The sequence below is a fragment of the Allobosea rubneri genome, assembly GCF_032464875.1.
Classification (GTDB): Bacteria; Pseudomonadota; Alphaproteobacteria; order Rhizobiales; family Beijerinckiaceae; genus Allobosea; species Allobosea rubneri.
In genome coordinates this window covers 1-44072 of record NZ_JAWDID010000045.1, presented here as the reverse complement: position 1 = coordinate 44072, position 44072 = coordinate 1, and the positions used below count along the sequence as shown (strand labels likewise).

The 44072-nt window shown below is 67.6% G+C and carries 47 protein-coding genes; 26 read left to right on the top strand and 21 right to left on the bottom strand.

What is annotated here, in order from left to right:
* The 4 genes from RKE40_RS22465 to cobJ form a co-directional block, all read left to right on the top strand.
* A partial coding sequence (locus RKE40_RS22465) for a hypothetical protein (RefSeq protein WP_316020434.1) occupies positions 1-1035 on the top strand: 1035 nt, incomplete at its 5' end.
* A 4-nt stretch (positions 1036-1039) separates the two neighbouring features.
* Positions 1040-1672, top strand: coding sequence for a precorrin-8X methylmutase (locus RKE40_RS22460; protein ID WP_316020433.1), 633 nt, complete (start codon positions 1040-1042; stop codon positions 1670-1672).
* 4 nt (positions 1673-1676) lie between these two features.
* Positions 1677-2420, top strand: coding sequence for a precorrin-2 C(20)-methyltransferase (locus RKE40_RS22455; RefSeq protein WP_316020432.1), 744 nt, complete (start codon positions 1677-1679; stop codon positions 2418-2420).
* The gene (gene cobJ, locus RKE40_RS22450; protein WP_316020431.1) at positions 2417-3208 is read left to right on the top strand and encodes a precorrin-3B C(17)-methyltransferase; all 792 of its coding nucleotides are present in this window, start codon (positions 2417-2419) and stop codon (positions 3206-3208) included. The genes RKE40_RS22455 and cobJ overlap by 4 nt, the downstream gene beginning before the upstream one ends.
* Here the strand turns inward: cobJ and RKE40_RS22445 are convergent.
* Positions 3151-3912, bottom strand: coding sequence for a cobalt-precorrin-6A reductase (locus tag RKE40_RS22445; protein WP_316020430.1), 762 nt, complete (start codon positions 3910-3912; stop codon positions 3151-3153). The two genes, cobJ and RKE40_RS22445, sit on opposite strands and share 58 nt — an antisense overlap.
* Between RKE40_RS22445 and cbiE the strand changes: the two genes are divergently transcribed.
* The 5 genes from cbiE to bluB are packed head-to-tail and all read left to right on the top strand — an operon-like array spanning position 3911 to position 8269.
* Positions 3911-5164, top strand: coding sequence for a precorrin-6y C5,15-methyltransferase (decarboxylating) subunit CbiE (gene cbiE, locus RKE40_RS22440; RefSeq protein WP_316020429.1), 1254 nt, complete (start codon positions 3911-3913; stop codon positions 5162-5164). The two genes, RKE40_RS22445 and cbiE, sit on opposite strands and share 2 nt — an antisense overlap.
* Positions 5143-5565: a cobalamin biosynthesis protein gene (locus RKE40_RS22435; protein WP_316020428.1), complete on the top strand. Its 423-nt coding sequence runs from the start codon at positions 5143-5145 to the stop codon at positions 5563-5565. The genes cbiE and RKE40_RS22435 overlap by 22 nt, the downstream gene beginning before the upstream one ends.
* A complete protein-coding gene (gene cobM / locus RKE40_RS22430) occupies positions 5565-6332 on the top strand; it encodes a precorrin-4 C(11)-methyltransferase (protein WP_316020427.1) in 768 nt (255 codons plus the stop codon). The genes RKE40_RS22435 and cobM overlap by 1 nt, the downstream gene beginning before the upstream one ends.
* The gene (locus RKE40_RS22425; protein WP_316020426.1) at positions 6329-7648 is read left to right on the top strand and encodes a cobyrinate a,c-diamide synthase; all 1320 of its coding nucleotides are present in this window, start codon (positions 6329-6331) and stop codon (positions 7646-7648) included. Before cobM ends, RKE40_RS22425 begins: the two co-directional genes overlap by 4 nt.
* Before the next feature lie 3 nt (positions 7649-7651).
* Positions 7652-8269, top strand: a complete 618-nt coding sequence (gene bluB / locus RKE40_RS22420; protein WP_316020425.1) for a 5,6-dimethylbenzimidazole synthase — start codon at positions 7652-7654, stop codon at positions 8267-8269.
* Between the two features lie 72 nt (positions 8270-8341).
* On the opposite strand, the gene RKE40_RS22415 is transcribed toward bluB, so the two are convergent.
* From RKE40_RS22415 to RKE40_RS22405, 3 genes are all read right to left on the bottom strand, one after another.
* Positions 8342-8995: a CoA transferase subunit B gene (locus RKE40_RS22415; RefSeq protein ID WP_316020424.1), complete on the bottom strand. Its 654-nt coding sequence runs from the start codon at positions 8993-8995 to the stop codon at positions 8342-8344.
* A gap of 17 nt (positions 8996-9012) precedes the next feature.
* Positions 9013-9720 (bottom strand): CoA transferase subunit A, encoded by a 708-nt coding sequence (locus RKE40_RS22410; protein WP_316020423.1) that lies wholly within the window; start codon positions 9718-9720, stop codon positions 9013-9015.
* Between the two features lie 147 nt (positions 9721-9867).
* A complete protein-coding gene (locus tag RKE40_RS22405; RefSeq protein WP_316020422.1) occupies positions 9868-11298 on the bottom strand; it encodes a caspase family protein in 1431 nt (476 codons plus the stop codon).
* Positions 11299-11666: 368 nt separating this feature from the next.
* Between RKE40_RS22405 and RKE40_RS22400 the strand changes: the two genes are divergently transcribed.
* From RKE40_RS22400 to RKE40_RS22380, 5 genes are all read left to right on the top strand, one after another.
* Entirely contained in the window at positions 11667-12431 is a 765-nt protein-coding gene (locus RKE40_RS22400; protein ID WP_066478818.1) for an ABC transporter ATP-binding protein, read from the top strand.
* Positions 12421-13164 carry an ABC transporter ATP-binding protein gene (locus RKE40_RS22395; RefSeq protein ID WP_316020421.1) on the top strand — a complete coding sequence of 248 codons (744 nt, stop codon included), beginning with the start codon at positions 12421-12423 and terminating at the stop codon, positions 13162-13164. Before RKE40_RS22400 ends, RKE40_RS22395 begins: the two co-directional genes overlap by 11 nt.
* 37 nt (positions 13165-13201) lie before the next feature.
* Positions 13202-14404, top strand: a complete 1203-nt coding sequence (locus tag RKE40_RS22390; RefSeq protein WP_066478815.1) for an ABC transporter substrate-binding protein — start codon at positions 13202-13204, stop codon at positions 14402-14404.
* A gap of 87 nt (positions 14405-14491) precedes the next feature.
* Positions 14492-15379: a branched-chain amino acid ABC transporter permease gene (locus tag RKE40_RS22385; protein WP_316020420.1), complete on the top strand. Its 888-nt coding sequence runs from the start codon at positions 14492-14494 to the stop codon at positions 15377-15379.
* A gap of 57 nt (positions 15380-15436) precedes the next feature.
* Positions 15437-16420 carry a branched-chain amino acid ABC transporter permease gene (locus RKE40_RS22380; protein WP_390893494.1) on the top strand — a complete coding sequence of 328 codons (984 nt, stop codon included), beginning with the start codon at positions 15437-15439 and terminating at the stop codon, positions 16418-16420.
* Positions 16421-16429: 9 nt separating this feature from the next.
* Here RKE40_RS22380 and RKE40_RS22375 read toward each other — a convergent pair whose 3' ends face one another.
* The 5 genes from RKE40_RS22375 to RKE40_RS22355 all read right to left on the bottom strand — a co-directional run bounded on the left by RKE40_RS22375 (position 16430) and on the right by RKE40_RS22355 (position 19776).
* Positions 16430-16804: a c-type cytochrome gene (locus RKE40_RS22375; RefSeq protein WP_316020419.1), complete on the bottom strand. Its 375-nt coding sequence runs from the start codon at positions 16802-16804 to the stop codon at positions 16430-16432.
* The gene (locus RKE40_RS22370; RefSeq protein WP_316020418.1) at positions 16801-17805 is read right to left on the bottom strand and encodes a Vgb family protein; all 1005 of its coding nucleotides are present in this window, start codon (positions 17803-17805) and stop codon (positions 16801-16803) included. Before RKE40_RS22370 ends, RKE40_RS22375 begins: the two co-directional genes overlap by 4 nt.
* A 158-nt stretch (positions 17806-17963) precedes the next feature.
* Positions 17964-18599: a 2-hydroxychromene-2-carboxylate isomerase gene (locus RKE40_RS22365; protein WP_316020417.1), complete on the bottom strand. Its 636-nt coding sequence runs from the start codon at positions 18597-18599 to the stop codon at positions 17964-17966.
* Between the two features lie 5 nt (positions 18600-18604).
* Positions 18605-19144, bottom strand: a complete 540-nt coding sequence (locus tag RKE40_RS22360; protein WP_316020416.1) for a hydrolase — start codon at positions 19142-19144, stop codon at positions 18605-18607.
* Positions 19141-19776, bottom strand: a complete 636-nt coding sequence (locus tag RKE40_RS22355; RefSeq protein ID WP_316020415.1) for a TetR/AcrR family transcriptional regulator — start codon at positions 19774-19776, stop codon at positions 19141-19143. Before RKE40_RS22355 ends, RKE40_RS22360 begins: the two co-directional genes overlap by 4 nt.
* A 99-nt stretch (positions 19777-19875) precedes the next feature.
* Here RKE40_RS22355 and RKE40_RS22350 point away from each other — a divergent pair, with 99 nt between their 5' ends.
* On the top strand, positions 19876-21408 hold the full coding sequence (locus RKE40_RS22350) for a 4-hydroxyphenylacetate 3-hydroxylase family protein (protein ID WP_316020414.1): 1533 nt from the start codon (positions 19876-19878) through the stop codon (positions 21406-21408).
* Positions 21405-23054, top strand: coding sequence for an acyl-CoA dehydrogenase family protein (locus RKE40_RS22345; RefSeq protein ID WP_316020413.1), 1650 nt, complete (start codon positions 21405-21407; stop codon positions 23052-23054). Before RKE40_RS22350 ends, RKE40_RS22345 begins: the two co-directional genes overlap by 4 nt.
* 163 nt (positions 23055-23217) lie before the next feature.
* On the opposite strand, the gene RKE40_RS22340 is transcribed toward RKE40_RS22345, so the two are convergent.
* Positions 23218-23952 (bottom strand): DUF899 domain-containing protein, encoded by a 735-nt coding sequence (locus tag RKE40_RS22340; RefSeq protein WP_316020412.1) that lies wholly within the window; start codon positions 23950-23952, stop codon positions 23218-23220.
* An 85-nt stretch (positions 23953-24037) separates the two neighbouring features.
* Between RKE40_RS22340 and RKE40_RS22335 the strand changes: the two genes are divergently transcribed.
* On the top strand, positions 24038-24484 hold the full coding sequence (locus RKE40_RS22335; RefSeq protein ID WP_316020411.1) for a MarR family winged helix-turn-helix transcriptional regulator: 447 nt from the start codon (positions 24038-24040) through the stop codon (positions 24482-24484).
* 58 nt (positions 24485-24542) lie between these two features.
* Entirely contained in the window at positions 24543-24950 is a 408-nt protein-coding gene (locus RKE40_RS22330) for a VOC family protein (protein ID WP_316020410.1), read from the top strand.
* A 23-nt stretch (positions 24951-24973) separates the two neighbouring features.
* Here the strand turns inward: RKE40_RS22330 and glpD are convergent, their stop codons facing one another.
* Positions 24974-26527 carry a glycerol-3-phosphate dehydrogenase gene (glpD, locus tag RKE40_RS22325; protein WP_316020409.1) on the bottom strand — a complete coding sequence of 518 codons (1554 nt, stop codon included), beginning with the start codon at positions 26525-26527 and terminating at the stop codon, positions 24974-24976.
* A 166-nt stretch (positions 26528-26693) separates the two neighbouring features.
* Positions 26694-27476: a DeoR/GlpR family DNA-binding transcription regulator gene (locus tag RKE40_RS22320; RefSeq protein ID WP_316020408.1), complete on the bottom strand. Its 783-nt coding sequence runs from the start codon at positions 27474-27476 to the stop codon at positions 26694-26696.
* 205 nt (positions 27477-27681) lie between these two features.
* On the opposite strand from RKE40_RS22320, the gene RKE40_RS22315 reads away from it, so the two are divergent.
* From RKE40_RS22315 to RKE40_RS22300, 4 genes are all read left to right on the top strand, one after another.
* Complete coding sequence (locus RKE40_RS22315; protein WP_316020407.1) at positions 27682-28623, top strand: HWE histidine kinase domain-containing protein; 942 nt, start codon at positions 27682-27684, stop codon at positions 28621-28623.
* A gap of 98 nt (positions 28624-28721) precedes the next feature.
* Positions 28722-30233, top strand: a complete 1512-nt coding sequence (locus RKE40_RS22310; RefSeq protein ID WP_316020406.1) for a sensor histidine kinase — start codon at positions 28722-28724, stop codon at positions 30231-30233.
* On the top strand, positions 30230-30838 hold the full coding sequence (locus RKE40_RS22305; protein WP_316020405.1) for a response regulator transcription factor: 609 nt from the start codon (positions 30230-30232) through the stop codon (positions 30836-30838). The genes RKE40_RS22310 and RKE40_RS22305 overlap by 4 nt, the downstream gene beginning before the upstream one ends.
* A gap of 103 nt (positions 30839-30941) precedes the next feature.
* The gene (locus tag RKE40_RS22300; protein ID WP_316020404.1) at positions 30942-31430 is read left to right on the top strand and encodes a GlcG/HbpS family heme-binding protein; all 489 of its coding nucleotides are present in this window, start codon (positions 30942-30944) and stop codon (positions 31428-31430) included.
* A gap of 108 nt (positions 31431-31538) precedes the next feature.
* Here the strand turns inward: RKE40_RS22300 and RKE40_RS22295 are convergent, their stop codons facing one another.
* Positions 31539-31916 (bottom strand): hypothetical protein, encoded by a 378-nt coding sequence (locus RKE40_RS22295; RefSeq protein ID WP_316020403.1) that lies wholly within the window; start codon positions 31914-31916, stop codon positions 31539-31541.
* 175 nt (positions 31917-32091) lie between these two features.
* Here RKE40_RS22295 and RKE40_RS22290 point away from each other — a divergent pair, with 175 nt between their 5' ends.
* Positions 32092-33585, top strand: a complete 1494-nt coding sequence (locus tag RKE40_RS22290; protein WP_316020435.1) for an MDR family MFS transporter — start codon at positions 32092-32094, stop codon at positions 33583-33585.
* Between the two features lie 126 nt (positions 33586-33711).
* Positions 33712-34263 (top strand): DUF1269 domain-containing protein, encoded by a 552-nt coding sequence (locus tag RKE40_RS22285; RefSeq protein ID WP_316020402.1) that lies wholly within the window; start codon positions 33712-33714, stop codon positions 34261-34263.
* Between the two features lie 230 nt (positions 34264-34493).
* Here RKE40_RS22285 and dapD read toward each other — a convergent pair whose 3' ends face one another.
* Entirely contained in the window at positions 34494-35336 is an 843-nt protein-coding gene (gene dapD, locus RKE40_RS22280; protein WP_316020401.1) for a 2,3,4,5-tetrahydropyridine-2,6-dicarboxylate N-succinyltransferase, read from the bottom strand.
* A 126-nt stretch (positions 35337-35462) separates the two neighbouring features.
* Between dapD and RKE40_RS22275 the strand changes: the two genes are divergently transcribed.
* The gene (locus RKE40_RS22275) at positions 35463-35753 is read left to right on the top strand and encodes a hypothetical protein (protein WP_316020400.1); all 291 of its coding nucleotides are present in this window, start codon (positions 35463-35465) and stop codon (positions 35751-35753) included.
* Between the two features lie 96 nt (positions 35754-35849).
* Positions 35850-37184, top strand: a complete 1335-nt coding sequence (locus RKE40_RS22270) for an 8-oxoguanine deaminase (RefSeq protein WP_316020399.1) — start codon at positions 35850-35852, stop codon at positions 37182-37184.
* On the opposite strand, the gene RKE40_RS22265 is transcribed toward RKE40_RS22270, so the two are convergent.
* The 7 genes from RKE40_RS22265 to yidC all read right to left on the bottom strand — a co-directional run.
* Positions 37175-37939, bottom strand: a complete 765-nt coding sequence (locus tag RKE40_RS22265; protein ID WP_316020398.1) for a pyrimidine 5'-nucleotidase — start codon at positions 37937-37939, stop codon at positions 37175-37177. The genes RKE40_RS22270 and RKE40_RS22265 overlap by 10 nt on opposite strands.
* A gap of 172 nt (positions 37940-38111) precedes the next feature.
* The gene (argB, locus tag RKE40_RS22260; protein WP_316020397.1) at positions 38112-39008 is read right to left on the bottom strand and encodes an acetylglutamate kinase; all 897 of its coding nucleotides are present in this window, start codon (positions 39006-39008) and stop codon (positions 38112-38114) included.
* An 86-nt stretch (positions 39009-39094) separates the two neighbouring features.
* Positions 39095-39466, bottom strand: a complete 372-nt coding sequence (locus RKE40_RS22255; protein ID WP_316020396.1) for a DUF423 domain-containing protein — start codon at positions 39464-39466, stop codon at positions 39095-39097.
* A 117-nt stretch (positions 39467-39583) separates the two neighbouring features.
* Complete coding sequence (locus RKE40_RS22250; protein WP_316020395.1) at positions 39584-40822, bottom strand: alpha/beta hydrolase family protein; 1239 nt, start codon at positions 40820-40822, stop codon at positions 39584-39586.
* A gap of 112 nt (positions 40823-40934) precedes the next feature.
* Positions 40935-41600, bottom strand: coding sequence for a ribosome biogenesis GTP-binding protein YihA/YsxC (gene yihA, locus RKE40_RS22245; protein ID WP_316020394.1), 666 nt, complete (start codon positions 41598-41600; stop codon positions 40935-40937).
* Positions 41601-41609: 9 nt separating this feature from the next.
* Positions 41610-42242 (bottom strand): CatB-related O-acetyltransferase, encoded by a 633-nt coding sequence (locus RKE40_RS22240; RefSeq protein WP_316020393.1) that lies wholly within the window; start codon positions 42240-42242, stop codon positions 41610-41612.
* Positions 42243-42393: 151 nt separating this feature from the next.
* Positions 42394-44072: membrane protein insertase YidC (yidC, locus tag RKE40_RS22235; protein WP_316020392.1), on the bottom strand; the 1679-nt coding region annotated here is incomplete at its 5' end.

Genomic DNA, 44072 nt, shown 5'->3' with positions numbered 1-44072 from the left:
CATCCGGTCCTGGTCGCGGAACTGCTCGAAGTCGGGCTGGTCGACGAGGCGACAGGGGACGGGCCGCACCGTTTGGTGCTGGCTTCGCCGCTCGCCGGCCCGCGGCTTCGACGGCTGCCGCGAGGGCGGCGCATCGTCGGACTGCCGGCGAAGTTCTCCATCGTGGTCGATGGCGGCGGCGCTCTGGCGCTCGACGGCTTTGCGGCGGACCTGCGATTGCGCGCCGTCGCGGCCGATTCCGTCGCCTTCGGTCTGCCGGGTGGGCTCTGGTTCGGGCCGGTCGATCCAACGAGCGCACCAGCGATCGCCGCAATGCTCCTCGCCGGCTTCGCCGCCGAGGAGCGCGTAAGGCGCGGCGAAGTCCGGCGCATGCGCGAGCTCGACGACAAGGCGCTGGTCGTCCTTTCCGTCGCTTGCGGGCTTTCGGCCATGTCGACACCGGCGATCCGCCCGTCTCCCTCCCCGGTCGGGATCGCGGCCGAACGGAACGGCCGCTTCGCGGTTCTCGCCGCCCTGCCTTTCGGCCGCAGCGACGCCGCGGGCTTGGCGCGCCTCTCGGAACTCGCCGAGCGTTTCGCTGTCGAAGAGATCCGACTGTCGCCCTGGCGGGGCCTCGGCTTCTGCGGGGTTTCGTTCGCCGCTACCGAGGAGCTCGCCGCCGCCCTGGTGAAGCAAGGTCTCGTGCTCTCGCCGCGCGACCCACGCCTGCCTGTTTCAGCCTGCGCCGGCGCGCCGGCCTGCGACCGAGCGGCAGCAGCGACGCTCGCCGATGCCGGGGCCTTGTCGGAGGTCCTGGCGCCCCTGCTGACGGACGGACTGACGCTTCACGTCTCGGGCTGCGCCAAGTCCTGCGCCCGCCAGGGCGCCGCCGATCTCACCCTCCTGGCCGGTGAGGCCGGCTACGACGTCATCCTCGCCGGCGGTACCCGCGACCGGCCGATCGCACATCTGACGCTGGCGGAACTTGTGCGCCGGCTCGAACCGGGTCAGGACATCCGCGCGCGGCTCGAAGCCGCTGCGCGCCATCGGGAATGAAAGTTTGAATACGCGTCACGCCTATCTCCGCGACGGAGCCGCCATCTACGAGCGCTCCTTCGCCATCATCAGGGCCGAATCCGACCTGTCGGGCTTCTCCGGCACCGCCGAACGCGTCGTGGTGCGGATGATCCATGCCTGCGGCATGACCGACCTGCCTAAGGACGTGGCGATGTCCCCGGATTTCGCCGCCACAGCCGAAGCGGCCCTCGCCAAGGGCGCACCGATCCTCTGCGATGCCCGCATGGTCGCCGACGGCGTCAGCCGCACCCGGCTTCCCTTCGGCAACGAGGTGATCTGCACGCTCGCCGATCCCAGCGTGGCGAAGCTGGCGCAGGAGATGGGCACGACCCGCTCGGCGGCGGCGATGGAGCTCTGGCGCCCGCATCTGGAGGGCAGCGTCGTGGTGATCGGCAACGCACCGACTTCCCTCTTCCGCCTGCTCGACATGCTCGATGCCGGTGCGCCGAAGCCGGCTGCCGTGATCGGCATCCCCGTCGGCTTCGTTGGCGCGGCGGAATCGAAGGAGGCGCTGGCGCTGGACGGGCGCGTGCCCTTTCTCGTGGTGCATGGCCGGCGCGGCGGCTCGGCGATGGCGGCGGCGGCGGTCAACGCGCTGGCGCAAGTGAAGGAGTGAGAGGGTGAGCGAACAAGCCCCCCGCACCCTGCTCTTCGGCGTCGGCCTCGGCCCCGGCGATCCCGACTACATGACCGTGCGCGCCCGAGACATCATTCTGAAGGCCGACCGTCTCGTGCACTTCTGCAAGCGCGGCCGGCGCGGCAATGCCCGCGTCACGGCAGACGCGATCATCGCGCCCGACACCGCCCGCGAGATCGAACTCGCCTTCCCGGTGACGACGGAGGTGCCGGTCGAGGATCAAGGCTATAGCGGCCCAATCGCCGCCTTCTACGACGCGGCCGCCGAAAGGCTCGCGGACGAGATGCAGGCCGGCCGCACCATCGCGGTGCTCTGCGACGGCGACCCGTTCTTCTACGGCTCGTTCATGCATCTCTGGCGCCGCCTCGCCCATCGCTTCCCGACCGAGGTGGTGCCGGGCGTCACTGGCATGGCCGGTGCCTGGACGCGGGCAGCCGCTCCGATCACCTGGGGCGACGACGTGATGACCGTGCTGCCGGGCACGCTCGCCGAGGGCGAGTTGACGCGCCGCCTCGTCGACACCGATGCAGCGGTGATCATGAAGCTAGGCCGCAACCTGCCCAAGGTCCGGCGCGCCCTGCAGCGAGCGGGGCTGATCAACCGCGCCATCTACGTCGAGCGCGCCACCATGGCCGATCAGCGGGTCGAGCGGCTTTCCGAAAAGCAGGACGACGAGGCGCCGTATTTCTCGATGATCCTGGTGCCCGGCGAAGGGCGGCGGCTGTGACCGGTTCACTCACCATCGTCGGCCTCGGCCCCGGCGAACCGCGCTATCTGACGCCGGCGGCGCAGGCGGCGCTCGATGCGGCGAGCGATCTCATCGGCTACGGCCCCTATCTCGACCGCATCCCCGCCCAGAGTGGCCAGACGAAGCATGCCAGCGACAACCGCGTCGAGATCGACCGGGCGCGGCACGCGCTGGAACTGGCCGCGGCAGGCAAGCGCGTCGCGGTGGTCTCCGGCGGCGATCCCGGCGTCTTCGCCATGGCGGCAGCCGTGTTCGAGGCCGTCGAGGCTGGCGAGCCCTGCTGGCGGGAACTCGCGATCACCGTCGAGCCCGGCATCACCGCGATGCTGGCGGCGGCTGCGGCGGCCGGCGCCCCGCTCGGCGGCGATTTCTGCGCGATCTCGCTGTCCGACAACCTGAAGCCCTGGGAGGTCGTCACCGCCCGTCTGGAAGCGGTGCTTCACGCCGATTTCGTGATTTCGCTCTATAATCCGATCTCGAAGGCGCGGCCCTGGCAACTCGGCAAGGCGCTGGAGCTCGCCCTTTCCGTCCGGGCGCCCGACACGCCGGTGCTGTTCGCGCGCGCCATCGGCCGGGCCGACGAGGCCCTGCGCATCCTGACCCTAACGCAGGCCTATGAGGCGGCCGGCACGGCCGACATGGCGACGCTGGTGATGATCGGCGCGAGCGGCACGCGCCTGATCGCGCGCGAGGGCCGGGCGCCGTTCGTCTATACGCCGCGCTCGGTGACGAAGAGCCCCTGCGCCACCAGCCAGGGCAGAACCTGATCGATATGGGTGACGTATTCGACATCGGGCTTGGGTGGCCGCTCGACCATGACGACAGGCAGGCCGAGCCGGCGCGCCGCGACGAGCTTGCCGAGCGTCATCGGGCCGCCGGCATTCTTGCTGACCAGGATCTGCGTGCCCTCGCGGTGCATCAGCCGCTCCTCGGCCTCGGCCTCGAAGGGCCCACGCTGCTGCAGGACCTTGGCATGCGGCAAGGGCAGCTCGCCGACCGGCTCGATCACCCGGATGAGATAGCGATGCTGCGGCGCGGCAAAGAACTGCGGCAGCTCGAGCCGGCCGATGGTCAGGAAGACGCGCTGCGGCTCGGTACCCAGCGCCTCGACGGCGGCCCCGATGTCGGGCACGCTGCGCCAGCGGTCGCCGGCTTGCGGCCGCCAGCTTTCGCGCCGGATCGCCAACAGCGGCACGCCCTCGGCCTTGCAGGCGGCCTCGGCGTGATAGGGCATGATCGCGGCGAACGGGTGGGTCGCATCGATGACCGCGACGACGCCTTCCTCGACGAGATATTCACGCAGGCCGGCAATGCCGCCGAAGCCGCCGATACGACTCGGCAGCGACAGCGGCCGCGGGTCGGATGTATGCCCGGCCAGGGAGATCACGGCACGGATTTCGGGGGCCTGCTCAGCCAGAAGCTGATCAAGTGCAGCCGCTTCGCTCGTGCCGCCTAGGATGAGGACCGTCATGAATCAGTTTTCGCGCGAAACCGGTGAACTGTCGAGCACGGGGCCGACCGGCCCATGGCTCTCGCTGGTCGGGCTCGGCGAGGATGGGCCTTCCGGACTATGTGCCGATGCGCTCGCCGCCCTGAAACAGGCGGAGATCGTCTTCGGTGGCGAGCGCCATCTCAAGCTGATCGGCGACGTCCCCGGAGAGGCCAGAGCCTGGCCCCAGCCCTTCCGAAACGCGCTGCCGGCGATCCTGGCGGAGCGCGGCCGGGCGGTCTGCGTGCTGGCGACCAGCGACCCGTTCCATTACGGCATCGGCGCCGGGCTGACCAAGGCGCTCGCCCCGGAGGAAATGCGGGTTATCCCGCAATTGTCGGCGTTCTCGATGGCCTGTACGCGGATGCGCTGGCCGCAGGAGGAGTGCGCGCTGGTCTCCCTGCATGGGAGGGCGCTGCAGCGCATCATCCCGCTGCTGCAGCCGGGCGCACGCATCCTGGCACTGTCCTGGGATGAATCGACCCCGGCCGCGGTCGCGGCGCTTCTGTCGGAACGCGGACTCGGCGCCAGTTCTCTCACCGTGCTGGAAGCGCTCGGCGGCCCGAAGGAGCGCATTCGCGAGACCCGCGCGCAGGATTTCGCGTTCGACGGGATCGTGCCGCTCAACATGCTGGCGGTCAGCGTCGTCGCCGACGACGATGCCCAAATCCTGCCCCTGGCCAACGGGTTGGCCGACGAATGGTTCGAGAATGACGGCCAGCTGACCAAGGCCGACATCCGCGCCATCACGCTCTCGGCTCTCGCGCCGCGCGCGGGTGAGCTGCTCTGGGATGTCGGTGCCGGCTCAGGCTCGATCGGCATCGAATGGTGCTTGCGCCATCGCCACAACCGCGCCATCGCCTTCGAGGAGCAGCCGGAGCGGGCGGCACGCATCGGCCGTAACCGGCTGGCGCTGGGCGCGCCACCGATCGAGATCGTCGAGGGCAAGGCTCCCGGAAGCTTTGCCGGCAAGACTTCCCCCGACGCAGTCTTCATCGGCGGCGGACTGACCGAGCCTGGCCTGTTCGAGGCGGCTTTCGCGGCGCTGAAGCCGCGAGGCCGGCTGGTCGCAAATGCCGTGACGCTCGAAGGCGAAGCCCGGCTCGCAGCGTTGTTCGCGCAGCATGGCGGCAATCTGCGCCGCATCGGCATCGCGCATCTCGACCCCGTCGGAACGATGCACGGCTGGCGCCCTGCGATGCCGGTGACGCAATGGCGGGTGGTGAAGCCTTGAACGGCGGCATCACCGCCGGCATCGGCCTGCGGCCCGGCACCTCGGAAGCCGAGATCCTGGCTTGCCTGACGCAGACGCTGGCCGCGGCCGGCTTCGGCAGCGAGCGGCTCGCCCGGCTCGCCACCCTCGCCTCGCGCTTCGGCGAGCCCGGCCTGTCGGCCGTCGCCCGCACGCATGATGTCGAGCTCGTCGCCATTCCGGACGAAGCGCTGGCCGGTTTCGAGGCCGCCTGCGCGACGCGCTCGAGCCGCATCGCCGGGCTCTACGGCGTCGGCTCCGTCGCGGAAGCCGCAGCGCTCGCGGCGGCCGGGCCGGGCGCCGTCCTGGTGCAGCCTCGGATCGCGACCAGCCGCGTCACCTGTGCGCTCGCCCGCGGCGCCGAAGCGGATGGGAATTCCTGATGACAGTGCATTTCATCGGCGCCGGTCCCGGCGCCGCCGACCTGATCACTTTGCGCGGGCGCGACCTGATCGCATCCTGCCCGGTCTGCCTCTATGCGGGCTCGCTGATCCCCAAGGCGATGCTAGGCTGGTGCCCTCCGGATGCGCGCATCGTCGACACCGCCCCGCTCGACCTCGACGCGATCATCGCCGAAATCGAAGCGGCGCATGCCGAAGGCAAGGACGTCGCCCGCCTGCACTCCGGGGACATCTCGATCTGGAGCGCCGTCGGCGAGCAGATGCGCCGGCTGGAATCACTCGGCATTCCCTATGAGATCACGCCGGGCGTGCCGGCCTTCGCCGCGGCCGCCGCCGCGCTGAAGCGCGAGCTGACCCTGCCGGGGCTCGCGCAATCGCTGGTGCTGACCCGGACCTCCGGCCGCGCCTCGGCCATGCCCGAGAAGGAGAAGCTCGCCACCTTCGCCGCCTCGGGCGCGACGCTCGCCGTCCATCTCTCGATCCATGTGATCGAGCAGGTTGCTGCCGAACTCACCCCGTTCTACGGCGCCGACTGCCCGGTGGCGGTCGTGTTTCGCGCCTCCTGGCCCGATGAGCGCGTGCTACGCGGCACGCTTGCGAGCATCGTCGCAGAGGTCCGCGCAGCCGCCCTGGAGCGCACCGCACTGATCCTGGTCGGCCCGGCGCTCGGCTCCGAGGATTTCGGCGAGAGTGCGCTCTATTCCGCCGGCTATGATCGCCGCTTCCGGCCGAACGGAGGCCAGGCGTGAGTGCGAAGGGCCTGCTCGTCGCCGCGCCGCGCTCCGGCTCCGGCAAGACCACGATCACGCTCGGCCTGCAGCGGGCGCTGGTCCGGCGCGGGCTTTCCGTACGCGGCCTGAAATGCGGGCCGGACTATATCGACCCCGCCTTCCATGCGGCTGCGACCGGCGCACCCAGCGCCAATCTCGACAGCTATGCCATGCCCGACGCCTTGCTTTCCGGCATCGCCGGCTCGGCAGCGGAGGCTGCGGACGTCATCGTCGCCGAAGGCTCGATGGGGCTGTTCGACGGCGTTCCGGGACGGGAAGGCCATACCGGCGCCAGCGCCGATATCGCCGCCCTGCTCGGCTGGCCTGTCGTGCTCGTCGTCGACGTCTCCGGGCAGGCGCAATCGGCCGGCGCCGTCGCGCTCGGCTGCAAGCTCTACGATCCGCGCATCAGGATTGCCGGCGTCATCCTCAACAAGGTCGCGAGCGAGCGCCATCGCCGGCTCGCCGCGGCCGGCATGGAGCGGATCGGCCTGCCTGTCCTCGGCGCCCTGCCGCGCAAAGCCAGCCTGATACTGCCTGAGCGCCATCTCGGGTTGGTGCAGGCCGGCGAAACCGCCGATCTGCATGCCCGGCTCGATGCGCTGGCGGAGACGGTCGCAGCGGCCGTCGATCTCGATGCGGTCGTTGCCGCCGCCGGTGCGACGACGCTGACGGCATCGGACGAGGCCCTACCGGCCCTGCCCGCACCGGGAAAACGGATCGCCATCGCGCGCGACGCCGCCTTCAGCTTCGTCTATCCGCATGTCGAGGCCGGCTGGCGGGCTCAGGGCGCCGAGCTCGTTCCCTTCTCGCCGCTCGCCGACGAAGCGCCCCCCGAGGAATGCGACGCCTGCTGGCTGCCGGGCGGCTATCCCGAACTGCATGCCGGGCGGCTCGCCTCGGCCTCGCGCTTCCTAGGCGGTCTGCGCAGCTTTGCACGCACGCGCCAGGTCCATGGCGAGTGCGGCGGCTACATGGTGCTCGGCAGGAGCCTGACCGATGCCGATGGCGCGTGCCATGCCATGGCCGGGCTGCTCTCGGTCGAGACCAGTTTCGCCAAACGCAAGATGAATCTCGGCTACCGCAATGCCGTGCTGCAGGCTGATTGCCCGCTCGGCGCAGCAGGCGGGCGGCTGAGCGGCCACGAATTCCACTATGCCAGCATCGTCTCGCAAGGCGAGGATCCCCCTCTCGCCATGGTCGGCGACCCGCACGGCTCGGCCCCCGTCCCGGCCGGCAGCCGGCGCGGCCTGGTCACCGGTTCCTTCTTCCACGCGATCGCCGCGCAGGGTTGAGTCTTGAGTGCAGCGCCCTCCTTCGATGAGGCCTTCACTGCGAAGCTCGGCGAATTGCTGGCCTGGCGCCGCGACGTCCGACGCTTCCGCACGGACACCCTGCCGGAAGCGCTGCTGGAGGAGCTCCTCGCTCTGATGCAGCTTTCGCCCTCGGTCGGCCATTCGCAGCCCTGGCGCTGGGTCCGGCTGCGCGACCTCGAGCAGCGCGCGGCGGTACAGGCGAGCTTCGCGGCCTGCAACGCCGCGGCGCTCGCCGATTACGAGGGCGAGCAGGCGCGGCTCTACGCCTCGCTGAAGCTGGAGGGATTGCGCGAGGCGCCGGAGCAGTTCGCGGTGTTCTGCGACCACGGCACCGGTCAGGGCCATGGCCTCGGCCGGCGGACCATGCCAGAAATGCTGGATTATTCGGTCGTCGCCGCGATCACGCAGTTCTGGCTTGCGGCGCGTGCCCACGGGGTCGGCGTCGGCTGGGTCTCGATCCTCGATCCAGACGCGATGCGGCGGATCGTCGAGGCGCCGCCGGAATGGAAGCTGGTCGGCTATCTCTGCGTCGGCTTCCCGGTGGAAGAGCACGACGTGCCCGAGCTGGTGCGGGCCGGCTGGGAGAAAGGGCGCAGCTGAGCTGCGCCCTTCATTGCCGGAGTTCCGTTATCCAGGAGATGGCCGGGCGGAACCCGGCCATGACGTCTGCGATTACAGGGCGACCTTGAACGGCGCTTCGGTCTTGCTCTTGATCTCGTCGAGCGAAACGCCGTCGGCGAGCTCGATCAGGGTCATGCCGCCGCCGTTCTCGTCGACGGTGAAGACGCCGAGATCGGTGATCACCATGTCGACGACGCCGGCGCCGGTCAGCGGCAGGTCGCAGGCCTTGAGCAGCTTCGGCGATTCCGAGCCATCCTTGTTCTTGGCGACGTGCTCCATCACCACGACGACCTTCTTGACGCCGGCAACGAGGTCCATGGCGCCGCCCATGCCCTTCACCATCTTGCCGGGGATCATCCAGTTGGCGAGGTCGCCATTCTCCGCGACCTGCATGGCGCCAAGGATGGAAAGATCGATATGGCCGCCGCGGATCATGCCGAAGGAGTCGGACGAGGAGAAATAGCTCGTCGTCGGCAGCTCGGTGATGGTCTGCTTGCCGGCGTTGATCAGGTCGGGGTCCTCCTCGCCCTCATAGGGGAAGGGACCCATGCCGAGCATGCCGTTCTCCGACTGGAGCTGCACGCTCATGCCGTCGGGGATGTAATTCGAGACGAGCGTCGGGATGCCGATGCCGAGATTGACGTAGAAGCCGTCCTTCAGCTCCTTGGCGGCGCGAGCGGCGATCTGTTCACGGGTCCAGGCCATTGTGCGTGATCTCCTTCTCAGACCGTTTCGCGCTTGCGGACGGTGCGCTGTTCGATGCGCTTCACCGGGTTCGCCACATGGACGATCCGCTTCACGAAGATGCCGGGGGTGTGCATGTGGTCGGGATCGATCTCACCGGCCGGGACGAGATGCTCGACCTGGGCGATCGTCATGCGCGAGGCCGAAGCCATCATCGGATTGAAGTTGCGCGCCGTCTTCCGGTAGACGAGGTTGCCCTCGGTATCGCCCTTCCAGGCATGGACGATCGAGATGTCGGCGAAGAGGCCGCGCTCCATGATGTAGCGCTCGCCATCGAACTCGCGCTCCTCCTTGCCTTCGGCGATCAGCGTGCCGACGCCGGTCTTGGTGAAGAAGGCCGGGATGCCGGCACCGCCGGCGCGGATGCGCTCGGCGAGCGTGCCCTGCGGGTTGAATTCGAGCTCGAGCTGGCCGGAAAGGTACTGCTCGGCGAAGAGCTTGTTCTCGCCGACGTAAGAACTGATCATCTTCTTGATCTGCTTGGTCTCGAGCAGGATGCCGAGCCCGGCACCGTCGACGCCGGCATTGTTTGAGATGAAGGTCAGGTTCTTGGCGCCGGAATCGCGGATCGCCTCGATCAGCTTGTCGGGGATGCCGCAAAGACCGAAGCCGCCGGCCATGATGGTCATGCCGTCCTTGACGATGCCGGCGAGCGCTGCCGCCGCATCGGGATAGACCTTCTTCATCGTGCTGCCTTTGCCACTGGGAATGAGGAGGAGCGTTCCCCTCAAGGACTAGCCGAGCCCCCGGTGCGGTTGCAACATGGACAAGCGTGCGCCCAGTCCATGAGGCGCGGGCGATTTCGCCATAAGCACGGACCAATGGCCTGCCGCCTAGCGCCCTTCCGCGGGCTTCGGGTAGCGCCCCAGATCGGGCCAGGACCGATCGCGCCCCCGCAGAACCGGATCGATGAAGGTGGCTGCCGGAGCCGCGGCGCGCGCACCGCCCGGCTCGGCCTGCGCGGGAGCGGCGGCCCGTCCGCGTTGCAGTACGGGGCGCGGCGGTTCCTCGACACGCCTCGCATTCCTCGGCTTTCGAGCCGGCGACACTGGCGGCTGCGCGTCCAGGCTGCGGCGATAGGCGCTTTCGCTCTGGCCGACCAGCGCCTTCACCTGTGCGTCGGTGAAGAAGCCCGTGGCCGGAATCCTGCGCGAGAGCTGCCATTGCCGCACCGCCTCCCGCTCGCGCGCGCCGAACCAGCCGCTCGGCCGCCCGCTTCCAAACCCGCTCGCGCGAAGCCGCGCGTGCAGCTCCCGATAATCGGAAGGGCCGAGTTTCATTGCCGCTTCCGTCTCCCGCGAACCGGTTTCGCGCGCCAGCGCATCGCCGGCCCCCGACGGCTCGACGGCCGAAGGGGGCTGGCTCGGAACGCGATCGTCGAGCCTTGCGAGCCGGCCCATGGCGGCAATTGAGGCCTCGGCACCGGACGCTGCGGAGCTCGCAGTCGCCAGCGCCGACCCTGCGCCCGTCAGCGGTGCCGGGTTCAGCCGAAACTCACCGATGATCGATGAGTTGGTCCATGGCTTCTGCCGTTTGCCGGTGGCCTCCCAGACGTCGGCGCGCACACGGTCCATCACCGTCGTGATCGATATCTCCGGGGTTTCCATGTGCCTCAGCAGCGCCGCGGTGAAGGGGCTGTTCCCGCCACCCTCGCCGTCGAACGCCACAGCACGCGGGTCCGTCGCGAAGGCAATCAGCGTGCCGGAGGCGCCGCGCGGTTCGACCGGAACGAGCCCGCGCGTGATCGACCGCGTTCTGGTGCCGAAGCGCGATGCGAAGGGATTGTCGCGACAGGCATCGAGCACGACGATGTTGACGCGCTCCTCACGCTGCATCTGCCGGATGACGAAATCGAGATTGACCGCGCGAAAATCGAGATCGGATTCAGACTTCAGATCGACATCGACGGGCAGCAGATAATTCTCATCACCAACGGCAATGCCGTGCCCGGCATAGAAGATCAGGCCGACCTTCGCCCCCTCCATCCTCCTGGCGAATTCGTGAACGATTCGGGTCATCTCCACGACGTTCAGGTCGTAGCCCTCGACGACCTCGAAATTCAGGCGTCTGAGCGAGGCGGCCATCGCCTTCGCATCGCCCAGCGGGTTTGCCAGCGATGCGACGTTCACGTAGGCGCCGTTGCCGACGACCAGCGCGACGCGCGCTTCCGCGAAGGCATGGGCCGGAACGAAAAACCAGCAAGAAGCCGCCATCAGGAGCATGGTCAGCGGCAGGGTAGACAGCAGTCGCAAGGAGACGAACATAACGGGCGCTCCGCATAAACCCGGAAAACAAGATCGCGAAGCCAGAACGCTACGTCAATCCATAGACGTTTTGTAACGATTACCTGACGACGATTTTTCCCTGCACTTCCATCCTAGAAACGACACAGACAATCGGAAGATGCGCTACGTAGCCCGACCGGCATCCCTGGACGGGGCGCTGCTCGACAAGCGAACTCAGCTCGCAACTCGGTCTACACCTTTGGTCTAGACCCGGCGCCGTCGCACAACGGGATGGACGAACCCGCACACCCGCGCCGTTGACATGGGTGATATGCGCGGTGCAGCATGATGAACTAGGGGAAACGATCAAACAAGGTTGAACGGGGTGACCGACATGCGTGAGTTGTATGTCTGAGGATATTATTCTCTCGACGTCGGGTCTTACGAAAGAATTCGCCGGCTTCACAGCAGTCAATGGCGTAGACCTCAGCGTCAAGCGAGGCACGATCCACGCGCTGATCGGCCCCAATGGCGCCGGCAAGACGACCTGTTTCAATCTTCTGACCAAGTTTCTCGCACCGACGCGCGGCTCGATCGTCTATAATGGGCGGGACATCACGCGGCAGAAGCCGGCAGAGATCGCGCGGCTCGGGCTGGTGCGCTCCTTCCAGATCTCGGCGGTGTTCCCGCAGCTCAGCGTGATGAACAATGTCCGCATCGCCTTGCAGCGCAAGCGCGGCGACTCGTTCGATTTCTGGCGTTCGGAAGAGGTGCTGCGCTCGCTCGACAAGGAGGCGCTGGCGCTGGTCGAGGCGGTCGGCCTCTCCGCCTTCGCCGATCTGCCGGCGGTCGAGCTCTCCTATGGCCGCAAGCGCGCGCTCGAGATCGCGACGACACTGGCGCTCGACCCGGAAATGCTGCTGCTCGACGAGCCGATGGCCGGCATGGGCCGCGAGGACATCGACCGGATCGCGACGCTGATCCGCAAGGTCTCGAAGAACCGCACCATCCTGATGGTCGAGCACAACCTATCGGTGGTGGCCTCGCTGTCGGACCGCATCACCGTGCTCGCCCGCGGCCAGGTCCTTGCCGAAGGCGACTACGCCACGGTCTCGAAGGATCCGCGCGTGGTCGAGGCCTATATCGGTTCGGGAGTCGGCCATGGCCATTGAAGCGACCCTGGAGCGCAAGGCGCAGGCCGGGACGAAGCCGCTGCTGAAGGTGCGTGGCCTCGAGGCCTGGTATGGCGAGAGCCATGTCCTGCACGGCATCGATCTCGATGTCGGCGAGGGCGAGGTGGTGACGCTGCTCGGGCGCAACGGCGCCGGCAAGACGACGACGCTGAAGTCGATCATGGGCGTGATCGGCAAGCGCAAGGGCTCGGTCAGCTTCGGCGGCCAGGAGACGATCGGCCTGCCCTCGCGCGCGATCGCGCGGCTCGGCCTCGGCTATGTCCCGGAGGAGCGCGGCATCTACTCGACGCTTTCGGTCGAGGAGAACCTGATGCTGCCGCCGCAGGTGAAGCCCGGCGGGCTCTCGGTCGCCCAGATCTTCGAGCTCTTCCCCAACATCAAGGAGCGGCTCCGCAGCCAGGGCACCAAGCTCTCCGGCGGCGAACAGCAGATGCTGGCGATCGGCCGGATCCTGCGCACCGGCGCCAACCTGCTCTTGCTCGACGAGCCGACCGAGGGCCTCGCCCCGGTCATCATCGACCAGATCGGCGCGACCATCCGCATGCTGAAGCAGAAGGGCTTCACCATCGTCCTGGTCGAGCAGAACTTCCGCTTCGCCCAGACCGTCGCCGACCGGCACTACATCGTCGAGCAGGGCAAGGTGATCGACATGATCCCGAACGAGGAGCTCGACGCCAATATCGATAAGCTGCACGGCTATCTCGGCGTCTGAACCAGTCCAGAACAAAGACATAAGGTGGAGGAACGGCATGAAGACTACAGCATTGCTTCTCGGGACCGCGCTCGCCGCCCTGGCGGCCGGTGCCGCCCAGGCCCAGACCAGCGTCAAGGTCGGCGTGATGAACGACCGCTCCGGCCTCTACGCCGACCTCTCGGGCGAAGGCTCGGTGATCGCCGCGCGCATGGCCGTCGAGGACTTCAAGGCGGCGGAAAAGGGCATCAAGGTCGAGATCGTCTCGGCCGACCACCAGAACAAGCCGGACGTCGGCTCGACCATCGCCCGGCAGTGGTATGACCAGGACGGCGTCGACGCGATCCTCGACGTGCCGACCTCGTCGGTCGCGCTGGCGGTCAACCAGATCACCAAGGAAAAGAACAAGATCCACATCAATTCGGGCGCGGCCTCCTCGGACCTGACCGGCAAGGCCTGCTCGCCGAACACGATCCACTGGACCTACGACACCTATGCCCTTGCGCAGGGCACTGGCGGCGCGATGGTGAAGGCCGGCGGCGACAGCTGGTTCTTCATGACCGCCGACTACGCCTTCGGCCATGCGCTCGAGCGCGACACCGGCGCGATCGTCACCAAGAATGGCGGCAAGGTCGTCGGCGCGGTGCGCACGCCCTTCCCGGGCACCGACTTCTCCTCCTTCCTGCTCCAGGCCCAGGCCTCGAAGGCCAAGGTCATCGGCCTCGCCAATGCCGGCGGCGACACGATCAACTCGATCAAGCAGGCGGGCGAGTTCGGCATCACCTCGGCCGGGCAGAAGCTCGCCGGGCTCCTGGTCTTCATCACCGACGTACACGCGCTCGGCCTGCAGACGGCGCAGGGCCTAGTCCTGACCGAGGCGTTCTACTGGGACAACAACGACGGGACCCGCGCCTGGTCGGAGCGCTTCGCCAAGGCCAATGGCGGCAAGAAGCCGTCCATGGTCCAGGCCGGCGTCTATTCGGGCATGCTGCACTATCTCAAGGCGATCGAGGCGACCAAGGGCAAGGACCCGACCGCGGTGATGGCCAAGATGAAGGAAATGCCGACGGACGACCCGCTGTTCGGCAAGGGCTCGGTCCGCGCCGATGGCCGCAAGATGCACGACATGTACCTGTTCGAGGTCAAGAAGCCGTCTGAATCGAAGGCTCCGTGGGACTATTACAAGCAGGTCGCGGTGCTGAAGGCCGACGACGCCTTCAAGCCGCTTTCCGAAAGCGAGTGCCCGCTCGTCAAGAAGTGAGGGGCTGACCACAGCCTCCGCACCATCCGAGGCTCCGGGGCCGCGAGACGGCCCCGGATTCGCTGTTGTCGGGAACGGTAGATCCGCATGTTCGAGTTACTTGGCATTCCGCCGCAAGCCCTGTTCGGCCAGCTCCTGCTGGGCCTGATCAACGGCTCGTTCTACGCCATCCTCAGCCTCGGGCTGGCGGTGATCTTCGGCCTGCTCAACATCATCAACTTCACCCATGGCGCGCAGTACATGATGGGCGCCTTCGTCGCCTGGATGTGCCTGAACTATCTCGGCGTGAACTACTGGGCGGCGCTCCTGCTGGCGCCCGTGATCGTCGGCTTTACCGGCGTCGTCATCGAGCGATTGTTCCTGTCGCGGATCGCCCATCTCGACCATCTCTACGGGCTGCTGCTGACCTTCGGCCTCGCGCTGATCATCCAGGGCCTGTTCCGCAACCAGTACGGCTCGTCCGGCCTGCCCTACCAGATTCCCGACGCGCTGCGTGGCGGCTACAATCTCGGCTTCATGTTCCTGCCGACCTATCGCGCCTGGGTGGTCGTCGCCTCGATCGCGGTCTGCCTCGCGACCTGGTTCATGATCGAGAAGACCAAGCTCGGCGCCTATCTGCGCGCCGCCACCGAGAACGCGACGCTGACCCAGGCCTTCGGCATCAACGTGCCGCTGCTGGTGACCCTGACATACGGCTTCGGCGTGGCGCTCGCCGCCTTCGCCGGCGTGCTCGCGGCACCGATCTACTCGGTCAACCCCAACATGGGCGCCGACCTGATCATCGTCGTCTTCGCGGTCGTCGTGATCGGCGGCATGGGTTCGATCATGGGCGCCATCGTCACCGGCTTCAGCCTCGGCCTGGTCGAGGGCCTGACCAAGGTGTTCTACCCGGAAGCCTCCGCCACCGTCATCTTCATCATCATGGTGCTGGTGCTGCTGGTGAAGCCGGCCGGCCTGTTCGGGCGCGCCGCCTGATGCGCGCGCCTCTCGTCATCACGGCCTCGCTGCCGCTTCGTTTCGAAGGAGCCGCTCATGGCTGACGTCCTCCCCGCCGACGGCTCCGTGACGCACGCCGCAGCCGAGCGCGACACGGCGAGCCTGCACCGCAACGTCATGATCGGCATCGCGATCGCGCTGGTGATCGCGCCCTTCGTGGCCTATCCGGTCTTCGTCATGAAGGTGCTGTGCTTTGCGCTATTCGCGCTCGCCTTCAACCTCCTGCTCGGCTATGGCGGCCTGCTCTCCTTCGGCCATGCCGCCTATTTCGGCATGGCGAGCTATGTCTGTGCCTATGCCGCCAAACATTGGGGCTTCAATCCGGAATTCGCGATCCTGGCAGGCACCGGCGTCGCCGCGATCCTCGGCCTCGTCTTCGGCTCGCTCGCCATCCGCCGCCAGGGCATCTATTTCGCGATGATCACCCTGGCGCTGGCCCAGATGGTGTTCTTCTTCTCGCTGCAGACGCCGCGCTTCACGGGCGGCGAGGACGGCATCCAGGCCGTGCCGCGCGGCAAGCTCTTCGGCGTCATCAACCTCGCCGACGACCGCACCCTGTATTGGGTCGTGGCGCTGATCTTCATGGCTGGGCTGCTCGCCTTCTACCGCATCATCCACTCGCCCTTCGGACAGGTCTGCAAGGCGATCCGGGACAACGAGCCGCGCGCCATCTCGCTCGGCTATCGCGCCAACCAGTACAAGCTCGCCGTCTTCGTGCTCTCGGCGATGCTGGCCGGGCTCGCCGGCTCGACCAAGGCGATCGTCTTCCAGCTGGCTTCGCTGACCGACGTGCACTGGTCGATGTCGGGCGAGGTCGTGCTGATGACGCTGGTCGGCGGGCTCGGGACCATCTTCGGCCCGATCGTCGGCGCCCTCGTCATCGTTTCGATGCAGAACTTCCTGGCCACGCTCGGCGCCTGGGTCACGGTCATCCAGGGCGTGATCTTCGTGCTCTGCGTGCTGCTCTTCCGCGAGGGCATCCTCGGCGTCATCGCCAAATGGATCAAGAAGCCGCTCTGAGCATAGGCCTCAGCGCTCCAGCAGGAACTCTGCCAGCGCCGCCCGATCAGCCTCGCCAAGACCGACGGGCGGGCTCATCCAGCCGCCCGGCACGACCGAATCGGGATCGCGGAGATAGGCCTTGAGGCGCTCCGCATCCCAGCGCAGGCCCTTCTCGCGCATCGCATTGAAGGCCGGCGAGTAATCGAAGCCGGCGGCCGCCCCGAAAAGCCGGCCGGCGAGCCCGTCGAGGGTCGGGCCGGCCATCGCGACTCTGCCCGGCTCGAGCGCATGGCAGGAGCGGCAGCCCTGGAACAGAAGCTCGCCGCGCTTCAACTCATCGGCCGAGGCGCCCGTGCCGCCGGCCAGCGCCAATGCAGTCAGCACGGCGAGGCCCAGCCTCACGCGGGCTTCACGGTCTGGATCCGGACCAGCCGGTTGGTGCCGCTCTCCCCGCCCCAGGCCTCGCCGGAGCGCCCGTCCATTTGCCGGACATTGGCGCCTGCCCGGTCGCTCGGGAAGCTGTGAAAGCCCTCGGTCAGCGGGTCGAAGCGCAGGATGGCGTTGGCGGCGAAATCGGTGAGCCAGACCTTGTCGGCATCGTCGACATAGACCGAATAGGTGCGCGGCTTGTCGCCGGGCAGCTTCCAGCCCTTCCAGCTGCCGCTCTCGGTGTCGTAGGACGAGACCTGACCTGAATTCCATTCGCTGACCCAGATCCGGTTCTTCGAATCCGACCAGACGCGGCGCGCGCCCTGCCCTTCGGTCGGCGGGTCGACCACAGTGAAGGCAGCGGTCTCGGCATCGACCCGCGCAATGTAGTTTCCGGCGAGCGAGGCGAACCAGATTTCGCCCGAGGGGGTGCGGGTCATGCCATAGGGACCGGCGCCGCGCGGGGCGTCGAACACCTCCATCTTGCCGGAATTGGGATCGAGCCGGCCGATGATGCCGTTCTGGCCGCTGAACCAGAGAATGCCCTTCTTGTCGAAGACCGGGGTGTTGAGATTGGCGCGCTCGCGGCCCGCCGGCAGGGGGAAGAGCCGGACCGCGTGGCTCTTGTCATCAATGCGGGCGATGGCGTTCTGGCCGCCCTCGGTGACCCAGGCGGCGCCGTCCGGGCCGCGCACCACGCCATGCGGCGCCGCGCCCTCGCCGAGCGAGATCACCTTGATCTGGCTGGTGCGCGGATCGAAGCGCCCGAGCGTGCCGTTGCGCTGGCCGCAAACCCAGAGCGTACCGTCACCGGCATCGGTGACGTCCCGCGAGCCCTTGATCCCGGGCAGGTCGAAATAGGTGACGATGAAGGGGCTGCCGGGCCGTGGCTGCTCGGTCGCCTGCGCGCGCAGGATCAGGCCGGGAGCAGCAAGGCCGGCAAGACCGACTTTCAGGAACGAACGGCGCAGCATCGGCTTCTCCTTTCGCTGTCGGCAGGCTGGATCATCCAGCCATCGGCCCTTGGCCTAAACCGACAACTTGGTGAAACTTGGCTCGCTGCGCCGCGGTTCCCTTAGAAGTGAGAGACGGATTCTCCGATCAGATCGATTCAATCCGATCGGATCCGGCTCTATAGCTGCCGCTGGACCGAAGCCGGCAAGGTCGAGACCCGCGCCATCTCGCCGCCGAGGAATTCCTCGGGCGCCGCGAGATAGTCGCAGGCCATCGCCATGGCATCGACGCCCCAGAAGATCTCGCCATCGATCAGCAGGCTCGGCACGCCGAAAATCCCCGCCGCGACAGCCTCCTCCGTATTCTGGCGCAGGCTGTCCTTGACGTTCTGATAGCCGATCGCCTGGACCGCGTCGGGCTGGCCGCCGGCGATCGCCACCAGCCCGAGCACTTGCGGGTCGTTGGCGTCGCGCCCCTCGGCCCAGACCAGGCGGAAGGCTTCCGCCACCGCGTGCTCGTCGCCTTCCAGCGCCGTCAGCAGGCGCAGCATCGCCAGCGGGTTGAACGGGTGGCTCGGCGGAAAGCGGAAGGGGACGCCCATGGCTTCGGCGAGATGCGTGGCGAGACGGTAGGTGTGGACGCGCTTGGGCGCGATCTCGGCCGGGCCGAGCTGGCCCCAGGCCTTGAGCACGCCGCCGAAGACGATCGGCCTCAGTTCGACCGGCCGATAGGCGCGGATATCGTCGAGCTTCGTCAGCGCGAGATGCGCGAAGGGCGAGATGATGTCGAAATACCAGATGGCGGGCTTGGTCACGGGGCTCACTTGATCAGCTTGCTGGCGGCACGGAACTGCGGATGCTCGGCGGTGCGCAGCCATTCGAACACCACCATTTCGGTGGTGACGATCTCGGCGCCATGGCGCTCCATGCGGCGCAGCGCCACCTCCTTGCTCTCGGGCGCGCGCGAACCGACGGCATCCTGGACCACGAAGACGCGGCGCTTGCGGGCCAGCAATGAAAGCACGGTCTGGCCGAAGCAGACATGCGCCTCGCAGCCGCAGAGGATCAGATCCTCGTCGTCGGCCAGCGCCGCGAGAAAAGCCGGCTCGGCGCAGGAATCGAAGCTCATCTTGGCGATCACGGGACCGGCGCCGGCAAGCTCCGCGACGGTCGTTCCCAGCCCCGCCGGGTTCTCCTCGGTCATCAGCACGGGCACCCCGAGCAGCAAGGCGGCATCGACCAGCCGGCGGGCATTGGCGACGAGCCGAGGCCCGTCATGGATCGCCGGCATCAGCCGCGCCTGGAAATCGACGATGACGAGGCGCGAGCGACCGGCATCCATCAGGCTCATCGACGTCATACCCCGCGCTGGAGCCGGTCCAGCTCCGTTTCGACATGGCGCTCCATCAGCGTACGCGGCGGCGTCCCGAACATCCGGATGCGCCGCGTATGCGCCAGCAAGAGCACGCCGGAAGCATGGGCGAAGGCATCAGCCATGATCAAGTCTGCGAGCTCGGCATTCGCGCCGAGATCGCGCGCCGCGACGCGAATCGGCGACAGGCTCGCCTCCAGCGCCTCGTTCAGCGCCCTGTCACGCTCGCGGCCGAGGCCGTGCGGGCGCATGCCGCCGCGGAACAGGTAGAAGCCGAGATCGAGATCGCGCGGATTGGCGGCGTAGAAGTCGAAGAAGCCGAGCGCGGCCGCGCGAAAGCGCTGCGGCGGCGTCTCCGCGCCCGCGACCGCGGCGTCGACGAAGGCGGTCAGGGCCGAAAGCGACTGGCCGAGCACCTCGGCATAGAGCGCCTCCTTCGAGTCGAAATGGAAATAGAGCGCTGCCGGGGTGTAGCCGGCTTCGGCCGCGATCGCCCGCAAGGAAGCCCCGTCGAGCCCGTCGCGCTCGAAGATCGCCCGCGCCGCGGTCAGGATCAGGCCGCGCTTGAGATCGGTCGCGGCATAACGGCCGCGCTTTCGTCCCGTCGCCTCGCCCCCCACGCTGGAACTCCCTTCCAAAAGACCGCCTGCAAATGACCGCTTGACGAAAATCTAACACCGTTCGATTTTATCGACAACAACCCGTTGGAGGACGATGCCATGTTGATGGATGCCGCCGGCTACCGCGAATCGCTGCGCGCCTATCGCCCCAGGGTCTTCGTCAACGGACAGCGCGTCGAGAGCGTCGCCGACGAGCCCTTGCTGGCGCCCGGGATCAACGCCGTCGGCATCACCTACGATCTCGCCCATGACGAAGCCCACCGGCCGATCATGACCGCGGTCCAGGCGAGCTCGGGCAAAACCGTCAACCGCATGCTGCATGTCGACGGCTCGTCCAGCGATCTGCTCGCCAAGCTCGAGGCTGTCAGGCTGGTCTGCAAGATCTCCGGCTGCGCCCAGCGCTATCTGACGCATGACGCCTTCGGCGGCATCCTGCAGGCGACGGCGCGGGCCGACGCGAACCACGGCACGGATTATGGCCAGCGCTTCCTCGCCTATCTCCACGATGCGCAGGATCGCGACCTGACGATCGGCGTCGCGATGACCGATGCCAAGGGCGACCGCTCCAAGCGCCCCGGCGCGCAGGCGAACCGCGATGCTTATGTCCACATCAAGGAGCGACGTAAGGACGGCATCGTCATCCGCGGCACCAAGGCGATCGTCACCGGCGCGCCCTATATGCACGAATTCCTGGTGATGCCCTGCCGGACCCATGCGCCGGGCGACGAGGATTTCGCACTGTGCTGCGCCGTGCCCTGCGATGCGGACGGGGTGACCATCGTCGCCCGCCCGGCAGGCAGGCCAGGCGATCCGGCCGCGAAGTTCTCGGCGAAATACGGCCAGTCGACCGGCGCGGTGATGTTCGACGACGTCTTCGTGCCGTGGGACCGGGTGTTCATGGCCGGCGAGATCGAGGAAGCAGGCTACCTCACCACCAGCTATGCCAGCCATCATCGCCATAGCTGCATCGGGGCGCGGGCCGGCTTCGGTGACCTGCTGATCGGCGCGGGCGCGCTGATGATCGAAGCCAACGGGCTCGATGCCGACCGCCATTCCCATATCCGTGAGCAGATGGTCGAGCTGATCACCATCACCGAAAGCTTTTTCGCCTGCGGCGTTGCGGCCTCGGTCTACTGCCAGAAGGATGCGTCCGGCGTCGCAATGCCGGACGCGGTGTTCTCGAACATCGGCAAGCTGCTGCTGGCGACCAAGATCTATGACATGCACCGCATCGCCCATTATGTCTCGGGCGGACTGATCGTCGCCCTGCCAGGGCCGGACGAGGACCACAATCCGGAGACCGCCGGCTCGCTCGCCGCCGTGCTGACCGGGCGTCCCGACGTGCCCTATGAACAGCGCGCCGAGGTCGCGCGCTTCATCGAGGACCTGACCGTCTCCAAGGAGGCCGGCTGGTATTCGGTGATCTCGCTGCATGGCGGCGGCTCGCCCGAGGCGATGAAGCGCGAGATCTGGCGCAGCTATCCCGTCATGGAAAAGGTCGAGCTGGTCGAGAGCCTGCTCGACCGCGGCGTCCTCGCCGACGGCTCGCGTGTCTCGAAGCAGCCCGGGCGCTGCTGCGTCACCGGTTGCGAGGTGCCGGAACGCATGACCACGCAGGAAGCGGCAGAATGAACATTCACACCAGCGCCACCCACCAGGTCCTCAACCAGGCCCGCCCGGCGACAGGTTGGAACGCCTTTTCCGGGGACGCAGTGCTGCAGGGCGTCGTCGCCCGGCTCGCGCCTTGGGCCGTCGGGAAAGCCGGTGCGCTCGGCGCGCTCGCCGGCGATAGCGAGGTGCAGGAACTGGCCCGGCTCGCCAATCGTTACGGACCCGAACTTAAAACGCATGACCGGTTCGGCAACCGCACCGACTGGATCGAGTTTCACCCGGCCTGGCACGAGCTGATGAGCCTCGCCTTCGCCCATCAGGTGCCCTCGCTCGCCTGGACGACGAAGGAGCCGAACGGCCACGCGGCCAGGGCGGTGATGTCTTATCTCTGGAACCAGGTCGAGCACGGGACGGGGTGCCCGACGGGCATGACCTACGCGGCCTATCCCGGCCTCGCCCAGCCCGAATTTTCGCTCTGGCGCGAGAAGATCACCTCGGGCCGCTACGACAAGCGCCCGCTGCCGGTGGCCCAGAAGACCGGGGCCAGCATCGGCTATGCGATGACCGAGAAGCAGGGCGGCTCGGATCTGCGCCAGACCCAGACGACGGCGCGTTTCCTCGAGGATACGCCGGAAGGCCGGGTCTACCTGATCACCGGGCACAAATGGTTCTTCTCGGTGCCGCAATCGGACGGGTTCTTCACCCTGGCGCAGACGGAAAGCGGCGTCTCCTGCCTGTTCTGCCCGGGCTTCCTGCCCGATGGCAGCCGCAACCGGCTGCAGATCCAGCGCCTGAAGGACAAGGCCGGCAACCGCTCCAATGCCTCCTCCGAGGTCGAGTTCCGCGAATGCCTAGGCTGGCTGGTCGGCGCGGAGGGCGCCGGCATCAAGGAGATCCTTTCCCACGCCCATCTCACCCGGCTCGACTTCGCCGTCGGCTCGGCCGGACTGATGCGGCAGGCGCTGACGCTGGCGCTGAACCACACCCAGTCGCGCCGCGGCTTCGGCTCCTCGCTCGCCGAGCAGCCGATGATGACCAACATCCTCGCCGATCTCGCGATCGACTCGGAGGCCTCGACGCTGATGGCCTTCCGCATCGCCGCCGCGACGGACGCGATGGAGACGAACGAACAGGAGCGTCACCTCGCCCGCGTCTCGACGCCGCTGGCCAAGTTCTGGAACTGCAAGCGCGCCGCCGCTTTCGTCGTCGAAGCCTTGGAATGCCATGGCGGCAACGGCTTCATTGAGGAGAACCCGATGGCGCAGCTCTATCGCGAGGCGCCGCTGAACGCGATCTGGGAGGGCACCTCGAACATGATGTGCATGGACGTGCTGCGGGCCTTCAACCGCGACCCGCGCACGAAGGAGGCCTTCATGGCCGAGGTCGGCAGCGCGCGCGGCGCCAATCGTGCCCTCGACCGTTGGCTCGACCGGCTCGGCACGGAAGTCGCCAAGCCGCGCAATGATGACGGCCATGGCCGGCGGCTCGCCAACATGATGGCCTATGCGCTGCAGGCCTCCGAACTGAGGAAGCATGCCGACGAGGCGGTGTTCGAGACCTTCTGCCGTTCGCGGCTCGACGCCGACTGGGGCTATGTCTTCGGCACGCTGGAGCCCTCGCCGGAACTGGCGGGCATCGTCCAGCGCGCGACGGTGGCGCGAGGCTGAAAGACCCGTTTTCGGCGATCCTCGGGTCGTCATTCCGGCCGCAGCGTAGCTGAATGCTGGAACGACGACCTTTCAAAGTCGAGAAATCACGCGCCCCAAGTCCGTTCTCCTGAAGAGGCGGACACCCTGCCAACCCTATGCGCGCGTTCCGTGGCTCGCCGCCTCAGGCGGCGCAGCAAGCGTGGGCCCGTGCCGGCTCCTCGTACTCGTCATGGCGCTTGACGAAGCTGAGCGTCGACGTCTCGTTGCGGCCCCTGGGCGCGCGGTCGAGAATCATCAGCGTCGAAAGCAGTTCCTCGCCGCCGCGGGCATAGGAGGAGTAGGTGTGGAAGACCCGCCCCTGCTCGTCGCGACTGAAGGCGCTCATCCCCGGCAGCTCGTCGAAGGCCTGCTCCGACGGCGTCTGCGTGAAATTGTATTCGACCTTGCCACTCGCCAGCTCCTCCTTGGTGAAGGAGACGTGGAAATCGGAATTGAAGTCGCTGCCGAAGGATGAGACCCAGGGGAAGCTCCAGCCCATCCGCTTCCTGTAGGCCTCGATCTTGGCGAGCGGCGCCCGCGACACCGCGACCAGCGTGACGTCATGGTTGTTGAGATGCGGCAAGGTCCCGTCGAAATGATCGGCCATGAAGGAACAACCCGGGCAGCCCGCCTCCCAGTCCGGCCCGAACATGAAATGGTAGATCATGAGCTGGCTGCGGCCGTCGAAGAGCTCCGCAAGGCTGCGCCGTCCGGAAGGCGTATCGAAGACGTAGTCCTTCTCGACCTCGACCCAGGGCAGAGCCAGGCGCTCGGCATTGATCGCATCGCGCAGCCGGGTGAACTCCTTCTCACGCTTCAGAAGCGCGCGGCGGGCTTCGAGCCACTCGGCCTTAGAGGCAAGCTGATGATGCTGCATGGTTTTCTCCCTTCAGCGCTGCGCCCCTGTTCTTGACTTTAATAGTTGATATCAACATAATTCAGTCATGTCAAAATCAGCCCTCATGCCAGCAGAATCGCCGGTCCCCTTCGCGGCCACGCTGCATGTGCGCGACCACTGCCTTTGCCTGCACCTGCAGCGCGCCGCCCGCGCCCTGGCCCGGCTGTTCGACGAGGCGCTGCGGCCTCTGGGGCTGACCAATCAACAGTTCTCGCTGCTGATGTCCCTCAACCGGCCGGAGCCGCCGAGCATCGCCCCGGTTGCGAAGCTGCTCGGCATGGACCGCACGACCCTGACCGCAGCGCTGAAGCCGCTTGAGCGGCGCGGCCTCGTCTCCGTCTCTCCCGGCGATAAGGACCGCCGCAGCCGGCTGCTGGCAATTACGCCCGAGGGAATTGCGTTGCTGGCGGAAGCCGTGCCGATCTGGCGAAGCACGCATGACGCGGTCGACAAACGCCTCGGCGAGGCCGAACCGGAACGGCTCAGGCAGACGCTGCGCGCCCTGTCATGACCACGCCATCCCCGCCCTGCTCCATGCCCTCGCAAGGACGCCCTCGAAGGAGAACGCGATGCCTCAGATGATCTTCGTCAACCTGCCGGTGAAGGACCTCGCCAAGTCGATGGACTTCTTCAAGGCGCTGGGCTTCTCATTCAACCCGCAATTCTCCGACGAGACCGGCGCCTGCATGGTGATCAGCGACACCATCTTCGCGATGCTGCTGACCCATGAGAAATTCGCCGGCTTCTCGCCGAAGCCGATCGCCGATACCGAGAAGACGACCGAGGTGCTGATCGCGCTGTCGCGCGACGATCGCGCGGCGGTCGACGCCATCGTCGCGGCCGCCCTCGCGGCTGGCGGCAGCACCTTCAGCGAGCCCCAGGATCACGGCTTCATGTATGGCCGCGCCTTCCGAGATCTCGACGGCCACGTCTGGGAGGCGTTCTGGATGGACCCGGCGGCGGCAAAGGCCCAGTAGAGCTCCGATGGAGACGGCCGGCGTCAGCCCTGTGCGGCCAGAGCCGGCGCGCCGGCGCGCTGCGCTGCCATATGGTCGTCGAGCGCCTGACGCTGTTCGGCCGAGAGACGCAGGCCGAGCTTGCTACGCCGGAAAAGCACGTCCTCGGCGGTCACCGCCCATTCCTGCGCCATCAGCCAGCTAACCTCGCGCTCCGTCAGGTCGGCGCCGAAGTTCCGGCCGAGATCGGCCATCGACGCCGCGCCTTCCAGCAGACGCTCTGCGCGGGTGCCATAGGCACGCGCCAGGCGGCGTGCCAGCGCCCGGTCGAGCCAGGGCCGCGCCGTGCAGATCCGCTCGACCAGCGCCTCGAAGCCCTGGACCGGGAAATCGCCGCCGGGAAGCGGCGCCCCGGCCGTCCAGGGCGCGGCGCGAAGCGCCGGCACGGCGGCTGCGAGCTTCTCGACCGCGGCCTCGGCAAGGCGGCGCGAGGTCGTGATCTTGCCGCCGAAGACCGAGAGCAGCGGCGCCGAGCCCGCCGGCTCGTCGAGCTTCAGCACATAATCGCGCGTCGCCTCCTGGGCCTTGCTGGCGCCGTCATCGTAGAGCGGCCGTACGCCGGAATAGGTCCAGACCACGTCCTCGCGCCGGATCTGCTTGCGGAAGTACTCGCTGGCCGCGGAGCAGAGATAGGCGATCTCCTCCTCGCTGGCCGCGACCTTGGCCGGATCGGCCCGGTAATCCCTGTCGGTGGTGCCGATCAGCGTCAGATCGCCCTCATAGGGGATCGCGAAGATGATGCGGCCATCGGCATTCTGGAAGATGTAGCAGCGGTCATGCTCGAACAGGCGTGGCACGACGATGTGGCTGCCCTGGACCAGCCTGACGGCGGCCGGCTGCTCGCTCGGCGCGATGCCGTTCAGCACCTCGGCCACCCAGGGCCCGGCCGCATTGACCAGGGTCCGGGCCGCCGTCTGCGCCCTGCTGCCATCGGCAGCCTCGGTTTCGACCAGCCAGTGATCGCCCTGGCGACGCGCGCCGACCACCTTGGTCCGTGTCACGATCTGCGCGCCGCGCTCGGCCGCATCGCGGGCGTTGAGCACGACGAGCCGCGCATCGTCGACCCAGCAATCGGAATACTCGAAGCCGCGGCTGAAGCGCGGCTGCAACGGCTCGCCGGTCTCGTCGCGGCGCAGGTCGAGCGAACGCGTCGCCGGCAGGAGCTTTCGCCCGCCGAGATGGTCGTAGAGGAAGAGGCCGAGCCGCAGCAGCCACCAAGGCCGCAACCCCTCGTGATGCGGCAGGACGAAGCGCAGCGGGCGCACGATATGCGGGGCGGCACGCCAGATCACCTCGCGCTCGGTCAGCGCCTCGCGCACCAGCCGGAACTCGTAATGCTCGAGATAGCGCAGGCCGCCATGGATCAGCTTGGTCGAGGCCGAGGAGGTGGCGCCGGCAAGGTCGCCCTGCTCGAACAGGATGACGGAAGCGCCGCGGCCGGCGGCATCGCGGGCGATCCCGCAACCATTCACGCCACCGCCGATGATGGCGACATCGAAGACCGGAGCCGACACGATTACCCTCCCGGCAGGGAGCATCGGACGCCGCCTGCAACGGGATAGATAATGCGCGCTTTGCTTGCGTGCAACGCAAAAGCGAAATCAAAAACGAAAGCTAATACAACTTCGCTTCCAGCCGCAACCTCACCTATGGCGCGGCCCGACGCATCCCTGCCGCGCTCCGTTCGAAGCGACGCGGAACCGGTTAGGAGCGAGAGGCTTCCGCAGCGGTTTCGACCAGCTCGACCCCCTCGCTGCGGCAGAGCTCGCGCAGCGGCTCGGCCTCCAGACGGTCGGTGACGAACACGTCGACATCGCGCAGATGGGCGATGCGGACGGGAGCCGAGCGCTCGAACTTGGTGCTGTCGGCGACGAGCAGGCACTGCCGGGCGTTCTCGATGATCGCCTGCGAAACCCTGACCTCGCGATAGTCGAAATCGAGCAGCGCGCCCTCCTCGTCGATGGCCGAGGTGCCGATCACGGCATAGTCGACCTTGAACTGGCGGATCAGGTCGATCGCGGCCGCACCGATGACGCCGCCGTCCGAGCGCCGCACCGGGCCGCCCGCAACGATCACCTCGATGCGGGGATGCGGATAGAGCAGCGTCGCGACATGGAGATTGTTGGTGATCACCAGCAGGCCCTGATGGTCGGTCAGCGCGCGGGCGACCTCCTCCGTGGTGGTGCCTATATTGATGAAGAGCGAGGCATCATTGGGGATCAGCGCCGCGGCGGCACGGCCGATCGCCGCCTTCTCCTCGCCGGCGATGAAACGGCGCGCCTCGTAGGCAAGGTTCTCGACGCTGGAGGCGACGACCGCGCCGCCATGGACGCGCGACATCACGCGCTGCTCGCAGAGCTGGTTGAGGTCCTTGCGGATGGTCTGGACGCTGACCTCGTAGCGCGCCGCCAGTTCCTCGACGCTGACCCGGCCCTGGCTGCGCGCCAGCGTCACGATCTCGCGCTGGCGCGGCGTCAGGCTTTCCATGGCGAGGCTCCTTCGGGATCGCGCCAAGCTGACGGGACCGGACGCCCGCGTCAATCGCCGCCCGCCGACGACGACGAGACGGGAAAACCTGTCAAAAGACATGCTGGTTTGACAAGCAATGCTGTAGCGGTCGAACTGGACGAGAACAGCCCCAGCGATCGAAAGCGCGCACGTGCCGACACAGGTAGACAAGGATGCGCGCCTCATGCGCGCGGTGCTCGCGGCGTCGGATGACTGCATCAAGGTGCTCGATCTCGAGGGCAGGCTCACCTTCATGAGCGAAGGCGGCCAGCGCGTCATGGAGGTCACGGACTTCGAGGCGATCCGTGGCTGCGCCTGGCCGGATTTCTGGGACAATGCCGGCTCGGAGGAAGCCAGGGCCGCGATTGGCGCGGCGCGCGACGGCAAGAGCTACCGCTTCCAGGGCCCGGCCAACACCGCCGCCGGCAATCCCCGCTACTGGGACGTGCAGGTCTCGCCGATCATCGGGCCGGACGGCCGGACGGAGGCCATTCTCTCGGTCTCTCGCGACATCACCGAACTCAGGGCCAGCGAAGAGCGCTATCGCATGCTCGCCGGCGAGCTCAACCACCGCATCAAGAACCTGCTCGCCATGGTGCAGGGCATCGTCAACCAGACCTTGCGCCAGCGCGAGGAGCCAATCGAGACCGCCAAGCCCCGCCTGCTCGACCGGCTGCAGGCGCTGGGCGCGGCGCAGGACCTCCTGCTGTCGGCGAGCCGGCACGGCGCCGACCTGAAGCAACTGGTCGAGGTCGTTCTGGCACCCCATCGGTTCGGCGCCCGCATAGCGATCGCAGGGCCGACCGTCGCGCTGTCGCCGAAATGCGCCCTGGCCATGGCACTGGCCACCCATGAGCTCGGAACCAACGCCATCAAGTACGGCGCGCTGTCCCATGAGGCCGGCCGCGTCGAAGTTGTCTGGCAGATCGAGGCCGGGGAGATGCTGTTTCGCTGGCAGGAGAGCGGCGGCCCGCTGGTGACGCCGCCGACCCGGCGCGGTTTCGGATCGCAGATGATCGAGAAGGCGCTCGGCAGCTATCTCGGCGGCACGGCCCAGACCGACTACGCGGCCGGCGGCATCGTCTTGTCGCTGCGCGCGCCGCTTTCGGGTCTGGCGGAAACCTAGCTTAGTCAACGCGTCCAGCGGGCCCGTGCAGCCCCGCCGGAAAATCGCTATCCTCGGCCTGCCGGGAGCGGACCCGGATGGAGGCTGACGAAAGCAGGATGACGGGACGGCGGCGGCGCAGCATCATTCTCCTCTCGGGCATCGCCGTGCTCGGGCTCGTCTGCGTCCTCTATTCGCTACTGCAGCGCCGTCAGGCTGCAGCTGAACTCGCCAGCGCGGGCCAGACGCTGCACCGCCTGATCTCGCAGCGGGCCGACCAGCACGACGCGCATCTGACCAGCCTCTCCGCTCTGGTCCAGGCCGCCGACCCCGCACCGATCGCAACGGTCGAGCAGGTCGCAGCCAGCATTACGCGCTTCTACCCGCGCATCGTCGGGATCGACGTGATCGATCTCGCCGCCACGCCGCCGGCTTCCCTGCTCGACGCCAGCGACCCGGCCATCGTCGCGGCCGAGGCGGCACAGGCCTCCGGCGCCAGCGTCCGGACCCGCGCCATCGACGACGGGTCGAAGCTGCTCCTCGTCAAGCGCGCCCTGACCGACGGTGTCGGGCACTATGCAATCGCGCTGATCGTCGACATCGCCCGGCTGTCGGCCAGCGACGTCGCCTTGCCCGAGGGTGCGACGGCAACTCTGCGGCTCGCCAGCGAGCCGCCTCCGGCCGGGAACAAGGCCAGCGCGTTCAGCGCCGAAATCGCCAGCCGCACCCAGCCCTTGCGCCTCGACCTCGCCTCGACCGCACCGCGCTGGCCGGTTCCGCCTTTGGGTTTCCTGCTGCTCGCAGCGCTGCTCACAGCGCTCGGCGGAGTGCTGATCGAAAGATTGCTCGACGCCCGGTCCAAGGCCAATGACGCCGCGCGCAAGGCCGCCCTGGCCGCCCAGGATGCAAGGCTCGCCCATGCCGGCCGGGTCAACGCCATGGGCGAGCTCGCCTCGGGCATCGCCCATGAGCTGACGCAGCCGCTGACCGCGATCCTCAGCCATGCCCAGGCCGGCCAGCGCCTCGTACAACGTCCCGGCATGGAGCCCGCCACGCTCGCGCCCGCCCTCGACGCGATTGCGCGCAACGCCAAGCGGGCCGGCGAAATCCTCGGCCGGCTCAGGGCCTGGATCAGCAAGTCCGAGCCCGATCTCGAAATCGTCGATCTCGCCGAACTCGCTCGCGAGGTTGCCCATCTGCTGACGACCGGAGCCTTGCCGGACGGCACCTCGCTCAAGGTCGAGAGCGATGGCAGCCGGCCACTGGTCCGAGCCGACCGGGTCCAGCTCGAACAGGTCGTCTTCAATCTCGGCCGCAACGCGCTCGACGCGGTCGCGGAGGCCAAGAGCGAACGGATCGTCACGATTGCCGTGGCGATGCAAGGAGCAGAGGCCTTGCTCAGCGTCGCCGACACCGGCCCCGGCCTCTCGTCGGAGGCGGAGGCCAGGCTTTTCGAACCCTTCTTCACCACCAAGCCCGAAGGGCTCGGACTCGGCCTTGCGCTCTGCAACCGGCTGATCGAGCGCTTCGGCGGAACGCTTGAGGGCAGGAACGCCGCCGTCGGCGGCGCCGTGTTCAGCTTCCACCTGCCTTTGGCGGCCGAAGCAATCCGCCGCGAGGCCGCCGAATGAGCCTGCGCCTTGTCCACCTGATCGACGACGACTGGGAGGTGCGGGAGGCGCTCAGCTTCCTGCTGCGCACGGTAGGCGTCGACGTCAGGGGCTATCAGGATGGCCTCGCTTTCCTGGACGCGCTGCCCGGACTGCCGCCCGGCTGCATCGTCACCGATATCCGGATGCCGCGCCTGACCGGGCTGAAGCTGCAGGAGCGCCTGGCGGCGAGCCGCTGCTGCTGGCCGGTGATCGTGATCACCGGTCATGGCGATGTCGAGGCCTGTCGCGCCGCCTTCCGCAATGGCGCGGCCGATTTCCTGACCAAGCCGATCGACGAGCAGGTCCTGATCGACACGGTCCAGGCGGCGCTCGCCCGGCTGGAGGCGATGCTCGCGTCGGAAGCGGATGCCTCATCCTCACGGCAGCGGCTGCAGCGGCTCTCGGAGCGCGAACGGGAAATCCTCGCCCTGATCGCCGAGGGCCATTCGAGCAAGGAGGCGGCGCGCCTGCTCGGCATCTCGCCGCGGACCGTCGACACGCATCGCGCCCACCTCGCCGAGAAGCTCGAAACCAGCTCGCTCGCGGAGATGGTGCGGCTGCACCTGCAGGGTGCCGATCGGTAGAACTACCGATGCCGCGCGTCGATCACCCGGATGCACGCGGCGGGGCGGCTTCGCCATTCTCCTCTCACGCCGCCACCCTCGGTGGCCGTCAGAGGAGTTCGCCATGTCCTTCGCCCGTCTCGTCCTGATTTCCGCCACCGTCGCCCTGCCGGCCCTCGCCCAGGCGCAGGTGCCGCAGGAGCGAGTCCTGCCCTCCGCCCTCGCCGTCGAGCTTGCCCAGGCGACCGTCGCGGCCTGCGCCGCCAAGAACTTCAATGTCACCGCGACCGTGGTCGACCGCCAGGGCGTCGTGCGCGCCATGGTCCGCGCCGACCGCGCCGGCCCGCACACCCTCGAAGCCAGCCGCGCCAAGGCCTTCACCTCCGCCTCGGCCCGCTCGAACACCGGCGCGATGGCGGAAGCCGCCGCCAACAATGCCGGCGCGCGCAATCTCGTGCACATCTCCGGCTTCCTGCTGCTCGGCGGCGGCGTGCCGGTCAAGGTCGGCGATGACGTCGTCGGCGCGGTCGGCGTTGGCGGCGCCCCAGGCGGCCACCTCGACGAGGAATGCGCCAATGCCGGCCTCCAGGCGATCGCGGCCAAGCTGAAGTGAGCCGACGAACCGGTGTCTGATCCGGCCGCGCCACCGTCCATCGCGGCGGCGCGGCCGAGCTTTGTCAGCGACCCGGCTCGAAGACGGCGCAACGCAAGGACGACAGCCTCATTTCGACCAGAGCCTCAGCGGAATCTTGCCGCTCTTCCCGCAATCGGCGAAGGCGACCCCGTCCTCGTTGAGCACACCGCTGGCTTCGCAACTGTCCTCGCCGACGACCAGCTTCGCGAGATAGCGCGCGCCAGTGCGGCTCAGGCGGAGCGTACCGGTCTTCTCGGACACGTCTCCCGGCCCGCAGATGGCGAGGTGCTTCAGCTGCACCGGCCCGGCGAATTCGCGTTTGCGCCAGAGGCCCGGGACCGTGCCCTCCGTCAGCGTCGCGGAGACCGCCCACTCTCCGGCAAAACCATAGCGGCCTTCGAGCTCGAGCCCGAAGGCCGGCGCCGCGCCGAGCAGCACGACTATCGGCAGCAACACCGCCCGCATCGCAGCCCCCTCCCCGGCGCCGTACCGCGCCTGCCGATATTGTGCATTGCCTGAAGGCCTCCGCAACGGCAGCGTGATCGCAACGCCGATCGGCCCTGCGCGCCCGCGCATGGCGCATGGCCTGACAGCGCATTAAGGTCCGCCATTCCCAATTCACAGGACGGGCGCAGTGCCGATGGACAAGCGGGTCGAGACCGAGGCGCCGGCGGCTGCGCTCAGCCATGCCGATATCCGCTCGATCCTGATCGGCATCATGCTCGCCATGTTCCTGGCGGCGCTCGACCAGACCATCGTCGCGACCGCGATGCCGACGATCGGGCGCGAGCTCGGCGACGTTACCCATCTGCCCTGGGTGGTGACCTCTTATCTGCTGGCCTCGACGGCGGTGACCCCGCTCTACGGCAAGCTCGCCGACATCCATGGCCGGCGGGTGACGCTGCTCGGCGGCATCGTGATCTTCATCGTCGGCTCGGTGGCCTGCGCGCTCTCCTCCTCGATCTGGTTGCTCGTGGTTTCCCGCTTCATCCAGGGCCTCGGCGGCGGCGGGCTGATCGCGCTGGCCCAGACGATCATCGGCGACATGGTGCCGCCGAAGGAACGCGGGAAGTATCAGGTCTACATCGCCAGCGTGTTCTTCTCCTCCTCGCTGCTCGGGCCGGTGCTCGGTGGCGTAATCTCGGAGGCCCTGCACTGGTCGGTGATCTTCTGGATCAACCTGCCGCTCGGGCTCGCCGCCTACTGGATGACCGACAAGGCGCTGCGCCGGCTGCCGCGCCATGAGCGGCCGCATCAGCTCGACGTGCTCGGCGCCCTGCTGATGACCAGCGCGACCATGACCCTGCTGCTCGCCTTGTCCTGGGGTGGCGTGCTCTATCCGTGGTTCTCGTTGCAGATCCTCGGGCTGGTTCTGCTCTCGCTCGGGCTCTGGCTCTGCTTCGCCTGGCGGCTGCGGGTCGCGGCCGAGCCGCTGATCCCGCTCGCCATCCTCGCCAATCCGGTGGTGCGCGACGGCACCATCGCCGCCGGCTTCGGCATGGGGACCTTCATCGGGCTGACGATCTATCTGCCGCTCTATTTCGAGACCGTCGCCGGCCTGTCCGCGGCCCATTCCGGGCTCGGCCTGATCCCGCTGACCTGCGGCACGGTCATCGGCGCGACCGCCTCCGGCCGGGCGATGACCAAGCTGACGCACTACAAGCGCGTGCCACTGGCGGGCCTTGTCGTGGCTCTCATCGGCACGGCGGCGCTCGCCATCTTCTCCGGTCGCCTGCCGCTCGTGCCTTTCGGCGCCGTGCTCGCGGTCATCAGCCTCGGCTTCGGCACGCTGCTGCCGGTCGCGACCGTCGCGATCCAGAACGCCGTCGCGATGCACCAGCTCGGCACTGCGACGGCAACCGCCAACTTCTTCCGGCAGATCGGCGGAGCGCTGATCGTCGCCGTGTTCGGCGCGATCGTGCTCGGCGGCATGGGGGCGAGCGGCGCCGGGCTCTCGGCCGAGACGCTCAAGGCCGGCGCGGTCGACCGGGAGATCATGGTCCGGCTGTTCACCTATGTCTTCGCCGCGACCTTCGTCGGCTTCGCACTCTCGCTGCTGTTCCTCGCGAGAATGAAGGAGCTGCCGCTGCGCGGCGCGGCGAAGGAGACTGCCAAGGAATTGACGGCCGAGTAAGCGCGGATTCCCGGCGCCAAGCAGAGGTGCGAGCGCTACCTGCCTTGATTTGAATCATGGCTTTCGCCGCAAGCCTGTCACAAGTTATCGTCAGCTTGGCATTCCCGCCTTACTAGGAGTTCCCCCATGTCTGATCTCGTCGTCATCGTCTATCCGACCGAGGCCAAGGCCGAGGAAATGCGCCAGAAGCTCTTCGGGCTGCAGAAGGAATACCTGATCCAGATCAGCGACGCGGCGATCGCCGTGATGCATGAGGGCGGCAAGATCAAGCTCAACCAGCTGCTCAACACCACGGCGCTCGGTGCCGCATCCGGCGGCTTCTGGGGCTTGCTGATCGGCGCGATCTTCCTGATGCCGGTGTTCGGCGCGGCGATCGGTGCCGCCTCGGGCGCGCTCGGCGGCGCTCTCTCCGATTACGGCGTCAACGACAACTTCATGAAGGAGCTCTCGGGGAGCCTGCAGCCCGGCAATGCGGCGCTGTTCGTGCTGATCCAGAAGATGACCGGCGACAAGGTGCTCGAAGCGATCAAGGGGACCGGCGGCGTCGTGCTGAAGACCTCGCTCGACCATACCCGCGAACAGGCCCTGCGCGATGCGCTCGCCGCCTCCCCGGCCGCCCAGCCGCTGCCGACCGGCCCCGGCCCTGAGGCGACCACGAACCCTGCCCCGGCCGCCTGAGGCACTCGCTCGTCCTCGGACAAGCTGAAGAACCCGTCATTCCGGCGAGCCGCGCAGCAGTGCAAATCCGGAATGACGGCGTTTCGCGTCGCCCGACCGTTGCACCTCGACTCCGCCTGGAGCCTTGCCCCCGGTGAGGGCAATCGTCCACCCCGGCCGAGGGCGACGAGGACGAGAAGGCCCGCACGCGGAGCGCTGCGGACCCTCTCGGCATCTTCCGCCCGGTGCGATCAGTCCCGCAGCAGGTCGTTGATGCCGGTCTTCGACCGGGTCTGGGCATCGACCGTCTTGACGATCACCGCGCAGTAGAGCGAGGGGCCGGGCGTGCCGTCATTCATCGGCTTGCCCGGCAGCGAGCCGGAGACCACCACCGAATAGGGCGGCACCTTGCCGATATGGACCTGGCCGGTCGCGCGGTCGACGATCTTGGTCGAGGCCGAGATGAACACGCCCATGGAGAGCACCGAGCCTTCGCCGACGACGACGCCCTCGACCACCTCGGAACGGGCGCCGATGAAGCAATTATCCTCGATGATCGTCGGGTTGGCCTGCAGCGGCTCGAGCACGCCGCCGATGCCGACACCGCCCGAGAGGTGGACGTTCTTGCCGATCTGGGCGCAGGAGCCGACCGTCGCCCAGGTGTCGACCATGGTGCCGGAATCGACATAGGCGCCGATATTGACGAAGGACGGCATCAGGATGACGTTCGGCGCCAGGAAGGAGCCCTTGCGCGCCGCGGCCGGCGGCACGACGCGGAAGCCGGCGGCCCGGAAGCGGTTCTCGCCCCAGCCCTCGAACTTCGACGGCACCTTGTCCCAGAACACGCCCTCGCCCGGGCCGTGCGCCATGATCTTGTTGTCGGTCAGGCGGAAGGAGAGCAGCACGGCCTTCTTCAGCCACTGATGCGTCACCCACTCGCCGTCGATCTTCTCGGCGACGCGGGCCTGACCGGCATCGAGCATCTCGATCGCCTGATCGACGGCCTCGCGCACGGCGCCTTTGGTCGAGATGCCGATCTCGGCCCGGTTCTCCCAGGCGGCATCGATGGTGGCGGCGAGATCGGTCAGCGACATGAGACAGCTCCGGCAGTCATGAGGTCGCCCGGAGCGATGGCCGATGCGGGGGGCAACGTCAAGGCTGGGGAACGCCGGCCGGCGAGACGTGTTATGATGGAAAGGCTTGCCACGCGGAAAAACCCGATGAAACGGATTGCCCTGTCCCTCGTCCTGATGCTCGCCTTCACCGGAGCGAGCCTTGCCCAGGGCCGACCGTCGACGCTGTCGCGCAGTTGCGCCGCCAACCAGCAGACCGTGCGCGCCAATGGCGCGATCGTGCTCGGCACCGGCGGCTATACCTATGACCGTTTCGTCGCCCATCGCGGCTTCTGCCAGTTCGACGAATATGCCGATCCAGCCTGGGTGCCGGCACGCGACACGCCGCAGTGCTTCATCGGCTATCGCTGCAAGAGCGGCCCGTTCTGGGACGATTGACCCACCGCGAAATGAGTACCCCGGGCTGGCCTTCGACCAATGCCCCGCCTATGCGGGACAATTGACTGAATCGCCGCCTTTATACCCGGACTCATCATGCGCCTCTGGATCAGAAACCCGCTCGCCATTCTCGCTGAAAACGCCGGCGGCGGGGTGGTGATCGAGGACGGCGTCATCGTCGAGCTGGTCACGCTTGGCGGCTTCCCCTCGCTGCCGGTGACCGAGAGCTTCGACGCCTCGGACCATGTCGTGCTGCCGGGGCTCGTCAACACCCATCACCATTTCTACCAGACGTTGACGCGCGCCCATCCGGCGGCGATCGACCGCGAGCTCTTTCCCTGGCTCAAGGCGCTCTATCCGCTCTGGGCGCGGCTGCGGCCGGAGGATCTGCGCATCGCGGTGCGGGCGGCGCTGGTCGAGCTGCTCCTGTCCGGCTGCACGACCGTGGCCGACCACCACTATCTCTACCCCGAAGGGCTGGAGAACGCCGTCGACATCGCTGTCGAGGAAGCCCGCGCGCTCGGCATCCGGGTCACCATCTCGCGCGGCTCGATGAACCTGTCGCAGAAGGATGGCGGTCTGCCGCCGGACGAGGTCGTCCAGGACGAGGAGACGATCCTCGTCGACAGCGAGCGCGTGCTGAAGCTGTTCCACGACCCTTCTCCCGGCAGCATGGTGCAGATCGCGCTCGCGCCCTGCTCGCCCTTCTCGGTGACGCCGTCTCTGATGGCGAAATCGGCCGAGCTCGCGGCGCGCTTCGATGCGCCGCTGCACACCCATCTTGCCGAGACCGAGGATGAGGACGCCTATTGCCAGGACGTCTATGGCAAGCGCCCACTCGACCTGCTCGAGGAAGCCGGCTGGATGCGGCCGAAGACCTGGCTGGCGCACGGCATTCATTTCTCCTGCGAGGAATGCGAGCGGCTGGGGAAGGCCGGTGTCGGCGTCTGCCATTGCCCGACCTCGAACGGGGTACTGGCCTCCGGCTTCTGCAAGACCCGCGAGCTCGAGGCGGCCGGCGCCCCGCTCGGCCTCGGCGTCGACGGCTCGGCCTCCAATGACGGCTCAAACCTGATGGAAGAGCTGCGCCACGCGCTGCTGCTCAACCGGCTGCACTACAAGAGCGCCAGCGCGGTGACGGCGCGCGACACGATACGCTGGGCGACGGAGGGCTCGGCGCGCTGCCTCGGCCGCGAGGATATCGGCAGGATCGCGCCGGGGATGCAGGGCGACCTCGCGCTCTACAAGCTCGACGAGCTGCGCTTCTCGGGCGCGCATGACCCGATCGCGGCGCTGGTGCTGTGCGGCGCCAGCCGGGCCGACCGGGTGCTGGTAGGCGGCCGCTGGCGGGTGATCGACGGCGAAATTCCGGGGCTCGACCTCACCGGCCTGCGCCGGTCGCACGGGCTCGCGTCGCGCCGCTACGCCTGAGGCAAGTCGATCTCGGCGGCAAGAGGAACCGCCCGCGTCAGCGGCCCCAGGAAGCCGGTCAGGTCGTCGGTGACGAAATGCACATGGCCGGCCTCGACCGCCGCCTGTTCCCAGGCCTCGCGGAAGGGATCGGGCGTGCGCGGCACGATCAGCACCGTCTTCATGCCGAGCGCGCTCGGGACGATCAGATTCTTCTCGATGTCCTCGAACATCGCCGCGCGGGCGGGATCGACGCCGTGCTTGGTCAGGAAATTCTCGTAGGTCGCGCGCTCGGGCTTCGGCGTGAAACCAGCGTTGACGATGTCGAAGATGTCCTCGAAATGCTGGAGGATGCCGAGCTTGCCGGCGACGTTCTCGGCATGGCCGCGCGAGCCGTTGGTCAGGATCAGCTTGCGGCCGGGCAGCGCCGCGATCGCCGCCCCAAGAGCGGGGTTGGGATCGAGCAGGGTCAGGTCGATCTCGTGGGCGAAGTCGAGGAAATCGGCGGGATCGATGCCGTACTCCTCCATCAGCCCCTTCAGCGTCGTGCCATAGCGCTGGTAGTAGTATTTCTGCAGCGCCCGCGACGACATGCCGTCGAGGCCGAACAACTCGGCGAGGAAGAGCGTGATGCGCTCGTCGACCTGCGGCCAGACCTTCGCCTCGTGCGAATAGAGCGTGTTGTCGAGATCGAAGATCCAGTGGTCGACATGGCCGAAGGCGTCGAGCTGGGGCAGGAGCGGCAGGGCGCTGATGATTTTTGCGTTGTGGTTCATTGGATCATGTCATGTGGGACGCGCCAGCATGACATACAAGGTTCTTGCAAAGTCCTTGCGATCACGAGGTCCTCATTGCGAGGGGGCGCCAGCGGAGCGCCCTCGCCCGAACGGGTGAGGGGTAGGAGGCGCGCCGATGCGCCTCCACGAGCCCGACCGGCGCAGCGCCCCTTCACTTCCTGATGATCGTGCCCGAGCCGGTGTCGGTGAAGAGCTCGATCAGGGCGGCATGCGGCACCTTTCCGTCGAGGATGACCACGGCCTCGACGCCCTTTTCCAGCGCGTAGATGCAGGTCTCGATCTTCGGGATCATGCCGCCGGAGATGGTCCCGTCGGCGATCAGGCGCCGGCACTGCTCGACGGTCAGCTCCGGAATCAGGTTCTTGTCCTTGTCGAGGACGCCCGGCACGTCTGTCAAAAGCAGCAGACGCTTGGCATTCAGCGCGCCCGCGATCGCACCCGCAAAGGTGTCGGCATTGACATTGTAGGTCTGGCCGTCCGCGGCGGCGCAGACCGGCGCCAGCACCGGGATCAGCTCTTCCTTGAGGATCGCCTTGAGCACGGTGGTGTCGACCTTGTCCGGCTCGCCGACGAAGCCGAGGTCGAGAATCTGCTCGATCTTCGAATCGGGATCGACGATGGTGCGCGTCGCCTTTTTGGCCAGGACCATATTGCCGTCCTTGCCGCAAAGCCCGATCGCCTTGCCGCCCTCGCGCGAGATATAGCCGACGATCTCCTTGTTGACCGAGCCGGCCAGGACCATCTCGACGACGTCGACCGTCGCCGCGTCGGTGACGCGCAGGCCCTGCTTGAACTCGGATTTGAGGCCGAGCTTGTCGAGCATGCGGGCGATCTGCGGCCCGCCGCCATGGCAGACCACCGGCTTCAGGCCGGATTGCTCGAGCAGCACCACGTCCTCGGCGAAATCCTCCGCGGTGGCGGCGTCGCCCATGGCGTTGCCGCCATATTTGATCACGATCACCTCCTGGTCGTAGCGCTGCATATGCGGCAGCGCCTGCACCAGAAGATCGGCGGCTTGCGAGGGCGTGAGGTTGTGAGGGGCGTTCATCGGCAGGCTCCGCGAAGGCGCGCCCGATCCGCGCCGGGCCGCCTTCTAGCCGAAGACGCGCCGCGGCGAAAGCGCGGCGGCGCGGCTCAGACCCGCCTTGCGAACAGTGCCGAGCCGGCGAGCCCGAGCCAGCCGCCGAGCATCATGAAGCCGCCGGCTGGGGCGGCGCCCATGAACAGGCGCGCGCCATGGAAGCCGCGCATGGCGAGATCGGCGGCGAACAGAGCGACGCCGACGATCAGCAGCGAGATCGCGAGGCGCGCCCCGATATCGGCGAGCAGGCCGGCACGACGCGCGACGCAGGCCCCGATCGCGGCCGAGGCGTGGAAGAGCAGCATCTGACCGGCGATCTGGAGCGTGTCGGCAGCACCCGCATGGGTCGCGGCGGCGAGCAGGGTGACGCCGAACAGCCCCATCAGCATGGCGATGGTGAGATGGATGCGGGTGGCGGTGATCATGACGGGCTCCGGCAGCGCACCAGGGCCGGCGCGAGGCATCTGCGGGCGCCAAAGACGACGCGGCCGGGCCAGCGTCAAGCTCCGCGGCCGCGGCGCGATGAAGCGGGGAAGCCCGCCTCATCGCTGGGCGTCGAACCAGGCCTTCCATTGCGGCACCGCCTTGGCGAAGGTGCCGCGATGACTGGTCGCGCCGGTCGAGACCGCCTCGACGTGCTTGTTGCCGAGTGCCTGCTGATACCTCATCGCCAACTGGCCGAGTTCGGTCCGGATCGCCTCGTCGGCCTCGCCGTAGAAGTTGCGTACCGGGGTTCCTACGACCCAGCGATAGGCCTGCGTCGTAGCGACGAGGCGGCCATAGGCCGAGTTCGCGAAGAACTGCGGGTCGAAATACTCGGCGCGAATCAGCTTGCGCAGATCCGTCGGCACCTGCGCGGCATCGAAAGGCTGGCGCTCATAGGCTTTGCGGGAGACATCGTAGTAGGCGTCGTTCAGCAGCGAGCGAGCCAAGCCTGGCACGCCGTAGTAGTTCTCGAAGGAGAACGAGGACAGGATGAACAGGCTCGTCACCCAGGAGGCGTCGATCTCGCGCGGATAATTCAGGAAGCCGTTCAGGGCCGCGAAGACGTCCACGGGCGCACTCGCCGTGACCGCAGCCTTGACCGGCTGGCCGACCGCCTCAAGCCTCTCAAGCATCGCCATGGTGACGAAGCCGCCTTGCGACCAGCCGGCGAGGAAAAGCTCGGGGGTAGCGATCTTCAGCTCCGCCAGCACGGTGCGACTGGCCTCGAGCATGTCATGCGTGGCCTGCTGGTGGCTGGCCTTGACCATGTAGCCTTCCGGCTCGGTCGAATCGCCGAGGCCGAAATAGTCGGCCCCGATCACGACATAACCCTGGCCGGCGAACTGGGCGAGCATGAGCTGCGTCTCGGGCGACTGCTCCGGCACCGAGGGAACCTGCTGCTTTCCGTAGACTGTGCCGTGCTGATAGGAGACCAGCGGAAAGCTCGTCGCGCTGGTGTCGGGAACGGCGACGAGGCCGCTCGCCAGGGTCGGCCGGTTGCCGCGCTCGGGGATGACCGAGGCGTAGCGGACCCGGTAGAGCCTGATCGCGTTGCGGGCGGCACTATAGGAGACGGGAATGCCAGCGAAGACCGGAGTGTCGGTGGTCAGGATCCTGTCGAGTTTCTCGACATCCCAGCGCCCCAGCAGCTGATACTCGACGCCGCCGGCGATACGGGTCCACCCGGCTTCCTGCGCCCGAGAGGGCGCCGGGCTCTGCGCCTGCAGCGGCGAGCCGGCGGCGGCGGCGGCCAGCAGCAGGCCGCAGAGGCCCAGCAGACGTATCAGCTTGTGCATCGAACTCCCCCGTCGGGCGACGCAGGGCTCGGGCGGCCGCAGGGCGGAGCTTCGTCGCAGTGGCGGCACTCTGTGCGCCAGCGCGTAAAGATTTGATGATCCGCCGGGCCAGCTAGCTGCGCTCCGCCAGCACTCGCGCGATCGCGGCGCGCAGTTCGGGGATGCCTAGGCCCTTCTCGCTCGAGGTCACCAGGACCTCGGGGAAGGCGGCCGGGCGGCGCTTGATCTCGTCGAAGGTCGCCTCAGCCATGAAGGTCTGGTCGGACTGCTTGATGGCGTCGCCCTTGGTCAGAACGACCTGATAGCTGACCGCCGCCTTGTCGAGCGTCTCCAGCACCGCGCTGTCGACTTCCTTGATGCCGTGGCGGGCGTCGATCAGCACATAGACGCGCATCAGGTTCGAGCGGCCGCGCAGATAGTCGTGGATCAGCTTCGTCCAGGCCGCGACCTTCTCCTTGCCGACGGCGGCATAGCCGTAGCCCGGCATGTCGACGATGGTCAGGCGCTCGTCATGGTCGACCTGGCGGAAGAAGTTGAGCTGCTGGGTGCGGCCCGGCGTATGCGAGGTGCGGGCGAGCGCATTGCGCCGCGTCAGCGCATTGATCAGGCTCGACTTGCCGACATTGGAGCGCCCGGCGAAGGCGATCTCCTGGCCGACCATGGGCGGCAGGTCATCGATCTTGGTCGAGGCCCAGACGAAATCCCAGGGCCCCTCGAAAAGCTTGCGGGCCGCCTCGATCTCGTCGGCATCATAGGGTGTGGTGGTGCTTGCGGTCATCTGCCTTGCCTACACGGCCTGTCGCAGCGCGTCGATGTCCGCGCCTGCGATCAAAGTCAGGTTGCGGGAGATCTTGTCGCCATCCCAGTCCCACCAGCGAATCGCGAGCAGGGCCGAAACGACCTCCGGCGGGAAGCGCAGCTTCACCACCTTGCCGGGATTGCCGACCACGACGGCGTAGGGGGGCACGTCGCGCGAGACCTGCGCCCGGGTCCCGATGATCGCGCCGTCGCCGATGGTGACGCCGGGCATGATCACCGCCTCGCGGCCGATCCAGACATCGTTGCCGATCACGGTATCGCCGCGATGGCCGAGGCCCTCCGGCGTCATCGCGGGTGCCCCCTCGAAACCGAACATCTGGAAGGGAAAGGTCGAGAATCCGCCCATCGGATGATTGGCGCCATTCATGATGAACTGCGCCGCCTGCGCGATGGCGACGAACCTGCCGATGATCAGCCGGTCGCCGATGAGGTCGAAATGGTAGCGCACGCAGCGGGCGAGGAAATGCTCGGGGCCACGCGAGTCGTCATAATAGGAGTAGTCGCCGACCTCGACGAGCGGATGGTCGACGATCGCCTTCAGAAAGGCAGTGCCCTTCCAGCCGGGAATCGGATGACGCGTCAGCGGATCGGGAAGGGGCATGCCGGTCTCCTCGTCGGCCCGGCCGCAGGTGGAATGCCGACCGGGCCTTCGCTCCGCGTTTCTCGGGGCTCTTAAAGCACACATCCCGGGTCGGCTCGCGCCGCCCGGGATGAGGTTTTCGGAAGCCGGAGGCGAGACGCCCCCGCCATCCTCACTTCTTGTTGCTGTTCGCCGGCTTCGGCACGCCCGCCGCGGCAGCGGCCGCCGGCTTCTTGCCGAACATGCCCTTCAGGTTGTCCCAGAGCTCGATCTTCACGCCGTGCTTGCGCATGATGAAACCCTGCTGGAGGATCGAGAGAAGGTTGTTCCAGGTCCAGTAGATCACCAGGCCGGCCGGGAACGAACCGAGCAGGAAGGTGAAGAACACCGGCATCCAGGTGAACATCATCTTCTGGACCGGATCCGGCGGTTCCGGGTTCATCTTCATCTGCACGAACATCGTCACGCCCATCAGGATCGGCCAGATGCCGAGATGGAGCATGGCGGGCGGCGTGAACGGCAGCAGGCCGAACAGATTGAAGAGATTGGTCGGATCCGGCGCGGCAAGGTCCTTGATCCAGCCATAGAACGGCGCGTGCCGCATCTCGATGGTGATGAACAGGATCTTGTAGAGCGCGAAGAAGACCGGGATCTGGACCAGCACCGGCCAGCAGCCGGCGAGCGGGTTGATCTTGTTGGTCTTGTACAGCTCCATCAGCGCCTGCTGCTGCTTCATCTTGTCGTCAGCATAGCGCTCGCGGATGGCCATCATTTCCGGCTGCACCGCCTTCATCTTCGCCATCGAGGCGTAAGACTTGTTGGCGAGCGGGAAGAACAGCAGCTTCAGCAGGACGGTGACGACCAGGATCGCGATGCCGAAATTGCCGACATGCTTGTAGACCCAGTCCATCAGGTAGAACATCGGCTTGGTGATGAAGTAGAACCATCCCCAGTCGATCATCAGCTCGAAGCGCTTGATGCCCTGATTCTTCTCGTAGCCGTCGATCGCCGCGACTTCCTTGGCGCCGGCGAACAGGCGCGAAGAGGCGGTGGCCGAAGCCCCCGGCGCGATCGTGACCGCCTCGCCGAGGAAGTCGGCCTGATAGGTGCGCACCGGACCGGTCTGCACCGACGAGTAGCGGCCCTCGTACTTCTTGGTCTGGTCGGGAATCGCAGCCGCGGCCCAGTACTTGTCGGTGATGCCGACGAAGCCGCCGACGGCGTCCTTCCAGGCCTTGCCATGCGTCGCCGCGCCGAGCGCCGGCTCCTTGTCGATGGCGTCGTAGGTGTATTCCTGCAGACCCTGCTCGCCGAGCGCGCCGATCATGCCCTCGTGCAACACGTAGTAGCCGAGCGTCGCCGGCTTTCCGACGCGGACGACCTGGCCATAGGGGTAGAGCGAGACGGGGGTCGTGCCCTTGTTGTCGACCTCGTCACGGATCGAGAACAAGGCGTTGTCATCGACCGAGATGATGCGGCGGAACAGCAGGCCCTGGCCGTTGTCCCAGGTCAGCGTCACCGGCTTGGCCGGGGTCAGGACCTGGCTGTCGGCGGTCCAGACGGTGGAGGCGTTCGGCAGGGGAACGTTGACGCCCGGCCCCGCGACCCAGCCGAAATCGGAATAATAGGCGTTCGGGCCGCCGGCCGGCGAGAGCAGCACGATGATTGGGCTCTTCGGGTCGACCGTCTCGTGATAGGCCTTGAGCGAAACGTCGTCGATGCGCGCGCCGGTCAGCGAGAGCGAGCCGGCGATCTTCGGCGTTTCGATGCGGATGCGCGGGCCAGCGGCGAGCGCGGCCTCACGGGTCGCGAGCGCATCGGCCGCGGCGGGCTGCGCTCGCGACCCGTGAG

Excerpts from the sequence above, each read along its gene's own strand:
- RKE40_RS22305 (WP_316020405.1), top strand. The coding sequence starts at position 30,230 with ATGAGCCTGCGCCTTGTCCACCTGATCGACGACGACTGGGAGGTGCGG.
- RKE40_RS22370 (WP_316020418.1), bottom strand. The coding sequence starts at position 17,805 with ATGCTGCGCCGTTCGTTCCTGAAAGTCGGTCTTGCCGGCCTTGCTGCT.
- RKE40_RS22240 (WP_316020393.1), bottom strand. The coding sequence starts at position 42,242 with ATGCCCCTTCCCGATCCGCTGACGCGTCATCCGATTCCCGGCTGGAAG.
- RKE40_RS22380 (WP_390893494.1), top strand. The coding sequence starts at position 15,437 with ATGGCTGACGTCCTCCCCGCCGACGGCTCCGTGACGCACGCCGCAGCC.
- RKE40_RS22400 (WP_066478818.1), top strand. The coding sequence starts at position 11,667 with ATGTCTGAGGATATTATTCTCTCGACGTCGGGTCTTACGAAAGAATTC.
- RKE40_RS22295 (WP_316020403.1), bottom strand. The coding sequence starts at position 31,916 with ATGCGGGCGGTGTTGCTGCCGATAGTCGTGCTGCTCGGCGCGGCGCCG.
- RKE40_RS22275 (WP_316020400.1), top strand. The coding sequence starts at position 35,463 with ATGAAACGGATTGCCCTGTCCCTCGTCCTGATGCTCGCCTTCACCGGA.
- yihA (WP_316020394.1), bottom strand. The coding sequence starts at position 41,600 with ATGACCGCAAGCACCACCACACCCTATGATGCCGACGAGATCGAGGCG.
- RKE40_RS22340 (WP_316020412.1), bottom strand. The coding sequence starts at position 23,952 with ATGCAGCATCATCAGCTTGCCTCTAAGGCCGAGTGGCTCGAAGCCCGC.
- RKE40_RS22265 (WP_316020398.1), bottom strand. The coding sequence starts at position 37,939 with ATGAACCACAACGCAAAAATCATCAGCGCCCTGCCGCTCCTGCCCCAG.
- RKE40_RS22300 (WP_316020404.1), top strand. The coding sequence starts at position 30,942 with ATGTCCTTCGCCCGTCTCGTCCTGATTTCCGCCACCGTCGCCCTGCCG.
- cobM (WP_316020427.1), top strand. The coding sequence starts at position 5,565 with ATGACAGTGCATTTCATCGGCGCCGGTCCCGGCGCCGCCGACCTGATC.
- RKE40_RS22350 (WP_316020414.1), top strand. The coding sequence starts at position 19,876 with ATGTTGATGGATGCCGCCGGCTACCGCGAATCGCTGCGCGCCTATCGC.
- RKE40_RS22395 (WP_316020421.1), top strand. The coding sequence starts at position 12,421 with ATGGCCATTGAAGCGACCCTGGAGCGCAAGGCGCAGGCCGGGACGAAG.
- RKE40_RS22335 (WP_316020411.1), top strand. The coding sequence starts at position 24,038 with ATGCCAGCAGAATCGCCGGTCCCCTTCGCGGCCACGCTGCATGTGCGC.
- RKE40_RS22410 (WP_316020423.1), bottom strand. The coding sequence starts at position 9,720 with ATGAAGAAGGTCTATCCCGATGCGGCGGCAGCGCTCGCCGGCATCGTC.
- RKE40_RS22390 (WP_066478815.1), top strand. The coding sequence starts at position 13,202 with ATGAAGACTACAGCATTGCTTCTCGGGACCGCGCTCGCCGCCCTGGCG.
- RKE40_RS22445 (WP_316020430.1), bottom strand. The coding sequence starts at position 3,912 with ATGACGGTCCTCATCCTAGGCGGCACGAGCGAAGCGGCTGCACTTGAT.
- RKE40_RS22315 (WP_316020407.1), top strand. The coding sequence starts at position 27,682 with ATGCGCGCGGTGCTCGCGGCGTCGGATGACTGCATCAAGGTGCTCGAT.
- RKE40_RS22330 (WP_316020410.1), top strand. The coding sequence starts at position 24,543 with ATGCCTCAGATGATCTTCGTCAACCTGCCGGTGAAGGACCTCGCCAAG.
- RKE40_RS22270 (WP_316020399.1), top strand. The coding sequence starts at position 35,850 with ATGCGCCTCTGGATCAGAAACCCGCTCGCCATTCTCGCTGAAAACGCC.
- dapD (WP_316020401.1), bottom strand. The coding sequence starts at position 35,336 with ATGTCGCTGACCGATCTCGCCGCCACCATCGATGCCGCCTGGGAGAAC.
- RKE40_RS22285 (WP_316020402.1), top strand. The coding sequence starts at position 33,712 with ATGTCTGATCTCGTCGTCATCGTCTATCCGACCGAGGCCAAGGCCGAG.
- cbiE (WP_316020429.1), top strand. The coding sequence starts at position 3,911 with ATGAATCAGTTTTCGCGCGAAACCGGTGAACTGTCGAGCACGGGGCCG.
- RKE40_RS22360 (WP_316020416.1), bottom strand. The coding sequence starts at position 19,144 with ATGACGTCGATGAGCCTGATGGATGCCGGTCGCTCGCGCCTCGTCATC.
- RKE40_RS22435 (WP_316020428.1), top strand. The coding sequence starts at position 5,143 with ATGGCGGGTGGTGAAGCCTTGAACGGCGGCATCACCGCCGGCATCGGC.
- glpD (WP_316020409.1), bottom strand. The coding sequence starts at position 26,527 with ATGCTCCCTGCCGGGAGGGTAATCGTGTCGGCTCCGGTCTTCGATGTC.
- RKE40_RS22415 (WP_316020424.1), bottom strand. The coding sequence starts at position 8,995 with ATGGCCTGGACCCGTGAACAGATCGCCGCTCGCGCCGCCAAGGAGCTG.
- RKE40_RS22255 (WP_316020396.1), bottom strand. The coding sequence starts at position 39,466 with ATGATCACCGCCACCCGCATCCATCTCACCATCGCCATGCTGATGGGG.
- RKE40_RS22405 (WP_316020422.1), bottom strand. The coding sequence starts at position 11,298 with ATGTTCGTCTCCTTGCGACTGCTGTCTACCCTGCCGCTGACCATGCTC.
- RKE40_RS22345 (WP_316020413.1), top strand. The coding sequence starts at position 21,405 with ATGAACATTCACACCAGCGCCACCCACCAGGTCCTCAACCAGGCCCGC.
- RKE40_RS22250 (WP_316020395.1), bottom strand. The coding sequence starts at position 40,822 with ATGCACAAGCTGATACGTCTGCTGGGCCTCTGCGGCCTGCTGCTGGCC.
- argB (WP_316020397.1), bottom strand. The coding sequence starts at position 39,008 with ATGAACGCCCCTCACAACCTCACGCCCTCGCAAGCCGCCGATCTTCTG.
- RKE40_RS22385 (WP_316020420.1), top strand. The coding sequence starts at position 14,492 with ATGTTCGAGTTACTTGGCATTCCGCCGCAAGCCCTGTTCGGCCAGCTC.
- RKE40_RS22310 (WP_316020406.1), top strand. The coding sequence starts at position 28,722 with ATGACGGGACGGCGGCGGCGCAGCATCATTCTCCTCTCGGGCATCGCC.
- RKE40_RS22290 (WP_316020435.1), top strand. The coding sequence starts at position 32,092 with ATGGACAAGCGGGTCGAGACCGAGGCGCCGGCGGCTGCGCTCAGCCAT.
- RKE40_RS22320 (WP_316020408.1), bottom strand. The coding sequence starts at position 27,476 with ATGGAAAGCCTGACGCCGCGCCAGCGCGAGATCGTGACGCTGGCGCGC.